This window comes from Streptomyces milbemycinicus (assembly GCF_002154605.1).
Lineage (GTDB): Bacteria > Actinomycetota > Actinomycetes > Streptomycetales > Streptomycetaceae > Streptomyces > Streptomyces milbemycinicus.
In genome coordinates, this window is the sequence record NZ_MUNE01000127.1 from 1 (window position 1) to 57,671 (window position 57,671).

Sequence of the window (57,671 nt, forward strand, 5' to 3'; positions counted from 1 at the left end):
TGTAGTCCCCGCCGAAGGCGAGGCCGCCCAGGCGGTCGGTGATGCTGCGGGTGGTCATGGCTCTGCTTCTCCGGTACGGGAGTCGGGTCGTGCTCCGGCGGGTGGCCGGCACCGGCGCCGCCAGGAGGTGAAGGCCGACGGCCGACGCAGCCGTGGCGGGGGAGCGATTCCTATCACGCGGCGGGGAAGGGCGAGTGCGTCGAAGCGCTTCACCTGGACAGTGGAAAAGTAACCGACAGGTTTCGCGCGAAACAAGAGGCTTAGCTCGACGAAAGTTTCTCTCTGCAGGTCCATTGACAGCCCGTCGCGCCGGTGGCAGCGTCGATGCGCTTCGACATTCCGGCCTTCGGCCCGCCATCCACATCCGTCTGTGAGGGGTCTGACTCGTGGGATCTCCCTCCCTTTCCGCCGCTGCCGTCCAGCTGCCGTTCCGTGATCCCGCGCTTCCGCTCGGGGAGCGCGTCGGCGACCTGCTGGACCGGCTCACACTGGACGAGCGGGTCGCGATGCTGCATCAGTACGTCCCGGCCGTCCCACGCCTGGGCATCGCCTCGTTCCGCACCGGAACGGAAGCGCTGCACGGGGTGGCCTGGCTGGGGGTGGCGACCGTCTTTCCGCAGGCGGTGGGGCTGGGGGCCGCATGGGACGAGGATCTGGTGCGTGCCGTCGCCGAGGCGGTGTCGGTCGAAGTGCGCGCCTTCCACCGGCACCGGCCGACCTCGACCGGGTCCGGCACCAACGGCCTCCAGACCTGGGCGCCGGTGGTGAACCTGCTGCGCGATCCGAGGTGGGGCCGCAACGAAGAGGGTTACTCCGAGGACCCGCTGCACACCGCGCGCCTCGCCACCGCCTACTGCCAGGGCCTGGCCGGCGACCATCCCGACTTCCTGCGCGTCGCCCCGGTGCTCAAGCACTTCCTCGCCTACAACAACGAGACGGATCGCTGCGTCACCTCCTCCGGCCTGCGCCCCCGTGTGCTGCACGAGTACGACCTGGCCGCCTTCCGCCCGGTCGTCGCCTCCGGTGCGGCCACCGGCGCGATGGCCGCCTACAACCTTGTCAACGGCCGCCCCTGCCACGTCAGTCCGCTCATCGAGACGGAGCTGCGGACCTGGGCCCGGACCACCGGCCACGAGCTGTTCGTGGTCAGCGACGAGCAAGCGCCCTCCAACCTGGTGGAAATGGAGCACTACTTCGAGGACCACGCGGCATCCCATGCCGCCGCGCTGAAAGCCGGCATCGACAGTTTCACCGACCATCGCGAGGACAGTGCGACCGTGATCGGCCGACTGCGCGAGGCGATGGAGCGCGGGCTGATTGAAGAGGAGGACGTGAACCGGGCGGTGCGCCGCCAGCTTCAACTCCGCTTCCGCCTCGGCGAGTTCGACCCGGACCTGGACCCGTACGCCGGAATCGGCCCGGAGGTGATCGACAGCCCCGAGCACCGCGCCCTCGCCCTGCGCGCCGCGACCGAGTCCGTGGTGCTGCTCAAGAACGATGGGCTGCTGCCCCTGAACGCGAACCGCGCACCGCGGATCGCCGTCATCGGGCCACACGCCGACACCTTGTACGAGGACTGGTACAGCGGCACCCTGCCGTACCAGGTCGGCGTCGCGGCCGGCCTGCGCACCGCGCTCGGACAAGACAGCGGCGAGGTGGCCTGTGTGCCGGGCGCCGACCGGATCGCGCTGCGATCCCGCACCACCGGCGAGCCTCTGGGCGGGACCGCCTTCGACGCCGAGGAGTGGGGCGACGGCGTCCTCACCCTGCGCGACGCCGACACCGGCCGCTGCCTCAGTCTCCAGGACGACGCCTCACTCGTCGCGGACCGGACGGTGCTCAAGACCTGGTTCATCAAGGAGACTTTTCGTCTGGAACCGGACCCGGGCGGCGACAACGACACCTTCCTGCTGCGCAACGTCTTCACCGGCCGCTACGCCGCCCTCGATCCCACCGACGGCCGGGTGCGCGTCACCGCCGATACCCCCGAGATGGCCGAGCGGTGGCAGCGCGAGCTGCTGCGCGACGGCGCGGCCGAGGCACGGGCCGCCGCGAAGGAGGCCGACGTGGCGATCGTCGTTCTCGGCAACCACCCGATGATCAACGGCCGCGAGACCGAGGACCGTACCGGAACCGGCCTGCCCCAGACACAGGAAACGCTGCTGCGCGCGGTCGCCGCCGTCCGCCCGGAGACCGCGCTGGTCGTCATGAGCAGTTACCCCTACGCCGTCGACTGGGCCGACACCCACCTGCCGGCCGTGCTGTGGACCTCCCACGGCGGACAGGAAACGGGCCGCGCCCTGGCCGACGTCCTGCTCGGCGAAGCCGAGCCCGCCGGCCGGCTGCCACAGACCTGGTACCAGGGCGGCGACGCACTGCCGCACCCGCTCGACTACGACATCATCAAGGCGGGCTGGACATACCAGTACCACCGGACGGCACCCCTCTATCCCTTCGGACACGGCCTGTCGTACACCGACTTCACCTGCCGTGACCTGCGGCTTTCCACGCCCGCCATGGCCCAGGACGGCGCGGTGCACGTCTCGGTGACCCTGACCAACACGGGCACGCGCTCCGGGAGCGAGGTGGTCCAGCTCTACGTCCGAGCGGTCGACGCCCGCTACGAAGCCCCCCGGCTCCGGCTCGCGGACTTCCGCAAGGTGCGGCTCCACTCGGGGGAGAGCCGGGAGGTGACCTTCGTCCTGTCTGCCGAACGACTGGCGCACTGGGATGTCGCCGCGGGCGCCTTCACCGTCGATCCCGGCCGTTACGAGGTGCTCATCGCCCGCTCGGCCGAGGACATCGTCCTCAGCACGCCGCTCGTCGTCAGCGGTACCGCCCCCACGCCGCGCAAACTGGTGGGCCGACGTACTCTGGCCGTCGACTTCGACGACTACGCCGACATCACTCTTGTCGACGCCACCCGCGCCACGGGCGATGCCGTCACCCCAGCAGAACCCGCTCGCCCCGCGACCCTGCTGTTCCGCTCCGCGGACCTGACCGGTGCTTCGCACTTCGAAGCCGAGGTCGCGCGCGAGGCCACCGGACCGGGTGAGGCACGACTGGAGGTGCGGGCGGGAGGCCAACTCCTTGCGGAGTTCGCCGTACCGGTCACCGGCGGCCGCCACACCTGGACGACCGTGACCACCGAGATGGCGGCGCGGGGCGACGGCCACCACGACCTGTGCCTCACCCTGCAGGGCGACTTCCGACTGGCTTTCTTCCGCTTCACCGCGCCCGACGGCCCTGCCACGTAAGGGCCTGGACCGCAGGTCTTGACAGGCCCCCACGCCGGGCCTACGGTCGTCAACCGACAGCCTGCCGTGAACGTTCACGGACGAACCAGGAGGTGAACATGGCGAGGCGGGTCACGATCAACGATGTCGCCATGGCCGCGGGTGTGTCCCGGCAGACGGTCACACGCGCCCACAACGACCTGGGCGACATCAGCGAGGCCACCAAACGACGTGTTCTCGAGGTCAGTGCCCAGCTGGGTTACCGGCCCAACCGGTTCGCGCGCAACCTGGTCGGCCGACAGCGGCCCCGCGCTGCCGGCCTGCTGGTCGGTTCCTTCAGCAATCCGTACTACACGGAGATCGCGGGCGCCTTTCTCGCGGCCGCCGCCGAGCGCGGCTGGCAGGTGATGATGGCCTCGGGGGAGTCCGGGGACGAGACCGCCGCCGTCGAGATGCTGGCCGGACACGTCGACCTGTTCGTCGGGCATTTCAGGCTGTCCGACGACGAACTGGCCGCGGCCGTGCAGGGTATTCCGGCGATCCTGCTCGATGACCGCTGTTCGCGTCCTGGTTTTCACTCTGTCGAGATCGACCTGCGTGCGGGCGTCCGTCAGGCGATGGCCGCGCTCGAAGCCAAGGGTGTTCGCCGAGTGGGAATGATCGACTCGTCCTATTCCCTACGTGCGTCACCAACCTACTCGCCGACGCCGCGCCGGCGGTTCTTCGAGGAATTCGCCTTCGGCGCCCCGGAACCCGCGGTCGTCGCGGGGGAGGAGTCGATGGCCGGCGGCGGCCATGCCTTCCGCGCGCTCATGGCCCAGTATCCGGATGTCGACGGCGTCCTCGTCTTCAACGACATGATGGCCATCGGTGCCATCCAAGCCGCCCAGGCGCTGGGCATCGAGATCCCTGGCCGTATGAGGATCCTCGGTGTCGACGGCCTGACGCTCGGCGAGGCAGTGCATCCGACGGTCAGCACCATCTCACTCGACCGCGAGGCACTTGTCACCAGTGCTCTCGATATCGCCGACACCCTTGCGGCGGGCAATTTCACCCACACCGAGTCGTTGCACCGCACCGTCATGCCGCGCCTGCTGTGGCGGGAATCGGCGTGACGCCACCCCGAATACATCGCTGAAACAAACAGTTGAGTGAATAGCCGCCGCAGGCAGGATACGCGAGCGGCGTTTAATGCTCTGCCGTTGCAAATTGATTCGGCAAACCCCGTTCTACGGCCGTGAACGGGGCTTTTGGTATGTGATCTGGGTGGCGAAACGCTGTTGAATTTTAACGTGCGGGAAACCTTGACAGCCTGGGTCGGCCTCCTTAGCGTGTGCTGCACGCCGTGACCGTGAAGGTTCACGGCCCGGTTTGAGGTGCAGCACCGGAATCCGTGCGACTCGAATCGCTCGTCAATTCATCAATAAATTCCAAAGAACTCATGGACGTCGGCGAGGGGAATCTGGCGCGGCGTGCGAGCGGGTTGCGGGAGATAGGTAATCGCGGCGGCGTGGGCCGCGCCGCTGACGTGGGAGGGACCGCTGCGTGAACCGCAAGGAACTGATCAACCGGAACTGGAAGTTCACCTACGGAGATCCCGAGGGTGCGACGCTGGAGGCCTTCGACGACAGCGACTGGTACGACGTGGGGCTGCCCCACTCGTTCGGGATCCCGTACTTCATGGAGACCGGCTTCTACGTCGGCCGCGGCGTGTACCGCCGCACCTTCGAACTCGCCGAAGAGGAGACCGGCAAGTACGTCGCGCTGGAGTTCCACGGTGTCTTCCAGGATGCCGAGATCACGGTGAACGGTGTGCCGGTGGACCGCCATCTGGGCGGTTACACGGCCTTCGTCGTGGATGTCTCCGAGGCCGTGCGCCCGGGGACGAACCAGCTCGCGGTCCGCGTGAGCAACGAGTGGAACCCACGGCTGGCGCCCAGGGCGGGGGAGCACGTCTTCAACGGCGGCATCTACCGCGACGTCTCCCTGATCATCGCCGAGCGGACGCGGATCGCCTGGTACGGCACGGGAGTGGTGACGCTCGGCGTCGGCACCGACGGCGCGGCCGTCGAGGTCACCACCGAGCTGGTGAACGAGACCGACGCGCCGTTCGTCGGACTGCTGGCCGCGGAGGTGACCGGTCCCGGTACACGCCCCGTCGAGGCGGTCGCATCGGTGAACCTCCCGCCCCGCTCGACCACGGTGCACCGGCAGCGTCTGGTCGTGGAAGACGTACGCCTGTGGCACCCGGACTCCCCACACCTCTACACACTCGAGCAGACGCTGCGGACGAGCGAGGGCGCCGAATGCCACCGCACGGGTACCGAGTTCGGCATCCGCACCTTCGAGTTCACCGCGACCGACGGCTTTCACCTCAATGGGGAGCGGTTCGCGATCCACGGCGCCAACGTCCACCAGGACCACGCCGGATGGAGCGACGCCGTCACCCACTCCGGGATGCGCCGGGACGTCGCACTCATCAAGGAGGCCGGGATGAACTTCATCCGCGGCTCCCACTACCCCCACCACGACCAGTTCGCGACCGAGTGCGATCGACTCGGTGTCCTCTTCTGGTCCGAAGCGCCTTTCTGGGGCATCGGCGGAGCCAACACCGAGGGGTTCTGGAACGCCAGCGCGTATCCGCCGGACGAGGCGGACCAGGCCGAGTTCGAGGACAGCTGCCTGCGTGCCATGGCGGAGATGATCAGGGTGAACCGCAATCACCCGAGCATCGTGGCCTGGAGCACCGGCAACGAGGTCTTCTTCAGCGACGAGCATGTGATCCCGGCAGCGAAGAAACTGACCCGGCGTCTGGTGGACCTCGCCCACGAACTCGATCCGACACGTCCCGCCGCGGTCGGCGGCGCACAGCGCCGGGGCTTCGACGAGCTGGGTGACCTGGCGGGATACAACGGCGACGGCGGTGAGCTGTACCTCAACCCGCCCTGGCCGAACATCGTCTCCGAGTACGGCAGCGTCGTCGAGGACCGGCCCGGCAGCTACACCCACCGCTTCCGCCACGGCAGCGAGAACGCATATGCGTGGCGCTCCGGAGTCGTGCTGTGGTGCGGCTTCCACCACGGCAGCATCGTGCCCGACATGGGGCGGATGGGGTTCGTCGACTACTACCGCCTTCCCCTGCGGTCCTGGTACTGGTATCGCCATCAGTTGAGAGGGATCGCGCCGCCTGCGTGGCCAGAGCTGGCCACGGCCACCGCGCTGAAGATGACCGCCGACCGCACCGTGGTGCTCACTGACGGCACCGACGACGTGCAGCTTGTCGTCGAGATCGTCGATGACACCGGCCGAGTGGTGGCGGACGAGCGCCCCGTGCGGCTCGAGGTCGTCCAAGGTGGCGGTATCTTCCCCACCGGCACGTCGATCGAGCTCAACCCGGACAACAAGGGGCTGCTCGACGGCCGGGGCGCCATCGAGTTCCGCTCGTACCACGCCGGCCCCAACCGGCTGCGGGCGACCGCGGAAGGGCTTGCCCCCAGCGAGATCACCGTCGAGGCGGTCGGCCCCGAGCCGTGGACGGGACAACACCGTAACTTCGCCCCCGGCCCACCGTCACGGGTCCACTTGCCCGACCCCCTCAGGCCCCCCCAGCTCTCCGAGATGCGACCCGTCTTCAGCAGCGGGGCCCGGCCGGACCGTCCCGCCCGTCTCGTCACCGACCACAGCGTCGACCACGGATGGATCAGCGCCACGGACGATCCGGGTGCCTGGCTGTCGGTCGAACTCGAAGGACTGTGGTCGATCACCACGATCCACGTCGAGTTCGGTGTCGGGCCCCAGGTGCCGTACGTCATCGAACTCTCCGACGGCGGCCGGGACCTCGTGCCGCTGGCCGCCGGCACCACCGGGTCCACCACCGTGCGGCTGGACCTCGACAACACGCAGGCCCGCGCGGTCAGGGTGACCTTTCCGCAGGCGCCCACCGAAGTGATCAACATCCGGGTGCACGGTCACTGAGCGAGACCTGCCCTCAGAGCATCCGATCACGACCAGCACATGCGATACATGTTCAAGAAAGGCCAGTTCAATGAAGAACGGAAGAGTCCTGCCGCGGGTCGCCGCCTCGGCCACTGTGATGGCCATGGCGCTGGCCCTGACCGCCTGCGGCAGTGGTTCCTCGGCGAGCGACGGTCTCACCGTCTGGTACGCACCGGGCTCCGTGCCCAAGGCGTCCCTGGCGGTGCAGAAGAAGTTCCCCGGCCTGAAGATCAAGCTGATCCCGACGCCCAACCTGGAAACCAAGCTGAAGACCACCCTGCAGACCGGCTCCGGACTGCCGGACGTGGTGGTCATCGGCAACCACATCAGTTCCTACGCCGACATCTCGACCAAGTTCGTCGACCTGAAGACCATGGGCGCAGACCCGAAGAAGGACTACGTCACCTGGAAGTGGACCAACGGCACCCTCCCCGACGGACGGGTGATCGGGTACCCGATCGACACGGGGCCGCAGGGGCTGTTCTACCGCAGCGACCTGTTCCGCAAGGCCGGCCTGCCCACCGACCCGGCCGCGGTCTCCAAGATGGCCTCCACCTGGGACGGCTACCGCACCATGGCCGAGAAGGCGAAGAAGGCCGGCTTCAAGGCGTGTGACGACGCCAACCAGGTCTACTACCTGCAACTCGAGCAGAAGGGGCAGGGCAGCTTCGACACCTCCGGCAAGTACCTGGGGGACAACGCCTCGACCCGCAAGGCGTTCGACTACTCCGCCAAGCTGCTCTCCGACGGCCTGTGCACCAAGGCGGAGCCATACAGCACAGACTGGAACAGCTCGGTCGCGCAGAACGCTCTCGGCGGCTTCGTCGCCCCGGTGTACGAGGGTCCGCTGCTGGAGACCGCGGGCAGCCCCAAGGGGGTATGGCGGGTGGCCTACCCGCCCGGCGGCCCCGGCAGCAAGGGGGGCTCGTACATGTCGATCCTCAGCTCCAGCAAGCACCGGAAAGACGCGTACAAGGTCATCAAGTGGATGATGTCCCCGGCCAACCAGGCGTCGGGCTTCAACGACGGCCTGTTCCCCTCGGCCCTCGCTGCTTACAAGAGCCCGGAGCTGAACGCACCGCAGCCGTTCTACGGCGGTCAGCCGACGGGTGTGGTGTTCGCGAAGGTCGCCCAGGAGTCGCCGACGGTCCCGGTCACACCGAAGGACGGGGTCGTGGAAGGCGCCCTCACCGAGGCACTCAAGTCGGTGGCGCAGGGCAAGGCCTCCGCTGACGAAGCCTGGAAGTCCGCACAGGCCCAGATCGCCAAGGAACTGAAGCGGTGACGAAGGTGGTGGACACGAGCATGGGCGCGTCGATCCCGGCGCGACCGACTGCCCGTCGGCCGACGACGGACGGGCCCAGGCCCGCTCCCGGCCCGTCCCGGCCCCGGCGCTGGCGGTCCTATCTGGCCAGCTATCTCGCCATCTCCCCGTTCTTCGTGCTCTTCGCGGTGTTCGGAGTGTTTCCGCTCGGTATCGCGGCCTATCTCAGCTTGCACACGTGGGACGGCATCGGGACGATGCACTTCGTCGGATTCGAGCAGTTCCACCGGCTGCTCGAGGACTCCCAGTTCTGGCAGTCGCTGGTCACCACGATCGAAATCTTCGCCATGTCCCAGGCGCCGATGGTGGTGGCGGCACTGGTCGCGGCCTTCGTGCTGAGCAGCGACCGGCTGCGCTTCCGCGGTGTCTACCAGACGGTCTACTTCCTGCCCCAGGTCACGTCGATCGTCGTGATCGCGATCGTGTTCCAGTCCCTGTTCGGCGGCAACTTCGGGATGATCAACCGGCTGCTGGTCTCTGTCGGCCTGCCTTCGGTGGACTGGATGGCGAGCACCTGGGGTGCCAACACGATGATCGCTCTGATGATCATCTGGCGTGGCTTCGGCTATCTCGTGATCTTCTTCATGGCGGGCATGGCCACGATTCCCCCGGAGCTCTACGAGGCGGCGGAGCTCGACGGGGCTGGGGGCCCGCGGAAGCTGTGGTCGATCACCCTGCCGATGATGCGCCCCACCATCGTGTTCGCGCTCCTGACCGGCATCGTCGGCGGCCTTCAGGTCTTCACCGAACCCCAGATCCTGGGCGTCAGCGGCACGTCCGTACCCGGGATGACCATGATGCTGTTGCAGTACCAGTACCTCGGACAGTCCCAGAGCGCGAGCGTGGGCGCCGATCTGGGCTACGCCAGCGCGATCGGCTGGGCCGTGTTCGCCCTCGTCACTCTGGCCTCGCTGGGCACTCTGCTCATGCGGCGCGTCACCGGACACAAGGAGGTGATCTGACATGAGCGCCGATGTGCAGGAAACGGACCGTGGCACATACCCGGTGCGGAAACGCGGCGGCGGACGCCGACCACAGGTCGGCAAGCACCTCGTGCTGCTGTGCGCCGCCCTGGTCAGCCTGTTTCCCTTCTACTGGCTGCTCATCATGGCGACGAGCTCCAGTGGTGAGGTCTTCAAATTCCCGCCCCGGCTGATCCCGGGAACGAGGCTCTTCGAGAATCTGGGGAAGGTGTCCGACGCGGTCCCACTGGACGCCACGTTCGTCAACTCGCTGGTCGTCGCCGTGAGTGCGGTCCTCCTGACGGGCTTCCTGTGCTCGCTCGGCGGGTTCGTGTTCGCCAGAATGCGTTTCCCCGGCCGTGACAAGCTGTTCGGATGCGTGCTGGCGACACTCGTCTTCCCGACGGGCGTGAGTCTGGCGCCCTCCCTCCAGATCTACTCGCACCTCGGCTGGATCAACACCTTCCTGCCGTTGATCGTGCCGGGCGCCGCTTCGGCCTTCGGGCTTTTCTGGATGCGCCAGTATGCGGTCTCCGCGATCCCGTACGAGCTGATCGAGGCGGCGAGGCTGGACGGCTGTGGCCTGCTCCGCATGTACTGGCACGTCGCGCTGCCCGCCATGCGGCCCGCCATAGCCTCGTTCGGGATCTTCACCTTCATGTGGAGCTGGAACGACTATCTCTGGCCGTTGCTGGTTCTGAACGATCCGCAGAAGTACACCGTGCCCGTCGCTCTCGCGCAGCTGAAGGGGGCCTACGGCAACATCGACTACAGCGTCGTCACGGCGGGGACGCTGGTCGGTGCCATTCCGCTCATCGTGCTGTTCCTGTTCGTCCGGAAGTGGATCTTCCGCAACATGGTCGCCGGCGCCGTCAAGTAGGCGTGACCTCCGATGCTCATGCACCCGCCGTACGTGGCAACTGGGCGGTCGCGTAACGGACAAGCAACTCCGGACGCCGTCACCGAGAAAGAACGACAAATTGCGACGTCACACCATCCAACTGACCGAGCCGGCGACGGCGTTCCACGACAGTTTCCTGATCGGCAACGGATCGCTGGGCGGGACCTTGCGCGGAGCCGTGGGAACCGAGCGCATCGACCTGAACCTCGACAGCCTGTGGTCGGGCGGCCCGGTGACCGCTGAGGACACCGGGTCACCGGCCGGCCTGCTCCCGCAACTGCGCGCAGCCATCCGGGCCGAGGACAACGTCCGGGTCGAGAAGCTGGCACAGGCCATGATGGGACCTGGCTGGACCGAGTCCTACCAGCCCCTCGGATGGCTCGAATGGCACTACGCCGACACGTCGGACGCCACCGGATACCAACGCCGGCTGAACCTGGCCGACGCGGTGGCCACCACCGGCTACGGGCCCGCCGGCGCGGAGGTCGAGATGTCGAGCTTCGTCTCGGCCCCCGACAACGTGCTCGTGGTCACGGTGACCGGGCCCGGCGCCGCCTCGCACCCTGTCCTGCCCACCTTCGTCTCCCCCCACCCGGTCACCACCGCCGCCCCGCGACCGGGCCTGCTCGTGGCCACCGGCCGGGTGCCGGCCCGGGTGCTGCCCAACTACGTCGACGAGGAGCCCGCGGTCGTCTACGGCGAGGACGAGCCCGACGGTGCCGGCACCGTGGCCGCCGGCGCCGGGTTCGCGGTAGCGGTGGCGGTCGAGCGAACGGGACCGGAGGCACTACGCCTGATCGCCGCAGCCGCCAGCGGGTTCCGTGGCTACGACCGGCGGCCCAGCGCCGACCTCGCCGCCCTCGCACGCTCGGCGGAAGAGACCGTGACCCGAGCCCTGACCCGCACTGCCGAACAGCTCGTCCAGCGCCATGTCCAGGACTACCGGAGCTACTTCGACCGCGTCGACCTCGACCTGTCGGCGTCACCCGCCGCGGACCACGGCGACCCGGCGCGGGCCGAACTCCTCTTCCACTTCGGCCGCTACCTGCTGATCTCCAGCTCCCGCCCGGGTACCGAGGCTGCCAACCTCCAGGGAATCTGGAACATCGACGTCCGTCCCGGCTGGAGCGCGAACTACACCACCAACATCAATGTCGAGATGAACTACTGGGCCGCTGAGAGCACGGCCCTGGAGGACGTGCACGGCCCGATGCTCACGCTCGCCGACGACCTCGCCGAGAGCGGCACGGCCACCGCCGCGCGGTACTACGGCGCCGCGGGCGCAGTGGTCCACCACAACACCGACATCTGGCGGTTCTCCACGCCCGTCAAGGGCGATACCCAGTGGGCCACCTGGCCGACGGGCCTGTACTGGCTGGCCGCGCACGTGTGGGACCACTACGAGTACGGCGGAAACGATGACTTCGGCGCGGGGCCCGCCCTGCGTGTGCACCGCTCGGCCGCCCTGTTCGCGCTCGACATGCTCGTACCCGACGACGACGGCTTGCTCGTCACGAGCCCCTCCACGTCACCCGAGCACCGCTTCGTCCTCCCCCCGGCGCCGCGGGGGGCCGCGGTTTCCGAAGGAACGACGATGGATCAGGAACTGGTCCATGAGGTGCTCTCCCGGTACGTCACCTTGGCCGAACGCTTCGGACGTGGTGACGACGACGTGCTGCTTGCCCGCGCCCGACACGCGCTGGGTGCCCTGCGTCTGCCCGGCATCGGCGCGAGCGGTGAACTGCTCGAGTGGAAGGACGAGCGGCCTGGTTCGGAGCCCGGCCACCGCCACCTGTCCCACCTCTACGGCATCCACCCCGGGACGCGTATCACCGAGGGCGGCACTCCCGAGGTGTTCGCGGCAGCCAGGAAGGCTCTCGCGACCAGGCTCCAGCACGGCAGCGGATACACCGGCTGGAGCCAGGCGTGGATCCTGTGCCTTGCCGCGCGACTGCGGGACACCGGGCTGGCCGAGCGTTCGCTCGACGTCCTGCTGAACGACCTGACGTCGTGGTCCCTTCTGGACCTGCACCCGCACTCGGAGTGGCCGGGCGGCTACATCTTCCAGATTGACGGCAATCTCGGCGCCGTCGCGGGCATGGTGGAACTGCTGGTGCAGAGTCACGAGGGAGCCGTCAGCCTGCTGAAGACGCTCCCGCGTGGCTGGCGGAGCGGTCACGTGGCCGGTATCCGCTGTCGCGGCGGACTGACCGTCGATGTGGACTGGGACGCGGGAGAACTGACCACCGCCACGGTTCGCACGGGTTTCTCGGGGCCCGTCGTCGTGGAGATCCCGGCCACCGGGGGCGACCTCACCGTCACGGACGTGGCGGGTGATCCGGTCAATGCCTTCGACACACCATGTGCGGTGCCCGGACGCCGTCGCCTCACGTGGGACGGACGTGCCGCTTCGTACTACCGGCTCGTGAGCCAAGGGAGCCGGAGCTGAAGCTTCCCCTTGACCGTGGACACCCGGAGACTGGACGTGAGGTTCCAGAGGAAGCAGTGCCAGGTGGCAGTCAGTACTCGAAGCGGTATTCAGAGGAGCTCAAGTGGGACGCGATCGCGTTGGCCCGCTCCTCCAGCAAGACGATCACCGAGATCGTGTGGGACCTGGGGGTGAGCCGGCAGGCCCGGCCAGCCCGGAGCACCGGCCGGACCGGTTCCTGCTTCTACTCAAGGAAGAGATCGGTACCCGGATCGTCACACCTCACGAGACCTCGTGTTTCGCGCTTTTGGGATCACCGGGTCGGTGAACGGGTGTGCGTTGATGCGCTCGATCGGGTGACGCGAGACCGTACTGCTCAGGGAATATGACGGGAAGGCAGAAGCATCGGCGGTGTCTGTTTCACCCAGTTGAGAGTGATCCGCCGATGCTTCCAGTGGGCACGATACCGCCGTCCTTGTCCGCTTTGCCGGCTGTCTGCCGTTCCTGCTTCAGCGTTCCGACGTTCCGCACGTTCTGTGTTCTGCTGACCGGGCTGATCACGCAGACGCGCCGCCGCACGGTGTGCGGGATGCTGCTGGGCACAGGGCTGGAGCGGGTGTGGCACCACGCCCGGTGCCACCGCCTGTTCTCCACCGCCCGCTGGCCGGCCGACCAGGTCGGCCCGGCCCTGGCAGGTCCGGTCGTGGCACGTCTTCTCCCGGACGGTGCACCACTGCAGGCCGCGGTCGATGACACCCTGTTCACACGGTCGGGGAAGAAGGTGTCCGGCGCTGCCCGGCAGCACGACGGCGCCGCGAAAGGGCCGCGCCCGGCCGGCTTCGGGAACTGCTGGGTCATCGCCGGCACCGTGGTGACCGTGCCGTTCCTGACCAGGCCGGTGTGCCTGCCGGTCCTGGCCCGCCTATGGCGCCCCAGGCACACCGCAAAGATCGCCCTGGCCCGCGAGATGACCGAACTGCTCGCCGCCCACTTCCCCGACCGCACCCTGCACACAGTCGGGGTGCCTGGGGACACCCACCGACCTCTCCCAGCTGCTGGACTGGCACCGAACCAAGGTCCGCCGCTACGGACGTATCGACACCGTTTTCCCGGCCGAACGGACCTGCCTGTGGTACGGCTCCCTCCACACCCAGCCCGTCAGAGCTGTCCCGGCCTGGAACAGCAACCGCGGACCCGGCACGAACCGGGACCGCGGCTACGGCGCCGCCCTGGTCTCGATCGATGATGATGAAGGCCGGAGGTTGCTGCAAAGCCCGACACCTGGAGCGGTGTTCCGGACTCCGCACTCTTGTCGATCTCGCGGGTCAGTCTTCGGAGGGACGCGGGGCGCGCAGTTGCGCCCGTTCCTTCAGCTCCTCCTCGTCGACCAGCGTGAGCATCGGCTGACCCGGCGCGCACAGCATGGTCACCACGAACTTGGTCGGTGCGTCCGACAGGGCGTTGCCGTCCTGGTAGTGGATCACGTCACCGCCTGGCTCCCAGAACGTCCCACCGGCCTCGACCACACGCTCCGGCTCACCCTCGAGCTCGAACCGGAGCGCGCCCTCCATCACGTAGCCGAACGACGGGCCCGAGTGGCGATGCGGAGGGAGCCCGGGGTGACCGGGAGGCCACTCGACGAGGATGGTCATTCCCGAACCACCTTCGGGAAAGAAGGGTGGAGTGACTTCCTGCAGCAACTTGACTTCGGGCGGCAAGGAGACTTCGTGGGCGCTCCCGTGCTCTGGGTTCTTCGAGGACATGTACCACACCTCCGTAAGCCTGCCCGGAATGAACGATCTTGCGTCGGCCACCGCATTCCGGACCGGTGTATCGACCCACTCGTTCGGCGGTGACCAAGTTCGCCGGCTCCCGGCTCACACTCGCTTCGCGATGAGGACAAGCAACAGCCCTCATCCGTGACACGCCGTGTGCCTTCTGCCTCGTCCAAACGGTCTCGACACCACCGTGCCTCCCGTCGGCGGCCGCCGCAATCCGGGAGCCAGCGGCGTCGAGACCGCATCGCGCCATGTCATCGGCGGGCATCCAGTGCCGCATCAGGCAGCGTCTGCCCTGTTGTGGTGTGACGCGCCGCTCGGGTGCTGGCGCGGGCGGTGCGTCACCACGTGAAGTCGGCCTGTGTGGGTGTCAGCTTTCTGTGGTGTGTGGTTGGGGCCATGTGGTCTGGGTGACGTGGTCGTGGAAGTCGGCTCGCAGGGTCAGCTCGCCGCCGAGGGCGGTGATGTAGGCGGCCATGGTGTCGATCTGCGGGGTGCTGGCTCCGTTTTCGATCTGGGCGATCCGGGCCTGGCTGACTCCCAGTTCCCGGGCCAGTGCCCGCTGGCTCATTCCTCGGCTTCGCCGGGCCTTTTTCAGGAAGGCCCCCCAGTGGGTGGTGGTCTTGTCAGGCGGTGTCGTGTCCGTGTGTTTGGCCGGGTGTGTGGTGTGGTCCATGGTGGCCGTTGTCCTTGTCAGTCGACGCTGCCGCGTGGGGCGATCCACTGGTGGGGTTGTCCGGTCACTTTGGCGATGGTTTCGAAATCCGCGTCGTAGTGCAGCAAGGTCAGTCCGCATAGTTCCGCGGTGGCGGCGGTCATCAGGTCGACCGCTCGGGGTCCCTGATGCCAGCTTGTGGCGACGAGGAGGTCCTGCACGTGCCGGGCCCGGGTGAGCGCACGGTCGGGTACGGGGGGCCATCCGAAGGCATCGTGGAGGTAGCGCTCCAGTACGGCCCACTCGCCGCGGCCGCCAGTGGCGCGGACCAGTTCCAGCTCGGTGATCTCGCACACGGTCACGCGGCCCTCGTCCAGGACGGTGGCCCAGTGTCGTTCCACGGCGGGGGTGCGGAACAGGCGGTTGCAGGCGCTGGTGTCGATCAGAAAGGACTCGCTCACGCCGGGCGGGCCTCGCCGAAGGCGCCGCCTTCACCCGCGAGCTCGCTCAGCCGCTGCCGGGCCGCGCGACGCTGGTAGATCGCACCGACCGCGATGTCCACCGCCTTGACCACGGTCTCGGCGTCATCCTCGGTGTGCAGGAGCTGCTTGGCCTCGGCGAGGCGCTCCTCGTTGATCTCAATGGTGATCTTGGCCGTCATGTCCTCCCTGAATGCCTAGGCGCCCTCACAACGATAATAAATCCCTTATCGCTGGTGTCGGCGCAGTTGTCGCGCGGTCGGTAGCGAGGCGCGGGAGAGAGAGGAGGAGGTGTCGGTGCGCTCGGCCCGCGCGGCCAAAGTCGCCGGACCGTGGTTCGCGTCACTCGAAGGAGGGGTGCGTCGCCCGACTGCGCCCGAGTGACGCCGACTGGCGCGTAGTGTGCGGGGTGCGTACTTCTTGGGCTTCATGTACTGCTGTAGGTCTCTGAACGGACCACTACAGAGTGGTGCGGATGGTTGCAAAGAGTGGTCACTGGGCTCCGGAGAACGGACCCTCACGCTCAGCAAGAGCAGGGACGAGAGCGCCACTCCCAAGAGAGAGTCCGGCGAGTGCTGGAAGTCGGCACGCAGCGAACTCAAGTTCAGCCTGACTTCGAACGACCGCCTCGCTGGAGTACCACCAGACCTCCTATGACCTGCAGCGACGCATTTCTGAACGGTACAGGACTCTGTCGTCCGATTCGTAGTGAGGCCCGATTCGATCAGCACCACCTGCGCGTTCCCTGCCAACGGTTCACCGGTCTCGCCAGGTCGACCGAATCGGGCGACAGAGTCGTACAGGATCGATTTGATACAGCCTGTCGGTGCGGTGACGGCGGGGTGACGGCGGGTGGTGATCCATCGGAGGTCGGCCTCGTGGTCCGGTCTTGACGATTTTCTGCCGACCGACGAGAGGTCCGCCGTTGGGTGCTCGGGTCCTCGCATGCCCGCGCGCCTGACCCTCCTCGCGCCCGGTGCCTCGGAATGCGCCGACGTTGTCTGCGCTTCACAGACAGCGCGGACGCCCAGGGAGGTCCGAAGACCCACGGGGAGGCCACCGGGAGGGCGGCAGCGCGAGGCAGGGCGGAGCCAGTGGGCACAGGTGCCGTTGACTGTTGGCGGAGGTGCACAAGCAGGTCGGCGTACTGGCCGGCGGGAGCCACTGAGCCGGCGGTTGTGGCGGATAGCCTGGACGGGCATTGGAATGGTGCGAACAGGCGGGCACCGGCCGGGATTTGCGGACGCGGCGGCCATGATCCTTGAGACGTGCGACCGAGGCCATGGAGACCGCTGAGCGGACCGGCTCCGCCGGCCTCGCCGCCAGCGCCGGGGATGCCTTCGTCGACTCCCTGACGCTGACCGGTCGCGTCGGCTTCTTCGTCCTGCTCGGAGCCGCCGTCGTCGTCACGGTTCTCGTCCCTCGCAACCTCGACATCACCAAGCCGTCCCACTGAACCTGCGTGCGTCCCGTCGGTGTGGGGCGCAAGACAGAGGTCGGGGGCCGTTCCAGAGCAGATGGAACGGCCCCCGACCTGTTTCCCTTACGACCGTCAGGAGGCAAAGGACCGCTCCAGCCGCGGAACCAGGTCCTGAAGATCCTGTTCCCAACAGCCCGCGGTGTGGCCGCCGTTGCACTGGGTGCCCCAGCTCGAACCGTCGCCGTAGTTGATGTAGTAGTAGGGCATGCCCAGAGCGTCCATGCGGGCCTTGACGTTTTTGGCCGCGCCCGCCACCCAGAACTCCATGTCGACAGGTGAGCCCCCGCCGTCGCCCGTGTAGATGGAGACCCCTATGCCGGCGAGCCGGTCCATGTGCTGGGACGGGTCGACCTGGTTCCACCGCCAGTCGACGTTGAGCACCGGGTAGGGCGAGCCGAACAGCGCATCACTGTCCACACCCGGCTTGAAGGCGGACTCGTTGGGGTCACAGTAGCCGGACGACGAGGCGCACATCGCGCCCAGCGCGTCGGTGACGGAGGCCACGACGGCCATCCGCAGGTCCATGGAGTTGGCCGACAGGTCGATGTCTCCCGACAGGGACGCGGTCTGGCTGAACAGGTCGGGGCGGACCTGGGCGTAGTGGAAGGCCCCGAACCCGCCCATGGAGACACCAGCGACGGCCCTGGCCTTCTTGGTGGCGATGGTCCGCAGGTTCGCGTCCACGAACGGAATCACCTGCTTGAGGTGGAAGTTCTCCCAGTTCTGGGCGCCGAGCACGGTGTTCTGGTTGAGCCAGTTGGCGTACCAGCTCCGGGCGCCGCCGTCCGGGATGACGGTGATCATCTCGTCCGACATGGACAGCGCCGGATAGCTCTGCTGGATCGGGTCGTCGGGTGCGCCGTGCAGGAAGTAGAGCACCGGGTAGCGCCGGTTCGGGTCGTCGTAGTAGCCGCTTGGCAGGATGATCTTGATGTGCTGCTCACCCGTGACCTCGGGAGTGGTCACGGTGAGATAGAAGTTGGTGGCACTTCCTGTCGTGGTGCCGACCTGGGTCAGGCCGAAGCCGTTCGCCATCGTTGGCGGAGCGGTGCTGTCAGCGGCCTGTGCCGTGCCCGCCGGCGTGGCCATCGCCACCGTGGCGACCGCCCAGGCCACCAGGATGCGCCACCAGTTCGCTCTGACTGTCACAGCGTTCCCCCTCGTGAGTCTCTTCTTGCCCGGCGCGAATACACATGCCGCTCTCAGTCCAGGACCTTGATCTCCAGTGCCGGTGAGGCCGCGATCTGTTCCTCGGTGAAGCGCTCGGTCACCCACTGGCCTGCCGAGAACACCTTGGTCTGATCGACGTAGTGCGGTGAGTTGGGGTTGGCCGATTGTGAGTAGGTCAGTACGGAGAGTGCCTGTGGCGGGCCGTCGGCGGTGAACCGCACCTGCTGGATGAAGCTGGAGCCGAAGACGATGTCGAGCTTGCCGTCGACCTGTCCCGGAGTGATCACGTTCAGCACGCCCAGTTCCCCTGGTGAGCCGTGGATCGGGATCTGCTCATCGTTGCGGGTGACCTTCTGGATGTCCGACAGCGGTGCGTTCAGCGGTATGCCTGTGTTGCGCAGGGCGAGAACCGCGCGGCCGAAGGCGTCGCGGACGGCGGAGCTGCCGGAGTCCAGCGAATTGGGCGTGTGGACCGGGTCGTTGGGGTCGAAGGGAACCCGCCACGGCAGTTTCTCGACGCCTTGTCCGCCGAGCGGGCGGGTCCAGTAGTTCGCGGACAGCCAGGAACCCCGGCTGTCCGGCCCTCCTTCGGCGGCCGGTGACCCGCTCGCCGCCGTCGTACCCATCACCGCCACCGCGGCGACGACCGCCATCGGCAGCCTCGCTCTGTGTCTCCTCCGCACCATCGAGCCATCCTTCCCTGCGGTACAGGTCTGCGTCCGAATGCGGCCACGCAAGACGACGGCCGACGACGTAGCGATACTGCTGCCGCCCCAGGCCCCTGGGCTCAGGGAAGTGCCGAGGTGTCCTGGGTGTCACTCCGGAGCGTTCCGGATGTCCTGCCCGCAGCTTTCGCCCCTAACGTGTCGACGGCGTCCGCCGGACCGGTCGGAAGCAGCACGCGGGTCTGTCCGCTGCGTTCGGACGCTTCGTCATGTTCTTGACCAGGAGGTCATGTTGAGCGCACAGCACCCCACCCGCAGGAACATCCTCAAGGCTGCCGGCGGGCTCTCCGCCGCGATGGCCATGGGCGCCGGGTTCGTCCTGGCCGGCTCCACGCCCGCCGCCGCGGTCGGCGACGGGTTCGGCCTGCGGATCGTGGACCGCAACGAGAGCGACCCCCGGATGTGGTACTACCGGTTCCAGACCGATGAGATCGGCTGGAACCCCGGCGTCAACGTGCTCCTGCCGGACGACTATCACGGGAGCGGTCGCACCTACCCGGTCCTGTACCTTTTCCACGGCGGCGGCACGGACCAGGACTTCATCACCTTCGACCGCGAGGGCGTCCGCGACTGGACCGCCGGCAAGCCCATCATCGTGGTCATGCCCGACGGCGGCCACGCGGGCTGGTACTCCAACCCCGTCAGCTCGAACGTCGGCCCGCGCAACTGGGAGACCTTCCACATCGCCCAGCTGCTGCCCTGGATCGAGGCCAACTTCCGTACCTACGCCGAGTACGACGGCCGGGCCGTGGCCGGGTTCTCGATGGGAGGCTTCGGCGCGCTGAAGTACGCCGCCAAGTACTACGGCCACTTCGCCTCGGTCAGCGCCCACTCGGGCCCCGCCAGCCTGCGCCGCGACAATGGCATGGTCGTCCACTGGGCCAACGTCAGCTCCGGCGCGCTCGACCTGGGCGGCGGCACGGTCTATGGCGCGCCCCTCTGGGACGAGGCCCGGGTGAATGCCGACAACCCGGTGCAGCGCATCGAGAGCTACCGCAACAAGCGGGTGTTCCTCGTCGCGGGCACCAGCCCCGACCCGGTCAACTGGTTCGACACGGCCAACGAGACCCACGTGCTCGCCGGGCAGCGCGAGTTCCGCTCCCTTCTCGACAACGCGGACATCCCGCACGAGTGGTACGAGCTGCCCGGTGGCCACTTCATTCGCCACGACATGATGCAGCGCGACATCGACGGCATCATCGACCGCCTCCGCAAGGCGTGACCGGCGCACCGAGCGCCGCGCACCTTTCCCAGCCACCCCGAGACGACCAAGGGGAGGAGCGTCTCGTGCTGATCGGACTCTCCCGACGCGCGCTGACCTGTGTCCTCGCGGCGACAGCCGCCCTCCTGCTGGCGCTGGTGAGCACGTCCCCGGCTGCCGCCCGCACCACCGACCTCCCGGCTGCCTGCCCGGCCGCCGGATTCGTGTCCCAGCACTTTCACAGCGGTCACAACGGCGTCGACATCGCCAATGACTACGGAACCCCGATCTACGCCGTCGCCGACGGCGAGGTGACCATCTCCGGTTACGCCAGCGGCTACGGCCAGTGGATCCGCATCCAGCACCCGGACGGGACGATCTCCGAGTACGGGCACATGTACCAGCGGGACGTCTTCGCCGGCGACCACGTGGTGGCCGGGCAGCAGATCGCCCTGATGGGATCCGAGGGCGAGTCGTCCGGCCCCCATCTCCACCTGCGGATCTGGGGCGACTCGTCCGCCACGTACGGCATCGACCCCGAGCCCTACCTCGCCGAGCGCGGCGTGGTACTGCCCTGCGTCCCGGGCAGTGGCCCGCGCCCCACTCCCTTGGTGTATCCGGCGGAGTCGGGGCGTGTGGTGTCGGCGCGGTCGGCGGACGGTCGGCTTGAGGTGTTCGCCGCCGGTGCCGACGGGGTGCATCACGCCTGGCAGGCCGAAGCGAACGGCTCCTGGTCGGCGTGGGAGGCACTCGGAGGCCCGGGCGGCGCGGAGTTGGCGATCGCGCCGAACGCGGACGGACGTCTGGAGCTGTTCGCGATCAACGGGAATGTCTTCCAGCACCGGTACCAGCTGTCTGCTTCGGGTGGCTGGTCGGGCTGGGAGGGCTTCGGCGGGGGCGGTCGTGATGTGACGGCCGGTGTGAATGCCGACGGCCGGATCGAGGTGTTCGCGTCAGGGCCGGTCGGGTTGTTTCACAAGTACCAGGCCGCTCCGAACAGTGGCTGGTCGGACTGGGAGCCCACAGGCGGTGGCCCGGCTGACAGCCGTGTGGAGATGGAGAAGTCTCCGGACGGTCGTCTGGAGGTGTTCGCCCTGAACGGGAACACCTTCCAGCACCAATACCAGACCTCGCCGAACGGCGGCTGGTCGGCGTGGGAGAACTTCGGCGGCGGGGGGCACGATCTGACCGTGGACCACAACCAGGACGGGCGTCTGGAGGTCTTCGCCTCCGGTCCTGTGGGAGTGTTTCACAAGTATCAGACCAGCCCGACGGGTTGGTCGGAATGGGAGCCCACGGGTGGCCCCGCCGACTCTCAGCTCAGCAGCGAGCGTTCGCCCGACGGCCGGGTCGAGGTGTTCGCCATCAACGGCAGCGTGGCCCAGCATCTCTGGCAGACCGGGGTGAACGCCCCGTACGGACAGTGGGAGTCCTTCGGTACCGGCGGCACGGAGGTTGCCGCCACGGCGAACGCCGACGGCCGCATCGAGGTCTTCGGCGCCAGCGGCGCCGGCGTCCACCACAAGTGGCAGACCGGCTTCTCGACCTGGTCGGACTGGACGTGGCTGAACAACACCGCGGGTCCTGCCGTCAACTGAGGAGACATCAGGTGGAAAGACAACAGGTGCATACCGTGCGGCGGGCCCGAAGAGCGCCCCACCGCGTCATGCTGTCGACGCTGGTCTCGTTGCTGCTCGCGGCGGGGGTCGTCGTCGGCGCCTCGCCGGCCTACGCCGCTCCGAGCGACCTGTGCGCCGAGGTCGGCTACAACGCGGGCTTCCGCGGCGACGGCCTGGTGACCGCCGTCGCCGTTGCCCTCGCGGAGTCCAGCTGCGACCCTTCGGCGACCAACGTTCAGAACAACACACCCCCGTCTCGGGACCGCGGCCTGTGGCAGATCAACGACTACTGGCACCCCGAGGTCGACGACGCCTGCGCCTACGACGCCCAGTGCAACGCCAACGCCGCCTTCGAAATCTCCTCCGGCGGTACGAACTGGCAGCCCTGGTCCACCTACAACGCGGGCGCGCATTGGCGGCACATGGATGAGGCGCAGGCCGCAGTGGACCGGCTCGGCCACCACGAGCCCGGCCCCGGACCGCTGGTGTATCCGGCGGAGTCGGGGCGTGTGGTGTCGGCGCGGTCGGCGGACGGCCGTCTCGAGGTCTTCGTGGCCGGGGCCGGTGGTGTCCACCACGCGTGGCAGACGAGTGTCAACGGTGGCTGGTCCGAGTGGGAGTCCCTGGGCGGTCCGGGCGGCGCGGAGCTGGCGATCGGTCCGAACGTGGACGGGCGCCTTGAGGTCTTCGCCATCAACGGTGACGTTTTCCAGCACCGCTATCAGCTCTCCTCCTCGGGTGGATGGTCGGGCTGGGAGAACTTCGGGGGAGGTGGCAAGGACATCGCTGTCGGGGCGAACGGCGACGGCCGTCTGGAAGTCTTTGCGTCCGGCCCGGTCGGGGTGTTCCACAAGTATCAGACGGCTGCCAACAGCGGTTGGTCGGACTGGGAGTCGGCGGGCGGTGGTCCGGTGAACAGCCGGCTTGAGATGGAGAAGTCTGCGGACGGACGCCTTGAAGTGTTCGCGCTCAACGGTGATGTCTTCCAGCACCAGTACCAGACGGCGGTGAACGGCGGCTGGTCGGCGTGGGAGAACTTCGGTGGCGGGGGGCACGATCTGACCGTGGACCACAACCAGGATGGACGCTTGGAGGTCTTTGCTTCCGGTCCTGCGGGTGTGTTCCACAAGTACCAGAGTGATCCGGCGAGTTGGTCGGACTGGGAGTCCACGGGCGGTCCTGCCGAGTCCCAGCTCAGCAGCGAGCGTTCGCCCGACGGCCGGGTCGAGGTGTTCGCCATCAATGGCAGCGTGGCCCAGCATCTCTGGCAGACCGGGGTGAACGCCCCGTACGGACAGTGGGAGTCCTTCGGTACCGGCGGCACGGAGGTCACTGCCACGGCGAACGCCGACGGCCGCATCGAGGTCTTCGGCGCCAGCGGTGCCGGCGTGTATCACAAGTGGCAGACGGGTTTCGCGTCCTGGTCCGACTGGATCTGGGTCAACAACACCGCAGGCCCCGCAGTCAACTGATCCCTCGACCCGTGAACGCCCCGCGGCCGGCGGAGCCCGTACGGTTCGGCCGGCCGCGGGGCCCGGCTGGAGAGACTCATGCTCCCGATCAGCAGACGGAATCTGTTGCGCGCCGCCGCGGCGAGCGCGCTGCCACTGATGGGCGCCGGCCGCGCCGAGGCCTCGGACGTCCCGCCCCACCGGTGGATCGGCTCGGGCCCCTTCACCTACGTCCATGACCCGTCCACCCTCGCCGGGCCCCGCTACCTCAACGACCACACGCTCGTCCAAGTCCAGGACCGCTGGCACCTGTTCAGTATCGTCGGCGCGAGCGCGCCGCGCGGCGAGTCACCGGACAGCGCGGCGGAGATCGCCTTCACCCACGCCTCCGCCCCGACGCCGTACGGGCCGTGGACCGCGCACGTCGACGCCCTCACCGTCGACCTCTCCTATTTCGGTGAGGAACACCTATGGGCGCCGCACGTCGTCGAGGCGGGCGGCAGATACTGGATGTTCTACGCTGCCGGTGGCGAAGCCGGTGCCGCGATCAACCTCGCCACCTCCACCGACCTGTTCACCTGGACCCGGGAGCCGTCCGGCCCGCTGTTCCGAGGCCTCGCCGCACGCGACCCGATGGTGGTGCGGATCGGCGGCGAGTGGGTCATGTACTACACCGAACTCTCGAAACCGGGTGGCCGCCACGTCGTCGCCCACCGCCGCTCCGATGACCTGCTGCACTGGAGCGAGCCGGGGATCGTGTTCACCGACGCGAGCACCGACACGACGGTCTCCGTGACCGAGTCGCCGTTCGTCGTCGAACGGGACGACTGGTATTACCTGTTCATCGGTCCGCGGGGCGGCTACGAGGGCACGGATGTGCTGGCGTCCCGGGACCCGTTCCACTTCGACCTCGACGGGTACGCGGGACACGTACCCGGTCACGCTGTCGAGGTGGTCGCCGACGGTGGGAACTGGTACGTGAGCGCCGCGGGCTGGTTCCGGCAAGGGCTGTACATGGCGCCCCTGCACTGGCGTGACACACCGGTGCCGTGGCAGAGCCCCGACAACCCGGTGGCCGGCCTCGACGCCGACGGCCGGCTCACGGTGTTCGCGCTCGACGCCGGGGACCGGTCGATGCTGCGCCGCGTCCAGCTCGACCCGAACACCGACACCTGGTCGGCGTGGGAGGTCTTCGGCGGCCCGGCCGGGGCAGTCCCCACGCTCGGCCGCAACACGAACGGCGGGCTGGAGGTGTTCTCGCTCGCCCCGGGCGGCGCCAACCTGCACCACCGGGTGCAGCGGCCGGACGGAGGCTGGCACGACTGGGAGGAGTTCGGCGGCCCGGCTGGTGCCGCCCCCGCCGTCGCCCGTGACGCGAGTGGCCGGCTGGAGGTCCTCGCGCTGAGCCCCGGTGGTGCCTCCGTCGCCCGCCGACGCCAGGGGGCGCCGGGATCGCTCGCCTGGGAACCCTGGGAACCGGGATTCGGCGGAGCCGCGGGTGCGCCCCCCGTCGTCGCGGCCAACGCCGACGGCCGGTTGGAGGCGTTCGCCCTCTCGCCCGGCGGTTCCGGGATCTACCACCGCTGGCAGGAGGCGCCGGGCGGCCCCTGGACCGCCGCGTGGCACCCGTTCGGGACCGCGGCGGGCGCCGCGCCAAGGGTGGCGCGGGACGGCAGCGGCCGGCTCACTGTCACCGCGATCGGGCCGTCCGGTGTGGGGACGTTCCACCGTCGGCAGTCCGTGCCCAGCGGCGGCTGGGATGACTGGCTGCCGCTGTTCGGCTGGAGCGCCGCCGCGCCGACTCTCGCCGTCAACGCCGACGGCCGCCTGGAGGCCTTCTCCCTGACGCCCGGCGGGGCACGGCTCAGTCACCGCCGGCAGGTCGCCCCGGGCGGCGGCTGGGACTCCGGCGCGGAGTTCGGGGAACCCGGCATCCGTCTCGCCGCCACGCCCGCGGCCGCGATCGACCCCGCCGGGCGGACCCATGTCTTCGCCGTCACCACCGAGGGCCGGATACGCCGGCGGGTCCAGGTCAGGCCGAGCGGCGGGTGGGGACCGTGGGCGACATTCGGCGATCGCCCGGTCGCACCGGTCGTGTCGGGCAGTCCCGCCCCCTGAGCAGGGGCCGGATCTCGCCACCCGGTGAGGGCGAATACGGGCTGCGAACCCACCGGAAGGCATGCCTCCCCGGCCGTGTGCGGTGCCCTTCCCCACACTGCGGCGAGTAGTGGAGACGTCCGCGGCCGACAGGTCGACGTGTGCACGCCCGGTCTCGGGGAGGCCGTTCACCGAAGGGGCTGGTTCGACAGAGGCTGGAAAACCGTTTTAAAACATAGCTCTTGACGTGAAATTCGAGTGCATTGGGTCACAGGAGGAACGCCTGGCCCGCCCCACGGGCAACCGGTCCCGGGGCCACGGGATTCGGGAGCCTCCGCCCGCCTGCGGCGGCCCCGGCCGAAGTGGCCGAAGCCCGCCGGTTCACCCCCCTGACGGCTGGGTATCGTTGCGCCCGTCCGACATTCCAGGACACGCGGAACCGGGGGGTGAGCGGTGAGCGGCGTAGTCGTCCATCTGCCGCAGGGGAGCGGCGCCGACGGCGGTGAACCGGTGACGTTGCGGCTGGGCCCCGGCGAGGTCGCGCGGTTCGGGCGCGGTTCTCCCACGACCCCGGTCGAACTCCGCCTGGACGACGACGCGGTGTCCCGGCTGGCGGGCGAGATCCGTGTGACCGACGATCACTGGCAACTGACGAACCACAGCACCAGCCACAGCTATCTGGTGGAGAACCCGGAGGGAGCGGGCGAGTACCTGAGGGTTCAGCCGCGCAGGGTCGGCGCCCCCATTCCCTTCGAGTTCTCGCGCGTAGTGCTGCCCACCCGCAGTCAGGTGCCGGTCGTCTTCCAGGTGTTCGCGCCCGACCATGTCTATCTGGACCCGGACGCCACGGGCGTGCTGTGGGGGAGCCGCACCGTCATGGCGTACTCCCTCGACGAGACGGCCACGTACTTCCTCGTCCTGGTCGCCCTGTGCGAGCCGCGCCTGCGCGACCAGTCACGGGTCGCGGTTCCCACCACGCCCCAGATCGTGGAACGTCTCAACGGACACACCACCTCAGGTGCCCTGACAGCGCGGGCGATCAGCTCCCACATCGACTACCTCGCCGAGCAGAAGCTGCGCATCGGCCCACCGGACGTGCACGACCCCGGCAAGGGCGACCGCCGCAACGGCAAGCGGGAGGAGATCGTCGGGCTCGCGCTCCGCTTCGGGCTCGTACGGGAGGAGCACCTCGCGTTGCTGCCACCGCCGACGGGCGCGGCCGGGCGGGAGCGGCAGCCGGCGCGATGACACCACTGCACGGCCCAGGCGGCACCACGGGAGAGCCCGCGGACCTCCTGCCGAGCGGCTACCGCGCGGGGGAGTGGGCGGTCAGCGAACTGATCGGCGTCGGCGGCTGGTCCACGGTCTACGCCGCCCGGCCATCCGGTCGCACCGGGGGACCGGCCCGGCCCGCCGAGGTCGCGCTCAAGGTCATGCCGACCGCCGGACTCGCGCCCCGCCAGGCACGCCGGATCGTGGAGTCCGCACACCGTGAGGTCGAGCTCGGCCGCAGGACGGGGCACCCGCGCCTGATCGGTCTCATCGAGTCGTTCGTCCTCAGAGCGCCGGACCGGCCGTCGCTGGACGGCGCGATCGTCCTCGTGATGGAACGGGCCGCGCGCAGCCTGCGCGAACTCCTCGACGCCGGGGTGCCCGAGGCGGATCGCGGTCGGCTGATCGAGGGCATCTGCGAGGGACTCGCCCATCTCCACCGCTCGGGCTGGGTGCACGCCGACCTCAAACCCGAGAACGTACTGCTCGGCCGGGACGGCTCGGTGAAACTCTCGGACTTCGGTCTCGCCACCGAACTGACCGGCACGCACGGCTACGCGCCGCCCCTGGGCACCCTCGACTATCTGCCGCCCGAGCGCTGGAAGGCCCCTCTCGGCGCACTGGGTGTGCAGGTCCGGCCGAGCGCCGACATCTGGGCCCTGGGCATCGTCATCCACGAGGTGTTCGCCTCCGGCACCTCACCCTTCGCCGGTGCCACGCCCGTAGCGCGCGGCGCCGCCGTCCAGGAGTACGGCGAGGGCCGTGCCCCGCTGCGCATGGACCATGCCGTCCCGCCGTTCTGGCGCGACCTGGCCGCGGACTGTCTGGCCCCGACGCACGAGGCACGCGCCGAGCACACAGCCGACAGCCTGCTCGGCCGCATCGCCGCCGGGCAGCCGACGCGGCGCTCCAGGGGCGCACGGCCGCACGGCCGGGCCCGCACGGCCCTGCTCGCCGTCGCCCTGTGCGCCACCGCGGGCGCGACGCTCTCGGGCGAAGCCCCTCGGAAGGAAGCCTTCCGGCCCACCGGCGAACTCACCGTGTTCAACGCCGAACGACGCTGTCAGGACCGGACCGACCGAGACCTGCATTGCAGTCTGGGGTTGGCGATCGACCCGACGCGCCCGTACACCCCCGGCAACGTCGTCCCGACCCGGGTGTGGCACGGCGACGTCCTCACCGCCGAATGCCAACTGCCGCACGGCCTGCCCATCGTCGACGAGGACGACCTGCGGTCCACCCGATGGTTCCGGGTGCGGCTCCCGAGCGGCTCGGCACCCGCCGGCTGGCTCCCCGCCGTACGCACCAAGGACCGGCCGCCGCTTCCGAATTGCCCGTACCCCACGGCCCCCTGACACCTGGCTCATGGCATCGAGCGCGCCCGTGTGTCAGAACCTGAACCCCGGCCGGCAGGGCGCCGGACTGCTTGTCGCGTACCCTGCACCTCCTTGTATTTGATGCGCCCGTCTGCTTCATGGTCTTGATGGCCTTGTCGAGGGAGACGTGGTGTCGGCCGTCGCCGCGCAGGGCCATGCGGGCGGCGGTGACGGCTTTGACGGCGGCCATGCCGTTGCGTTCGATGCAGGGGATCTGGACGAGGCCGCCAACGGGGTCGCAGGTGAGGCCGAGGTTGTGTTCGATGCCGATCTCTGCGGCGTTCTCCACTTTCTCGGGTGTGCCGCGGAGGACTTCGGCCAGACCGGTGGCGGCCATGGAGCAGGCGGAGCCGACTTCGCCCTGGCAGCCGACGTCGGCGCCGGAGATGGAGGCGTTCTCCTTGAACAGGATGCCGATGGCGCCGGCGGTGAGCAGGAAGCGGATGATGCCGTCGTCGTCCGCGCCGGGGATGAAGTCGCGGTAGTAGTGCAGGACGGCCGGGATGATGCCGGCGGCGCCGTTGGTCGGCGCGGTCACCACGCGGCGGCCGGAGGCGTTCTCCTCGTTGACCGCCATCGCGTACAACGTCACCCATTCCATGGCGTGCCACCGCGGATCGCCCTGGGCGCGCAGGAGCCGGGCGGAGGACGCGGCGCGGCGGCGGACCTTGAGCCCGTCACGCAGGATGCCCTCTCGCCCCAGGCCGGCCTCGACGCACTCCCGCATCACGGCCCAGATCCCCAGACCGGCTCCTACGACCGGCCGCGCCGTGCGGGATGGCCCTCGTGACCAGCGACGGCCCGGCCGCCGAGTCCGAGGCGGTGCGCATGGTCCGCGAGGCCGAGGCCCGCCGCAGTCGGTGGGCCTCGGAGATCGGTTCCCGCGGCGAGCAGGAGAAGTCCGGCGCGGTCGGCTGACGGGGGACCGACGACGGACGAGGCACCGACCATCTGCTTGACACAGGACGCCTTACGCTGATGAGCGGACGTGTGGCGTTTCGTTGATCATGTGTCGGATGTGGCGCTGTCGCTGTCTCCGGGTGGGTCGGTAGCCACAGCGCCGATACCGGCCGCTGTTTTGATGAATTGTCCAGTGTCAGGCGACTGTTACTCCACCTTCGGTGGAGTCGGTGGAGCGGCTGAGTTTCCTCCAGGCGTCGAAGTCGTCCTGGACGCGTTGGCGCCCGGCGGTGACCAGGCGTAGCGCGTCCGAGCCGAGCAGGATATGCACGGGAGGCTTCTCCGCGTCCAGGAGGGTGAGGATGGCGTCGCCCGCGCGATCGGGGTCACCGATGCCCTGACCCGCGAGGGCCTGGCGGCGGGTCCGGATCGGGTCGAACAGTGCGTCGTAGTCGGCGATGCTGCGTGGTGCGCGGACCAGTGACCTACCTGCCCAGTCGGTTTTGAACGCGCCGGGAGCTACGGCGGTGACCCGCACGCCGAACTGGGTGACCTCTTGGGCGAGGGTGTCGGTGATGCCTTCCAGGGCGTGTTTGCTGCCTTCGTAGAACGCCAGTCCGGGGAAGGTGGTGTGCCCGCCCATCGAGGTGATGACGAAGATGTGGCCGTCGCGCCGTTCCCGCATGCCGGGTAGGACCGCTTTCACGGTCGCTACCGTGCCGAATACGTTGACCTCGAACTGGCGGCGCAGATCGGCCATCGACGACTCTTCGAAGGTGCCTTCGAGCCCGTAGCCGGCGTTGGCCACGAGCACTTCGATCGGGCCCAGTTCCGCTTCGGCGGCCCGCACCGTGGGGTCGATCCGGTCCGCGTCGGACAGGTCGAGGATGAAGGCCCGGGCGCGGTCGGGGTCCAGTGCCTGGAAGGCGGCCGCGTGCTGCTCGGTGCGCACGGTGCCCGCGACCCGGTGCCCGGCCGCCAGGGCTCGTCGGGCGATGGCCAGTCCGAGGCCGGTGCTGACGCCGGTGATCAGGAATGTCTTGCTCACTACAGGTGTCCTTTCGTGGATGAGTGTCAGGCCGCGGGGCGTGCGTGGGCACGGCGGCATCGACCCCGCGGGTATGGCGGGGTCGTGTCTGGGTGGTGTTGGCGCTGGATCGCCCGGTTCGGGCGGTGGTCAGGACTCGGCGGCGGTGTCCCGGGTAGTCGCGGTGGCGGGTTCGCTGCCCCAGCTGGCCAGCAGTCGCAGGCGCTCCTGAGATGGCGAGCCGGACGGCGCGCAGTAGACGACGAGCGATTGGCCCGGGTCGGCGGCCGAGGTGAAGATCTCGTACTGCAGTTCCAGGTCACCGGTGACAGGGTGGTGGAGGCGTTTGAGGCCGGTGCTGCGTTCCTGGACGCGGTGTTCTGACCACCACGCCGGGAACTCGGGTGAGCGCATCATCAGCTCACCGATCAGGTTGGCGATGCGCTGGTTTCGCGGCTGGGCGGCGGCGGCCAGCCGCAACCCATGCACGTAGTCTCGGGCGACGCGTTCCCAGTCGCACCACACCAGGCGAGCACGCGGATCCAGCAGAGTCCAGCGCGCCATGCTGCGTTCCCGGCGCGGCAGCTCGGCCACATCGGGAAACAGCAACGCCCACAACGTGTTCCCGCCGACGACAGTGAGGTTCCGGTCGCTGACAAAAGCAGAAGCCAGATCCATCGACTCCAGCACCTGTCGCAGCGCCGGCCGTAGCCGTGACGAGTGCTCGGCCCGGTCCTTGTGCCCGGCTGTGGTGCCCGCGAGGGCGAACAGATGCCGCCGCTCGATGTCATCGAACCGCAGCGCGTCGCAGAGGGCATGCAGTACCTGTTCGGACGGCTGCCGGGCGCGGCCTTGTTCCAGACGGGTGTAGTACTCGGTACTCACCCCGGCCAGCTGCGCGACCTCACCGCGCCGCAGACCGGCGACCCGGCGACCGGCGCCGAACTCGACCGGCAGACCGATCTCATCCGGCGTGAGTCCAGCACGGCGGGCCCGCAGGAAGTCGCCCAAGTCGTTATTGCCCATGCCCTAAGTCTGCTGTTCACCCAGCCGATCACCAAGGGCATAGCTGGCCCTGCCAGTACTACACACCAGGTCGTGCGAGGCCGCGAGACTCGGCAAGGTCCGCTGAGAGCGGGCATAGGTTAGCCAAGCCTATTGCGTCCTCACCGGGGGCGCCGAGACTGCCGCTGTGGGCGAGTCCGAGGCGCTCCCTCGGGATGACTTCGAGGTCGTCAACTCCGCGCTCAGCGACAACTGCCAGGTGGCCGAAGGACTGCGGTGCACGAAGTGCGGCGCTATCACTACCCAGGCCGGACACGAGGGGCGGGGATGGACACTGGCCCGCCTCGACCTCATGGCCGACCGTCACCGGTGCTCACCTCGGGTCGGCGACGCGGACGACTCCGCCGACTCCACGCTGAATGAGATCCAGGACTGCACGTGCGTGGAGTTCTGCGACGAGGACCCGAAGACGGCTTGCGGTCTCTCGGGCCGTCGGCACGTTTACCCGGCCAGCCAGGGCGCAGGCTTCGGGCCGTGCCCCGTCCACCCGGACGCCCCTGGTGATGTCTGATCGGCAGCCGTCAACCCGTACGCATGGCCCTATGATTCGGGGACTCGCGTACGGGTTCCCGTCCCCTGGCGCCCAGGATTCCTGGAACCCGCGCGCCTTCCCGTGCTGAGCGGATGAAGCGTTCTGCGTGTGGGTTGCAGTTGGGGCTGCGTGGAGGGACCTTGGCCACGGTGATGTCCTCACTGGCGAACACGGCGTCGAAGGTGGCGGTGAACTTCGCGTCCCGGTCGCGGATGATGTGAGTGAATTCGGCGGCCCGATCGCCGAGTTGCCACAGAAACTGCCGGGCCTGCTGAGTGGCCCATGCGGCGGTGGGGTGGTCGGTGACTCCGAGGATGTGGACGGTGCGGGTGCGCACCTCCACGATGAATAGCGACGGTGCCAGGCCAGCAGCGTGCCCGGGGTGACCAGCCGATGACGACGCAAGGCGCACGGCAACTGCCGTGCGAGAGCGGAGAGCACGGCGCGATCGGCCCACGAGAGCCGGGGCCGCTCGACCTGCCGGCGACCCACGGCGACCTCGTGACGAAGCACGAGGATTTCAGCGTTGTTCACGGTGGACGAACGTCCCAGCAGGAGGAGGCATGCCAGCAGGCGGCAGAAGATCAGGTAGAGCAGTCGCAGACCCACGATCAGCGATCACGCCTATATTCGGGCCATCACAAAGCCCCTGGTCAGCCGTCATACGGCAGTAATGACACCCTTCACGGGTGCCCGGCCCGGAGGGGGTCCGTTCGTCGGTGTGTCGGTCCAGGCAGTGGTGTCGATCGTGATCTTGCTGGTGGTGCCTGTGACTGTGGGGCTGATCGATATCGGATCGCATGAGACGGATGCGAGCTGGCACGCTGCCCCCATGGATCATGCGGAAGTGCTACTCATCGGCGGACGAGCTGGAGTCGGCAAGACGACGGTGGGATGGGAGGTTTCGGCGTTGCTGCGGGCTGCGGCGGTTTCTCACGCCGTCATCGATGGCGACTTCATGGGACAGGTGCATCCGGCCCCGGAGGGGGACCCTCACCGTTCGGAGATCACCGAGAACAATCTGACCGCCGTGTGGGCCAACTTCGCCCGGCGCGGCTACCACCGACTGATCTACACGAACACTCTCAGCGTGCTGCCCGAGACGACCGGCATGTTCCAGCGGGCCATGGGGACGGGGGTGCGGATCGTGCGGGTCCTTCTCACCGCCTCCGATGCCACCGCCCTCGAGCGGCTGGTGCGCCGGGAACTCGGCTCGGAGCTGGAGCAGGAGCTGGAAGGCAGTGCCCGCAAGGCGCGGTTGTTGGACCAGCGCCTCCCCGCGGATGCGGTGCGGGTGGAGACGGACGGGAGAGCTGTCATGGACATTGCGCGCGAGGTGGTGGCCGCCACCGGCTGGTCTGGACAGCACTCCGCGACCAGGCCGTGATCGAGGTCCAGCAGAGCATGCACGATCTCCGCCTCGCCGTCGGCGACGCGGAGGAAGAGTAAGAGGAGGTCAGCCGTCGGCCAGCGCCGGTTTCCTTGGCCAGCTGGGGGTGGCGCCTTTCTGGGGCGGCTGACCGGCTTGATGGTGAGGTTGAGGTGCTGTTTCGCCCAGTCGACCAGCTTGCCGGCGTAGGCGGAACAGGACTTCCTTCGCTGCGGCAGAGTCGTGCAGGTCGTGTGCCGTTCGAAAAGTCATCGCTGCATGTCATGCCGCGTATCTGCACTCGTTGATGAGGCCGCCGAGGATCCGGGTGCGCAGGGCCTCGTTGAGCAGTCCGCCGAGTACCTGGCGGCGCCTGACCCCGGCAGAGGACAGGGGGATGACGTTCGGGTCGTCGTCGGGTGCTCGTAGGCCGAGGCTGCGGTGGGCCCGTCCCGCGTTGTAGTGCTCCGCGTACGTGGTGAGGACCGTGCGCAGGTGTCGTCCGCCGGTGATGGACGAGCCGGGCCTTGGCCAGCACGCGGTCGATTGGTGAGTTACCCATCACGGCTTCCTTCCTGCTCGTCCAGGCCGAGTATTTGCCGGAGGCGCCGCCTGGCGTGACGCGCGGTGGATCGGACGCCGGCGGGGCTGATGCCGAGGATCCGCGCGGTGGTGGCGGCGTCGTATCCGAGGCTGTAGCGCAGCACGATGACGTCCCGCTGCCGGTCGGGGAGTTCGCTGATCGCCCCGTAAACGAGCAGCGAGGTCTCCAGTTCGCCGATCGGGTCCTCCGTTGCGCAGGTCGTGGGTCTCAAACGCGGCGACGTCGGCGACCACGGGCCGGCAGTCGCGGCGACGGGCCAGATCGATGGTGCGGTTCTTGACCACTCTCCACGCGTACGCCTCGGGCGTCGGCTGGGACAGCACGGTCGGACAGGACAGAGCGAGTTGCTCAAAAGCCTGGTCGACAGCCTCCTCGGCGTCCGCATTCGACCCGAGGTGTATCTCGGCCCAGCGCACGTACGCCTCACGGTAGAGCTGGTGAAACGCCCGGAAGTCCACGGGGAGAGCGGCTGCACCGGCCACCCCCGGGCGGACGGCTCAGATGCTCCTCCGGCGTCACCGGCTCCCCTCCCGCTGATCCAGCGCCACACAACGTGCGGCAGTCGGCGCGGGCCCATCTCTGCCGCCCGGGTGTCGGTCCTCCGCCACGTATGAGGGCGGCCAGGTGCTTGGCCTCCAGGTGCCGGATACATGGCTCGCATGCGTGCAGGGGGTGTCGATGCCCTGCTCGTCGGCGAAGGCGGCCATTTCGACGGCCGCCCGGTAACGGCTGCATCCCACCGTCCAGGTCATCCTGGCCGTCGTGTTGACCTTTCTCCAAGCTCACCGAGTGCGTGACCTGCACGGACGTAATATCCGGCACCTACACCGCCCGCTCCAGCGCCCCGCGCAGCTCCGCCGCGCTCGCACAGCCGATCTCGGGGTGCTCCCGCAGCGCCGTGTCGATGACCTCCGCGAGGCGTCGTGGGATGGCAGGGTCGCGGCGGCGGATCGGGATCGCCGGCTCCTGCAGGACGACCTGCCAGGGGTCCTTGGCGCGCGGGAACTCGCGCGGGGTCCTTCCGGTCAGCGTGTGGTAGAGGCAGGCGGCAAATGCCCAGACGTCCACGGCGGGGGTGGCCTTGCGGAAGTTGATGACCTGTTGGCGCGGCATGAACATCGGTTTGCCCGCTGTGGTGCCGGTGCGTGTCAGCCCGCTCAGGCCCGCCTGGTCAAAGGCCTTTCCGATGCCGAAGTCCGCGATCTTCGCCGTCGTCGAGCCGTCGGTTTCCCGGTGCAGCAGGATGTTGGAGGGGCTCAGGTCGCGGTGGACGACGCCCTGCCCGTGCGCGTGTTCCAGGCCCTTGAGCGCCTGCACCGCGATGGGCACCGCTTCCTCGACCGGGAGTCGCCCGCCGCGTTCGGCGACCAGCCGGTCCAGGCTGCCGCCGGTGCAGAACTCGGTTGTCAGATAGAACGTTCCGTTCGCGAAGCCCGCGTCGTGCAGCGCGACGACGTGCGGATGCTTCATTGCCCGGGTGAGCGCCACCTCGCGCAGGAACCGGGCGCGCGCCGTCTCGCTCGCCGCCACCTTCGGCAGCATCACCTTCAGCGCCACCTCGACGCCGGTGGCCTCGTGCCGGGCCAGGTACACCGCGCCCATGCCGCCACGGCCGAGCTCCCGGATCACCGAGTAGCCGCGGATGGCCATGAGGTCGGCGCGGCCGCCGTGCGCCAGCTCGAGCAGCAGCTTGAGCACGGCGTCGGGCCGGGCCTGACAGGCGGCGCACAACAACTCGCCGGGGCGGCCGCCCGCCTCGTCGCCCAGCTCGCGCTCGCACTTGGCGCAGCGCGCGAGCCTCAGCGTGGCGACCTGCGGCCGCGTGATGTCGACGCGGAACACAGTGTCACCGAGGCGGATCCGGTCGCCGTCCTTGAGGTCGTGCTCGGGGTAGGAATCCGCGACGGCCTCCTCGGGGGTGAGGCCGCGGCGCCGCTGGCCGATCTTCTCGCCGTTGACGTATGTGCCGTTGAGGCTGCCGAAGTCGCGGATGCGGATGTCCGGCGGGTTGATGTCGAGCAGGCAGTGGTGGCGGGAGACGGTCTTGTGGTCGGAGTCGTCGGGTAGTTGAGGCGAACAGTCGGTGGAGCGGCCGAGGACGCAGGTGGTGCGCTCCTCGAAGACGTACGCGCCGGGCTTGACCCGGCCCTCGACGAGGGTGAGCGTGATGGTGGCCGAGGGCGTCACAGAGGATCGTCTCCTTGTGTGTGAGGGGAGGGCTTCGGGGGACGAGACGGTGAACGTGAGCGTGCCGTCCGCGGCGTCGGACCGTACGCATCCCGTTCCGCTCAGTCGGCCGCCAGCTCCCAGTCGAGGTCCCAGAGCCGGATGCCGTCGTCTCCTGCCGAGACCAGATTGCGCAGGTCGGGGGTGAGTTCGAGGTGCCGGATGCGTTGTTGGTGCCCTTCGAGCACGTGCAGGCATCGGCCGGTGGCGACCTCCCACATCCGTACGGATCTGTCGTGGCCGGCCGAGAAGGCGAACCGGGCGTCGGGTGTGAACCGCACGGCGGAGACCCAGCCCTCGTGTCCCGCGAACTCGCGTACGGACTGCCCGGCTCCGGCATCCCACAGCCGGATCGGTTCGTCCTTGGCGCCCGAAGACATGACCTGGTGTGTGGACATGGCCAGGCGGCCGTCGGCGCTCAGACACGCCGACAGGATCGGTTCCCGGGGGCCGGTCCAGGTCCGCAGGCAGGCTCCGGTGTCGAGATCCCGTAGCCGGACAACGCCGTTGGAGTCGCCGACCGCCGCGAGCCGCCCGTCCGCGGACGTGGAGATCACGTTGACCGGGCCGTTCCGGGGGATCGTCGCGACGCAGCGGTCGTCGTCCAGGTCCCATCGGCGCAGGACACCGTCGCCGCTGCCGAACCAGGCGTACCTTCCGTCGCCGGTGAACCTGATGGTCCTCCTCATGTCCCAGTCCGGAGTCAGCCGACGGCACTCGCCGTCTGCCAGTCGCCGCCGAATGATCGCGAGTGGCTTGGTGCCCTCGCACAGGACGTACCGGCCGTCGTCGCTCAACGCCACGCCACCCACCCTGCCCTGGTGATCGTCGAGGACGCGCGTGCACGCGCCGCTGTCCAGATCCCAGATCCGTACGGTGCCGTCGCTCTGCCCGCTGACGGCGAGCCGGACATCCGCGGCGACACCGATCGCCGTGATGGCGCCGAAGGAGAGGTGGCCGGCGTCCAGTGGCCGCGACCAGGCGGAGCGCAGCCGTACGTGGCGCGCCGAGCGGCCCAGTTCGTGCCAGGCGGCCAGGACCTGGGGCGCGCGCTCGTATCCCGGTATCTCCCGTGCACGGGTCAACAGGCCGAAGGCTGACCGGTGTCGGCCGTTCGACATCGCCTGGCGTGCTTCGGCGAGCAGTTCCTCGGCCAGTCCGCCGAGCCGGCTGACCTCCGCGTACTCGCGTGGCTTGATCAGGTGCGGCTCGGCGGCGTATTCGGGATCGGGCAACCGCCAGCGATGCATGGGCAGTTCGGGATGCCCGCCGACGGAGCAGCCGAACCGGTCGTCGCTGTCGGGGAATCCGACGTGGTGCATCCCGTACGCGTGGGCGGTGAAGGTCCGCAGACACCGGCCGCTGCTCAGCTCCCAGATCTGAACGGTGTGGTCACCGGTCGTTCCGGACAGCAGCAGCCGCCCACTGTCGGCGAAGGCCAGGTGACCGGCCGCGGCGGTCAGCCCCGTCAACGTACGCAAGGTACGGACCTGCTGGTCGTCCCCCACAGCCCACAACCGGATCACCCGGTCCTCGCCGGCCACCGCGACCATCCGCCCATCGGGACTGAAGCACAGCGCATGCGTCGCCGAGCCGGCGGCCAGCACCCGGCACCGGCCATCGGCCACGCTCCACAGCCGCGCCCCGTCCTCCTCGGCGGTGAGCACATGGCGCCCGTCGGCGCTCACCTCGTACTGCGATCCGTCCAGGTAGTTGCCCTTGAATGCTTCCCCGAGCAACCATTGGCAGGTCCCGGTCCGCGGCTCCCAGACCTGGACGCGCCCGTCCACGCCCTGCCACACACCGATGCGCCCGTCGGCACTCAACCTGACCGGGCACCCCGTGGCGCGTGCGGCGGAGCGGATGACGCGGGTACACCTGCCCGCCCTGAGATCCCAGAACTGCACCGTGCCATCGCGGCTCGTGGACAGTGCGTACGAGCCGTCAGGGGTGAGGTCGACGCCGAGCACCTGCGTGCGGTGGCCCCTGACTGACAACCGCTGTGCGCGGGTCGCCGTGTCCCACAGCCGGAGCACGCCATCCCAGTGGCCGCTCAGCGCGAGGCGTCCGTCGGGAGAGAACCGGATCGGCAGGTAGCCCATCACCTCGTGCCGGGCGAGCAGTTTCACCGGCGCGAACGGCAGCGCGAACGGCTCGCGAAACACGCGGGTGCTGGTGCGACGGGCATCGGCCACGGTTCCGGAGGCCGCCACCCGCAGCGCCGCCCGTACGTCGGTGTCGTCGGGCCGTTCGCGCGCGAGGGCGTCGAGCAGGTCGTGTGCCGCCGCGAGGTCGCCGCGTTCGAGATGGACCCGGGCCAGAAACAGCTGCACCTGCCAGGAGGACGCGCCGGACCCACGCGGGATCGCCTCCAACCGGGCGACGAGTTCCCCATCGGTGATCGCCCCCGTACGCCACCGGAACAGGCCACCGTTGTACACGGCCCCGACGTGGTGCGGGTCGACCGCGAGCGCCTGGCCGAAGGCCTGCTCGGCGTCGGCGGCCCGGTCCAGGTCGAGGAGCGACAGGCCACGGTTGTTGAGCTCGTCGGCGCGCAGATCGGCGGCCTGCGACGTGGGACGCGGATACGCCGAGCCGGTCGCCTGCTCGTAGACCCCGGTCAGCACATCCGCGATGTCCGCCATCGAGGCCGGCCGGTGGGCCGGGTGCTGCCGCAGGCAGCGCCGGAGCAGGTGGGCGACTTCCGGCGGCGCCGCGACCGGATTCGAGGGGTCGGCCAGGTATTCCTCCAGCGCGAGACCCGCGACCGAACCAGCCGCCCAATGCACACCGCCGGTGAACATCTCCAGGACCGAGACCGCGAAACTGTAGACATCGCTGCGCCGCCCGACGGGCTCGCCCGCGAGCTGCTCCGGGGACGCGTAGCCGACCGTCATGCCGCCGGACGGCACCAACACGCTTACATCCGGCGCCATTTGGAGGTCAGCCGGGGCCGTGACGGCCTTGGACCGGGCGAGACCGAAGTCGGTGATCTTCGCGGCGCCCGTGCCGTCGAGCAGAATGTTGGCCGGCTTCACGTCCTGGTGCACCAGGTCTCTGCGATGGGCGTGCTCGAGCCCACGGGCCGCTTGGACTGCCGTGTCGAGAACACGGGCGAGGGCCTGCCGCGCATCCCCGGCGTAGAGGCGCCCGTCGCCGATCCACTCGGCCAGGCTGCCGCCGTCGACGTACTCGGCGAACACGCGGGGGACACCGTCGATCACCCGCACGTAATGGCAGGCGCAGACGTTCGGATGGAGCCCGAGGGACACCCACGCCTCGGCCTCCCTGACGAACAGCTCCTGATCGCCGGGGCTCCGGAACAGCTCGGGCCGCGAACTCTTCACCGCCATGTCGATGCCCCAGGCGAGATGCCGTACCCGGTGCACGACGCCCATCCCACCCCGGCCAAGCTCGCCCATCACCCGGTACCGGCCGTCGACGGTCTCGCCGGTCACCCAAACGGTCGGCGACGTAGGTGCGTTCACTGCGATTCCTCATCGTGATTACGGCAGAAGTCGCCGTCCTGGAAGGCCCGGACGCAGAAGGCCCCGCTGTCAGATTTCGACGAGGGTCAGTATGTGACGTCGTCGATCCCGGTGTCGATGTTTCAGGCTCACCGCGGGGGTGCGGGAGCGCGCCGTTCAGTCCTTCGCCGACATGCCCACCTGCGGGAAGGCCTGAAGGGCGTCATTATTCCGATCAGGTTGCTGAGCTGGGCGTTCTCTGTCGTTGGTGAGGCAATCGGAGAGGCGTGGTGTGGTACTCGTTGAGCAGCCCACCGAGCTGTGCCGTTCGGAAACTCGTCGCCCCTGGTCAGCCTGCGTGGCCGATGGTGATGTGGAGGGGCTGGCCCAGGGCGGTCGCGACGCGCAGAAGGGTGCGGGTGGAGGGGAGGGTGAGGCTGGTTTCCAGGCGGGCGATGGCGGGCTGGCTGGGTCATTCCGGCGCGGCGGGCGAGTTCGGTCTGGGACCAGCCCAGTTCGGTGCGGCGCTGGTAGACGGTGCGGCCGATTTCGATGGCCAGCCCGGTTTCGTCGTAGATCTGCTGAACCCGGGGGGCGAGACCCCCCCAGTCGGTCGCGGGTGTTCAGGCGTCTCGGGCGCAGCGGAATGCAGTGTGGCCGCTGGCGCCGTCGGGTGTGTTGGCGGTACGGGCGGCGACGCGGTACCGGTTGCAGTGGGACTTGTGGCACAGGTGCGATCCACCGCGGATGACCTTCTCCTGCCCGGTGGCGGGGCCCTGCGGGTCGATCGCCTTCCCGGCCGGGTGGTGCGTGCTCAGCGTGATGAGGGGCCCAGGCGGGTCAACCGACTGCGTCGTGAGGAGTTCGAGGCACGTTTCCCCGGGCTGCTCGACCTGATCCTCCGCGCCGACGGGGCTGGTTGAGGCGTCCAGGCCGGTCGGACTCACCCGACCCGATCGGCCGCAGCGGCTGCCGCTGAGCGGCCGGCCCTGCGGCCGAACACCGACCCGGCGGTCAGCCCGGAGCCGCCCGGATAGTTGAAGTAGAAGAGCCCGCCGACGAGTTCACCTGCCGCGTGCAGTCCCGGTACGGGCAGTCCGCGGGTGTTGAGGACGCGTGCGTCGGGGTCGATGCGCAGGCCGCCGAAGGTGAAGGTGATGCCGCAGGTGACCGGATAGGCGGTGTAGGGAGGCGTGTCGAGGGGCTGGGCCCAGTTGGACTTGGGTGGGGTGACGCCTTCGGTGCGGCTGCCGTCCCTGACCGTCGGGTTGAAGGGGCCGCCCGTGATCGCGGCGTTGAACTCCTCTACCGTAGAGGCGAGGCGGTCCTCTTCGATGCCGAGTTCCCGGGCCAGTCCCCGCACGCTGCCGGACGTTACGCTGGTGACGTCCCCCGAGGCGTACTCCTCCGGGCGCAGCAGTCCCGCGGCCTTGGCGTCAAAGATCTGGACAGCGGTGGATCCGGACTGCCGCAGGATCTCGGCGCCGTACTTGGCGTAGGTGTAGTTGCGGAAGTCCGCGCCCTCGTCGACGAAGCGGCGTCCGTCGGTGTTGACCACGATGCCGAACGGGTAGCCGCCACGGGTGAGTTGATTGGTCAGCTCGCGGTCGCCGGTGGGCCGTGCCCCCGCGTCCCAGGCGACGGCGTGGGAGCCGCTCCAGTGGCCGTACGCCTGGGCGCCGGCGTCGAGGGCCATGCGGATGCCGTCCCCCGTGTTGTACGGGGTGCCGCGGACCAGGGCCAGGTCCCAGCCGGGGCCGAGGTGGGCGGCGCGCATCTGCGGGTCGGCCTCGAATCCGCCGGCGGCGAGGACCACGGCCCGGGACTCCAGTACCTCTCCGTCGGCGAGCACCACGCCGATCACGGTGCCGTCGGACGCGGTGGCCTCGGTGTCGGTGCGCCCGCGCGTCACCCGGACCATGTCGTCGAGGAAGTCGGCGTCGGTGTAGGGGGCGAGGTCGGTGAGGGACAAACGGTCCTGAGCGTGCGCGGCGCAGAGTCCGGCGTTTCCGCCACCGACGACGATGACGTTCCAGGGTGCTGACATGAGTGCGGGTGCTCCTGATCGCGAGAAGGGGCCGGTCCGGAGCGGAGGCTCCGGACGGGGGGCGTCAGCCGGCGGTGGGCACAGGGTCACGGTCCGATCCGGCCGCCGCCTTCGGGCCGGCCTCCTCCGCGTCCTCTGGCTCCGCACCGGATGCGGGTTCGGCCCGCGGCTGTGGATGCGTCTGAGGCTGGAGATCGGTCCGCGGCCGCAGATCGGTCCGCGGCTCAGGAGCGTGGCCGGCTTCGGGGGCGGAGGTGTACGGGATCTCGCCCTTCAGGACGGCCCTGGCGCGCTCCTCGTCGAGTTGCCCCTCCCATTTGGCCACCGCCAGGGTGGCGACGCCGTTGCCGACCACGCTGGTCAGGGCGCGGGCCTCGGACATGAAGCGGTCGATGCCGAAGATGAGCGCCAGGGCGGTGACGGGGACGTGCGGAACGGCGCTGAGCGTGGCGGCCAGGGCGACGAAGCCGGAGCCGGTGACGCCGGCGGCGCCCTTGGAGGTGAGCAGCATGACGGCGAGCATGGACAGCTGCTGGGTGAGGCTGAGGTCGATGCCGAGGGCTTGGGCGAGGAAGACCGAGCCCATGGTCAGGTAGATGGCGGTGCCGTCGAGGTTGAAGGAGTACCCGGCGGGCAGCGTGATGCCGACGACGGGCTTGGAGGCGCCCGCGTGCTCCAGCTTGGCCATCATGCGCGGCAGCACCGGCTCGCTCGAGGAGGTACCCAGGACGATCAGCAACTCCTCCTTGATGTAGCGGAGGAAGGGCAACAGGCGCAGGCCGTTGATGCGCATGACCGTACCCAGGACGACCAGGACGAAGAAGAGGGCGGTGAGCCAGAAGGAGCCGACCAGCAGGAAGAGGTGGCGCAGGGTGTCCAGGCCGTAGTTGCCGATGGTGAAGGCCATGGAGCCGAAGGCGCCGATCGGGGCCAGTCGCATGATCCAGCGGATGAGCGTGAACAGGACCTTGGACAGCTTCTCGATGCCCTGGATGATCCCTTGCCCCGACTGGCCGGCGGCGTTCAGGCCGAAGCCGAACAGCACCGAGACCACCAGCACCGGCAGGATCTCGTGGCCGGTCAGCGCGCTGATCAGGGTGTCCGGGATCATGGCGAGGACGAACGCGGCGAAGCTCTCGTGGCTCTCGGTCGCCTCGGGCGGCAGGCCCTTGGCGGAGAGAGTGGAGGGGTCGACGTGCAGTCCGCTGCCGGGCTGGACGACGTTGACGACGACCAGGCCGATGACCATGGCGACGGTGGTCAGCACCTCGAAGTAGATCAGTGCCTTGAGGCTGACCCGGCCGACGGCGCGCGCGTTGCCCATGGAGGCGATGCCGTGGACGACGGTGCAGAAGATGACCGGCGCGATCATCATGCGGACCAGGGCGATGAAGCCGTCGCCCAGGGGTTTGAGCTCGGCTCCGAAGGACGGCCACAGCCAGCCGGCGGCGGCCCCGGCGAGGACACCGATCAGGCACTGGACGTAGAGCAGGGACAGCAGTCGGCGGATGCGGCCGGGTGGAGCGGTGACGGTACCCGGGGCGGCGTCGTTGCGGCTCATGCGGGGCGTCCTTCCAGGACGGGAACGAGAAGTTCGGCTCGGGCGATGCGGCGGGCGGCGCGGTGCAGCAGCACCGTGGGCGACGCGCCGTCAGCCGCGGGGACGGCTTGGGCGGCGATGACGCCGGCGGGGGTGCCCAGGCGCAGCGTGCCGTCGGCGGTCTGCCGGGCGACGCGGTGGGCGAGGGTGCCGGGGGTGGCGGCCGCGGTGGCCAGCGCGACGGCGGAGGTGAGGCCGATGGCCGGGTGCGGAGCGTGCATCGACACCATGCGGACGGCGAGGTCGTACTCGTCCTGCCCGACCGGGGTGCCGTCGGTGGTCCGGTAGGCGGCGGGTCGGGCGACGACGCCGACCTTCGGCACGGCGTGGCTGACGGGATCGCTCTCCTTGGCCAGTCCCATGGTCAGGGCGGCCTCACGCCGCAGTACGGTGAGCGTGGGTACCGCCGCGGCGAACTCCGCCAGGGATTCGGTGCCCTGGAGACCGAATGCCTTGGCCTCGAAGAGCGCGGCCGGGGCGCCCGCGTCGACCAGGGACGCCTCGACCGGACCGGCGGGTCCCTTCAGGGTGTCCAGGGCGCGACCGGTCGGCAGGGCGCGTCCGGTGGTGGAGCCCGCCGGGTCCTCGAAGCCGAGCAGGACCGGCACACCGAGCGCGGCGGTGCCCGGCACGGCGGCCGTTCCCTCGTCGGGGGCCGCACCCCCCGGGGTCGGGATGGTGCCGGTGAGGCGGGCCCCTGTGTTGACGTTGAGCATGTGCACCGTGGTGGAGTCCGACGCGATCGGCACCAGGCCGTGGTGGACGGCGTACAGGGCGACGGCGGTGGCGCAGTTGCCGCAGTTGCTGGTCCACTCCACGCGCTCGTCACCGATGCCGACCTGAGCGAAGGCGTACTCGACGTCGATGCCCGGTTCGGCCGACGTCCGGACGATCGCGGCCTTGGAGGTGGTGGAAGACGCGCCGCCGACGCCGTCGATCTGGCGGGGGTCGGCGGCGTTGTAGGCGGCGAGCAGCAGGGTGTCGGCGTCCACGCCGGTCGCCACCACATCGTGGTGGTCGAAGATCCAGCACTTGCTGGTTCCTCCGCGGATCATCTCGCCCTGCAGACGCAACACAACAGACTCCTCGTGGAAACCCCGACGGCACGTCCGTGCGGGCCGCGATCCACAGTGGGCGCCAGGAGTGTGAAGTACAATCTCGGAAATCTGCAGGGCTATTAAGCTGAAGTTAACGCTGGAGGTGGTGCGGTGCTCGACGTCCGGCGCATCCTGCTCTTCACCCAGGTCGCCCGCCGCGGCTCGGTCACCGCGACCGCACGGGCCCTCAACTACACAACGTCAGCGGTGTCCCAGCAGGTCAGCCGCCTGGAGGCAGAGGCCGGACAGCCCCTGCTGGAACGCCATGCGCGCGGCGTCACACTCACCGACGCGGGACGCGCCCTCGCCGAGCGCGGGGAGCGGATCGAGCGCGAACTGAAGGCCGTGGAGAACGAGCTCGCCGACTTCGCGGGACTCCGCGCGGGCACGCTTCGCGTCGGCACCTTCCCCACTGTCGGCGCCTCCCTCCTCCCCCGGGCTGTGATCGCCTTCCGGGAAGCGCATCCCGGCGTACGGCTGACGGTGCGCAGTTCCCGTATCGCGGGCCTGTGGGCGATGCTGGAGAACCGGGAAATCGAAATGTCCCTGATGTGGGACTACGACTGGAACCGTATCGACCGCGAGGACATCGTCGTCACCTCACTCGTCGACGATCCTCCGGCCCTCCTCGTCAGCGAGACACACCCGCTCGCCGGCCGCGACTCGGCCGCCCTCGCCGACTTCGCCGACGACCCTTGGATCACCCGCGCCGAGAACCACCCCGTGGCCGAGGCTCTCGCTCGCAGCTGTCACGCCGCCGGCTTCGAGCCGCAGATCGCCTACGAGGCCCACGACTACCAGGAGGCCCAGGCCATGGTCGCCGCCGGCATCGGCATCGCCCTCGCCCCCACCCTGGCCCTGGAGGGCATCCGAGCCGGCGTCAGCGTCCTGCCGCTTCAACCCCCTGCTCCGGTGCGTCGCATCCTCCTGGTCCGCATGAGTGACCACGTCCTCACCCCTGCCGCCGAGGCGTTCGCGGGCTTCCTGCGCGACAGTTCTGCGGCTGCCTGACGCGTATCACCCTGTGCCGCTCGAACATACGATTCGATGCTGTGTACTGCGGCGATGCCGTTCAGGCAACCTGGCGGTACTCGTTGATCAGGCCACCGAGAACGGGCCGTCGTTCGATTCGATGGGCCTTGAGGTCGGTGACGTGGGCCAGGGCGGGTAGTTCGGTACTGTCCGGAGGGAGTTGCTGCCGGGACTGGTGGGGGCGGTGCCGGTTGTAGTGCCGGATGTACTCGGTCAGCACCTTCACGGCATGCGCCTCGTCGTAGATCAGGATCCGGTCGAGGACTTCGCGGCGTAGGGTACCCACGGCTCGCTCGCAGACGGCGTTCGCCTTCGGTGCCCGGGGTGGGCTGAGCAGGATCTCCATGTCGTCGGCCTGGAAGACGGCGTCGAAGGTGTTGGTGTACTTGCTGTCCCGGTCCCGGAGAAGGAAGCGCAGGGAGCCCATCCGGCACCCCAGCGTCATGGTGAGGTTCCTGGCCTGTTGGACGGTCCATGGGACGGTGGGGTGCGCGGTGACGCCGGCGAGGATGCCATGGTGCGGGGCGGTGAGGAATTCACGCCAGGTCCGGCCGGAGCGCTGCGGAGCGGGATCGATGCGGGCCGCGTGCAGGATCTCCCAGACTGTGGACGGGGCGATCTGGTAGCCGAGGCGTGCGAGTTCGCCCTGTATACGGCGATGGCCCGATGCGCTGTTCTCTTTGACCAGGCGCAGGATGAGCTGTTTGACGGTGGGTGCGGTGGACGGCCTGCCGGGGCGGCGGTGCTGGGAGAACGTCCACTTCGGCGCCAGGTGTTGCCGGTGCCAGGCCAGCAGCGTGGTGGGGGTGACAGAGAATACGTGACGCCAGTGTTCCCGCGGGACCGGCCGGGAAAGGATGGCGAGCCGGATTCGGTCGGCAGGCTCGTAGCGGACTCGGGCGATCTGGCGGCGTAACACCGTGTTCTCGTGCCGCAACGCCAAGACCTCCGCATCCTTGGCCACGCGGCAGCGCAGCACGGCAGCGGGCACCTTGATCAGGTTCCGGACCAGCGCGGTGACGATCGAAAGCGGCATCGGCAGCTCATCCCAGGCGCCGCGCAGGCCGCCACCCTGCGCGGAGAAGCTGCAGGCCAGACCCAGAATTGTATTTCCGAGCGGGACAGGCCGGTCCTTCTCGTTCCCGGTCACGGAGCGGGAGGGGCCCGGTGTCGATGGAGCCGCGGTCGTGGCCGGAGCCGGCGCCGGAGGTGGCGCGGGCGGTGGCGCGGGCGGTGCGGCCGAAGTACTCCGGCCGTCAGGTGCCGCTACCGGTCGCGGTACGTGATCGGCTCGGTGAGTTGTGCGCGGATGCCGAGTTCGCGGAAGCGGATTCGAGCCACCGCGGCCGTCAAACGCCGAACCCCATGCGCTGGCTCCCACCAGGGCGGATGACAATCTCGGCAAGCGCAGTGTCATGGACGCCGCTTGACAATGACATGGGGAAGCTCGTCTTCAACGTCGTGCCGTGCCACGTAGCCGATCCTCCGCAAATGCACCTGCTGGCAGGCTTCTGCCCCGGCCTGTGGCAGTCACTCAGTGTGCCTGTGGAAGTGCCCCAGATGGACTGGTGTCACGCGTCACCCTGCCCCCCGACGTGGGCCATCCCCGGGGGAATGTGAACGGTGCTGGTGAGGGCATCGCGTGTGCGTCGGATGCAACTCGTCGGTTGGTGATGGACAAGCGGGCTTGACCTGTCACAGTCTCTTTCCGTACAGATGGCCTGAGGGCAGTGCGGGAAGAGACTGTGGCAGCGGTCAGTTGGCAGGTTCGGTGTTCTGCGCTGTGGCGTGCGGCTGGGGGGTCGCGGGGCGAGGCAGCGGGATCTTCTGCGCGAGTTTGTCGCCCTCGACGTCGAGGTCGGGCAGCAGGCGGTCCAGCCAGGCGGGGATCCACCAGGCTTTCTCCTGTGCGAGTGCCATGGCGGCCGGGATGAGTGTCATGCGGATGACGAAGGCGTCGATGAGGATGCCTGTGGCCAGCGCGAAGCCAGCTTGTTTGATCATGGGCTGGGCGTTGAAGATGAACCCGGCGAAGACGGAGACCATGATGGTGGCCGCGGCTACGACGACGGAGCTGGCACGGGCGAAGCCGGCGATGGTGGCGCCCTGCGCGGTGGCGCCGTGGATGTGTGCTTCGCGCATGGAGGTCCCCAGGAACATCTGGTAGTCCATGGCGAGCCCGTAGAGGACACCGGTGATGATGATGGGCAGCAGGCTTACGACCGGTGCGGTGGCGTCGAGTCCGATCAGGTTCTGCAGCCAGCCCCATTGGAACACGGCCGTGGTGAGGCCGAAGGTGGCGGCGATGCTCAGCAGGAAGCCGAGGGTGGCCATCACGGGGACCATGAGGGAGCGGAAGACCAGGAGCAGGACGATCAGGGAGAGTCCGAGCACGGTTGCCACATAGACGGGCAGGACGTCGGAGAGCCGGTCGGATACGTCGATCGCGAGGGCGGTGAAGCCGGTGATGCCGATGGTGGCTTGGTGTTCATTGCTGGTCTGTGTGCTCTTGTCCCGTACTGCGGTGACGAGGTCTTTGGTTGCGTCGTCGTTCGGTCCGGTGCCGGGAATGAGGCTGAGGATGGCTGTGGTGCCGGTGCTGTTCATCCCGGCCAGGGAGACCGAGGTGGTGTCCTTGGTGTGCCGCAAGTCGGAGGTGACCGCGGCGAGGGTGGCGGGGGTGAGGGGCTGTCCGTTGGTGCTGGAGCTGACGGTGACCATGAGCGGGCCGTTGTAGCCGGGCCCGTAGGCGTCGCTGACCAGCTCGTAGCTCTGGCGCTGTGGGGTGTTGGTGTTGAAGCTGGCGCCAGAGGGCAGGCCCATCTTCATGCCGGCAGCGGGCACCGCCAGGATCACGGGAACCAGGACCGCGGCTGCGAGAGCGGCGTACTTGTGGCGGACGAGGCGCGTTCCCCAACGGAATGCCCGTGCGTGCCCGGCGGCAGCATTCTGCTGCCGTGCCCTGTGCCAGGTTCGGGTGGGGCAGATGCGTTCCTTGACCAGGCCCAATAGCGCCGGCAACAGGGTCAGTGCGAGCAGTACGGCAATCGCGATCGTGACAGCCGCGACGATGGCCATGGTGGTGAGCAGAGTGATCCCGATGACCAGGAGCCCCGCCAAGGCGATGATGACGGTGCTGCCGGCGAAGAAGACCGCGCTCCCGGCGGTGCCGATGGCGCGGCTGGTCGCTTCGTGCGCGTCCAGGCCGTCGTCCAGGATCAGCTGGCGTTCGCGGTTGACGATGAACAGGGCGTAGTCGATGCCGACGGCCAGCCCCAGCATCAGTGCCAGCACCGCGGTGAGCGAGTGGATCTCGAAGACGGTGGAGAGAGTGAAGGCGCCGCCCACTCCGATCGTGACGCCGACCAGGGCGATGACCAGGGGCAGGCCCGCTGCCACGACCGACCCCAAAGTGACGAGCAGGACAACGGCTGCGACGAGAATACCGACGATCTCTCCGACGCCGATGATCTCAGGGATCGCCATCATCGTTGCCGACGGCAGGACCTCAAGGCCGCCGCGTGCGGCCCGTTGCTCGGCGACCTTGATGGTGCTGTCGATCGTCCCGGACGGGAGTTCATAGGTCTGCTCGTCGAACTGGAACTGCATCAACGCTGTTGAGCCATTGGCGGAGACGGTGACTCCCGGCACCGGCTGACCGCCGGCCTGCAACGGTACAGGCGTCTTTCCGGAGGACGGCCGGCCGGCGGCCCGAGCCACCGCTGCCTGGGCCCGCATCAGCGGACTGCTCTCACCCTTGGCGGCTTCCTGGGCCAGGGCCTTCCTGGCGTCGATGACATGGTCGTGGCGATAGACGGCGTCCACTGCCGCCAGTAGGGCGGGACGGACGCTCGCGTCGTCTATCCGGGCCCCCTCCGGGGCCTTGAAGACCAGCATGCCCTGGCCCCCGGACGCCTCCGGCAAGGCCACGGAAAGGTTGTCGATGACCTCCTGGGCCGGGGTGCCGTCGATGCGCACCTCGTTGCTGAGCTTGACGGGGTTGGCCACGAGCAGCGCCACGACCGCCGCCAGCACAGCCAGCCAGCCTCCGATGACGTACCAGGGTTTGCCGTAGGCGAACCTTCCCAGCCGGTACAGCAGAACGGACACAGATCTCTCCCCATCTCCCACGGCCTCACAGGCCCGACCTCGCAGTGAAGTGAGAGAGTACTATCAAACCGATAGGAGGCTATCAATGCGATAGAATGCTACCGACTGAGGGGATGGGCCTCATCGCAGAGCAGGAAGAGTTACGGATGGCCACCACGAAAAACCGCGCCCCCCGGCGCAGAGTTGATGCTCGCTCCAGCGTGGAGCGCATCACCGCCGCGGGACGAACCGTGCTCGGTAAGGGCGAAGCCTCCCTGGAACAGATCGCAGCAGAGGCCGGCGTGGGCATCGCCACCCTCTATCGCCACTTCCCCAACCGGGAAGCCATCGTCCGGGCCGTCCTCGACGACATCCTGGAAACCGACCTGCTGCCCCTCATCGAGCGCGCCGCCGACGCCCCCCATACGCGCCAGGCTCTTCAGGACATCGCCACACATCTGCTCGACCTGATCACTCAGGAACGGGGGCTGGTCACCTTCGCCAGCAACTTCGCCGACGTCGCCGTGGACGTCCTCCAGCGCTTCAGTGACTCACTCCATCCCCTATTGGTTCGCGCGCAGCAGGCGGGTGAGATCCGCCCCGACCTCACCGCTGAGGACATCCCGCACTTCCTCGTCATGGCCGTAGCCGGCCTCGCACTCCCTGGCACCGCGGCCTCCATGCGCGCCCGCTTCGTCGTCCTCCTTTTCGACTCTCTCAACCCCGCCAACGCAACTCCCCTGCCCCCGCTGCTCGCAGAAGAGGACGACCTGCGCATCGCGGTCGGCAACGTCTCACGCACCTGATGGGGGCAAGGGGTCGCAGGTTCAAATCCTGTCGTCCCGACCGGCGTTTTCACAGGTCGGAGGCTGTTTCCGCAGAGATGCGGGGGCGGCCTTTTTCCGTGTGTTTCGGTGTGGTGGTCGCGTGGTGGTCGCATGCGTTCCTTGGGGCTGGGATGCGGTGGGTGAAGTGAGGGCCAGGGCGGGGGAGTAGAGCGCTCTGAGTGGGTTGTGGTGGTTGGTGTGGTCGCGGTGTGGTCGCAGCCAGGTGGGCCGGTGCCAGCGGTTGTTGGTGGGGTCGGTTTGGGTGAGGGTGGCGGCGAGGTGGCGTAGATCGTGCAGGGTGATGCGGGACACGCCGGCTTCTTTGGCGCGTTTGCGGAATCGGTCCAGGACGGTCTGGGGCCGTAGCGGTTGTCCGTCGGGTCGGCAGAAGACCAGGCCGGTGAACAGATCTGATGGGTCGTTGATGTGTGTGCGGGTTTCTGTGGCGCGCTGTTCAAGGACCCTGATGACGCGGGGCGAGAGGGCGGCCCAGTTCTTGCTGGCGCGGGTCTTGGGTGTGGTGATGACCAGGCGGGAGTTGTTGATGGCGGAGAGGGCGTAGAGCACCTGTTCGTCGGTGTGGACGTCGGCCCAATGCAGGCCGAGGGCTTCTCCCTTGCGCATGCCCGTGCCGATGAGAGCACCGTGATCTGATGACGGAGAGCCAGGATCTCCGCATCCTTGTCCCGGTCGCTCATCGGCAGCAGACGCAGCAGCGCGAACGCGTTGGTCACGCCCAGGTAGGCCAGTCGCAGCAGCACGGTCGATCATCATGACGTGTGAACCACCGACTACGCGAGAGCGCCTACCCGAGCAGTGAGGCCGACGACCGCCGGTCCCGATACAGGCCTCCGACCAGGGCGGATGACATTCTCGGCAAGCACAGGGCTGGCGGCGGGGCGGCCGGCGGAGGCGTTCAAGGGTCCGGCGCTGAGTGGGCGTGAGTCGGGGCAGGGCCGCGGCGGCCCTGCCCCGACTCACGTGGCCCGCCTACCTCTGCCAGACGCGCACGTAGTCGACCGACTTCTGCGCCGAGACCGTCGCCGGGTTCGGTTCAGAGCCGGGGCGGGAGTACACGTACAGGTCCTCGATGATGTTCGTGTTCTCCGAGGGGGTACCCGCCACGGTGCACACCAGCTGGCCGTCGATATAGAACCTCGTGCCGGTGGGCGAGATGTCCGCACCGTAGGTGTGGAAGCCGTCGCCCGGGTCGAAGTCCAGAGTCGGCTGGCAGCCGCCGCCGGAGCCCGCGTGCGAGGTCAGGTGGAGCTTGCGCGGGTTGTCGCTGTACTGCTCGTAGGCATCGGTCTCCTGCCAGGAGTTGACGCCGTCCGCCTGCCAGGTCCAAAAGGCGGGCCAGAAGCCACGCTTGTCGGAGACGGGCTTGCCGTTCGCGTCCTTGACGTTGTACGTCAGCTTGGCGCGCGACTCGATGAAGGCGTGCTTGAAGGTGTAGCCGCTGGAGCCGGTCGAGGTGAGCAGGCAGGAAGTCCAGCCGTAGACCGCGCCCGACGGAGAGGTGTGGTTCTCCCGCTTCGCGGTGATGGTGACGGCGCCGTCCCTCTCCTGGCAGTTGCGATCGAGGTTGTACTCCAGCTGCTGGTTGCCCTTGTTGCCGCGGCCGTGGTCGGCGAGGGAGCTGGAGTTGCCGCGCCACTTGGTGCCCCAGTCGACCGAGGTGCCGTTGAACTCGTCCCACCACTTGACGTTCCAGCCGGTGCCGCCGCCCTGCGGTTGCACCCCGGTCGGCGGGTTCTCACCACCGGACGAGGACTTGGTGGCAGTGAACGTCTGCGCCGGATTCGGCGCCAGGTTCGTCCAGGTGGTGCCCTGGCGGTAGGCCATCCAGATCTTGAATGTGCCCGCAGGGAACGACCGCGAGGCCGTGAACGTCTGCGCCGTCGTACCAAGCTGGACGTTCGTACGGTGCCCGAAGTCGAGGCGCGCGTCCGAGCTGTCCCGTACCGCGAAGACGAGCTCGTCGACCATGATGGCCCTGTCTGCGGCCAGCTTCGCGGTGAAGGTGCCGGTCTGGCCGGCGGTCGGGTAGTCGACGTCGCGCTTGAACTCCTGTACCGCCACGGTCGCGGCGGCCCGCTGGCTGCCGCCTCCCAGCGGATTGGCGAGGGCAGATCCCTGGGTGCTGAGGAGTGTTCCGAATGCAACGGGGATGAGTACTCCCCGCCAGCGTCGACGCATGTCCAACCTCCGTGTGGCTGCCGAATGATGCAACACAATGGAGCCGGTCTCAGCACGCGTCAAATTGTGTGCAGAAGCTCATGGAAACACAGCCGCAACAATTGCCGCCGAGGAGTGGCCGTACCAACATCGCGAGCGCAGGTCGCGAGTCAGAAAGGGTGCCACATGCGCCTTCTTGTCACCGGAGCGGCCGGAAAAGTTGCCATGCAGCTTCTCCCCGGACTCGAGGGCCGGTACGGGCTCAGGCCGACCGATCCCGTGCCGCTCGAAAAGTCGTCGCTGCACGTCACGCAGGGTATCGGTACTCGCTGATGAGGCCGCCGAGGATGCGGGTTCGCAGCAGTCGGTGGGCGCCGGTGTCCGTTGCGGCAGGCTGATTCTGGGCATCGGGTGGTAGTTGGGTGCGGGCTTGGTGGGGCCGGTGCTCGTTGTGGTGACTCTGGTAGACAGCAAGGGCCTGTTGGGCATGGTCTTCGCCCAGAATGAGGACGTGGTCGAGGACCTCGCGGCGGATGCTGCCGATGACGCGTTCGCAGGGGGTGTTCATCCGGGGTGCTCGTGGCGCGCAGTACTGCGAGTTCGCCGTGGATCCGTCGATATCCCCACGAGGCATTTTCCCTGGCCAGACGCAGGACCAGGGCACGGATCGAGCGGATGGTGCGGGGGCGTCCACGCCGCTTGGGCACGCAGGTTGCGGCATGGCGCCGCCTGAGCAGCTCACGATGCCAGCGTATGACCGTCTCGGGGCGGACCAGCAGTAGAAGGTGCCGCAGTCTGTCTTTGGGCAGGTGGTGGAGCAGTCCGGCGAGGACAGCGCGATCGCTGTCGGTGAAGGGAGACGTTCGCTGAGCAGGTCGAGCACCTCGCCTTCCGCTACGGCCGACGGACCGTCACGCTCCAACGCCTGCTGCAGCAGGCTGCCTTGGCGCTCGGCGGACAGGCCGGTGAACGCCTCGCCGAGCGGCTGGCCGCCCCGGTGAGCGGTCCTACCCTGCTCCGGCTGATCCGTTCCATGGAACTGCCGGAGGTGCCCGAGCTGAGTGTGCTCGGTGTCGATGAGTTCGCCTTCCGCCGAGGCCGACGCTTCGGCGCCATCCTCATCGACATGGACAGTCGGCGTCCTGTCGATGTCCTGCCCGATCACACGGCCGACACCTTCGCCGACTGGCTCCGCCAACACCCGCACATCGGCACGGTCTGCCGGGACCGCGGCGGCGCCTTCGCCGAGGGCGCTGAACGGGGCCAGCCCGGAATCTCGCAGGTCGCAGACCGGTGGCATCTCCTCCACAACCTCGCCACGGGGTTGGAGAAGACCGTCACCCGGCATCGCTCCTGCCTGAAGGTCTCCCAGCCCGATTCCGAGCAGTCTACCGCCCCGGCCAGGACTTCAGGTGAGGAAACCCCCTACGAGCGCAAGATCCGCGAACGACACCGCGACGTCCATGAATTGTTCCAGCGCGGTCTGACCATCGACGCGATCAGCGCACGGCTCGGGCTCGACCGCAAGACCGTACGCCGCTATGCCCGCGCCGCCACCGCCGAGTCACTGATGCGTGAGCGGCCCAGCCGCTCCAGTGCGCTCACACCGCACAAGCCGTATCTCGCGCGTCGGTGGGCCGAAGGGTGCGACAACGCGCAGACCCTGCGCGACGAGATCGCCGCCCGCGGCTACCAAGGCTGCCGCAAGAGCGGTCCGCCGCTTCCTCAACACCCTGGCCCGGCACAACGGCCCTCAAGCGGTTCCTCCCCCACCGCCCGCGGTCGCCGATGTCGTGCGATGGATCATCGGCCGCCCGGAGAACCAGAGCGACCAGGCCCGCCAGGACCTCAAGGACGTCTGCGGACGCTGCCAGGAGATCGCCGAAGCCTGCCGCCTGGCCCGGGGCTTCGCCACCATCCTCCGCCGTCGCGACGGGCACCGCCTTGGCGACTGGCTCACCCAGGCCGATGCGTCCCAGGTCAAGGAGATTCGCACCTTCGCCAACGGGCTACGCAAGGACCTCGACGCCGTCACCGCGGGCCTCACCCTGCCCCTGAACTCAGGTGCCGTGGAGGGCAACGTCACGGGAATCAAGTTCCTCAAACGCCAGCACTACGGCCGGGCCGGCTTCGACCTACTCCGCAGACGCATCCTCCTCGCCCACTGAGCGCACCCCACCACTGCCTCCCGTCGCCACTCAGCACGGCGCCTCGGGCAGCAGCTTGACGACACCGACCCAGGGGAATTCGCCCGTCGTGTGAACCGCACGGACTCGCCACCGGCCAGCCGGCAGAGCAACCGGAGCCTGCTCAGGCAGGCCACCGTCCGGGTACTCCTTGTTGAGTTCGGCTCCCGGCGTGGTGGAATCCATGAGCACGGCCGGCCCGTCCGTCTCCCAGACACCGACGTCTTCCCACTCGATGCCGGGATCGGCCAGGACGGCCTGCGCTGCGGCAACCAGCTCGCCTTCCGAGTCGGCGGCCAGCCAGCGCACAAACACCTGCTGCTCGGGCAAGTAGCGGCTGGTGGCGGGCTCGTCCGCGAGGACCAGGGCCCGGACATCACTCGAGCCGACATCAAGCAGTCCGGCCCAGCCCCCGACAGCGCAAGCCCGGTCGTAATCCTCCACGGCTCCCGATTCCTCGCCCCAGTTCTCCGAACAGCCACCCCATTCCGCAAGAACGGACACCGGCACGGCGATCAACGGGCCACCCAGAGACTCCACCCAGCCCGCAGACCTCCGGCTTGAACGAGACGCAGCGCGCGAAGAGTGATCCATGCGAGCAGTGTGCCTTCAACCGCTGACAACGCGCTGCCAGGAACCCAAGATCGTCCGCTTCACGGAAAGTGCCGAAGAGCCAGAACGAACTGGCCTTTGACAGTAGGCCAGGCGGGTCACGTCACGGGCCAGCAGCTCCTGGCTGATCGGGCGGTTCAGAACCTCGATGATCTCGTTCGGTTGTATGGTTCGGTTTCTCCTTCTCAGCGCAGTTGCTCGGCCAGTCCGACGATGATGCCCTCCGGGCCGCGGATGTAGCAGAGCAGATAGCTGTCCTCGAACCGGGCGATCTCGCCGACGAGTTCGGCGCCGTGAGGGCGCAGGCGGGCAACGGTGTCCTCGATGTCGTCGACGGCGAACATGATGCGGTGCGTGCCCAGAATGTTGTGCGGCCGGTTGCGCGGCCCGGCGCTGATCACCGCGGGGCTGTGGTACTTCGCCAGCTCGAGCCGGCTGTGACCGTCCGGGGTCCGGACCATCGCGATGTCACAGCGGACGCCGTCGAGTCCGGTGCACTGGTCGGCGAAGAGGCCCTCGACCTCCGCCCGGCCCTCCAGCTCCATACCGAGTTCCACGAAGAACGCGATGGCGGCATCCATGTCCTCGACGACGATGCCGACGTTGTCCATCCGCTGAATCGCCATGCTGGTTTCTCCTTCTTCCTCGTGCGGCCGGTGGTGGACGCTGATGTCCCCGGGACGGAGCCGGTGGCACGTTCTCGACATCCTCAGACCGCCGAACTCCGAAAAATCTGGATCGCGCCTCAGCACCGCTACAGCAGTACGTGGATGGTGCCGATTGCGCGTTCGGGGCGGCCCGAGCGGTACCAGTTCAGTGCTGCGGTGAGTGCGCCTGGCTGGGACAGGTGCCGGACGTAGGCGTTGGCGCTGCTGGCCTGCGGGACCTTGTCGGCGTAAAGGGTCCGTAGCTTGTCGGCGTCATGGGCGAGCATGTCGTCCTCGGTCGTGGGCGTCTCACGCCAGTCGCGCATGTAGTGCGACCGTGCCCGCTGGTCCTCGTCCGTGCGCAGGGCGCCGGCCAGTGCGCCGGGGTGCGGGGTCGAGACGACGGTCAGGTGCGTATGCGGCCGGGATGGGCATCGGCGGTCCATCATGCCACCGCGCCGCCCCAGTCGTGGCCGACCAGATCGAATGTCGTCCAGCCGAGTTCCTCCGCGATCGCGACGACGTCGTCGACGAGGATGCTGATGCGGTAGTCCTCGGCCTCTCGGGCCGTGCTCCGGGTCGCTACCGGGGCGGGTGGCCGTCCCGCGCTGTCCTTGCCGAGAACTTCATCCATGTAGGTCAGGCAGCATGGTGATATTCGTGGAGGAGGCTGCCGAGGCGGTCGCGTCGTCGTATGTCGGAGTGGGTTAACTTGTCCGGATCGGTGATTGGTGCGGGCAGCGGGTGCAGTGGCCGGGCGTTCGCGATGCCCTGGTGGGGCCGATGAGTGTTGTAGACCTGCTCAAACTCCCGGAGTGCGTGGAGGAGGTGGCGCTGGTTCCAGATCAAGGTCCGGTCCCGGCGGTACGGTCACCGGCTCCGGGACGTTGTCGGGCGGAGTGGCGACCTTCACCACCAGCGCCCAAACGCCAACGCCACCGCGTACACCGTGACCGCCGTCTACAACCCCGACACCGCCACCTTCCTCACCTCGACGGAGCCGTGCCCCCCCCCGGAACGGGCGTCCCCACCGGCAACGTCGTCACCGCCATCGACAACGTGGACAACACCGTCTTCTTCACAATCCTGACCCTGGACAGCAACGGCTTCACCCTCTTCACCGACAACACCCTTCCGGCCGATGCCTACACCGTCTCCAGCCAGTACGGAGGAGATACCAACTTCAACCAGTCGCCGATCGACACCGACCCCCACATCATCAATCCGTGACCCACAGACCCTGCTCCGCTCGGAGCCGACGCTACGGCCGGGCCACCACCATGCCCACGACCAGCTCGCCACAGCAAAAACGGCCCGCCGAAAACCGACGGACCGTCATGCAAGATCGAGGCTAGCTCGCGCTCGGAGGGGTCTGAGCCGCCTTCTTGGCGGGGCGGCCACGCTTCTTGGCGGGGGGCTCCTCCGCGGGCCGGGACGCCGCGGCGAAGGGCTTCAGCGCCTTTTGCAGGGCCTTCAGCCCGTCTGGGCCCAGGTCCACAGTCCGGCGCTCATTCCTCAGGGCCTGCCGCACGGCAATGGTGTTGCTGCCGTCCTCGTTCTGCTCCCCGGTTTCGTATTCCTCTTCGATCCAGGTGGGCACGGATATATCCACCGAATGCACGTCCGCGGTGATATCGGGTTCGAGATCGCAGTGAATAACCGTACGTCCGTAGATTCGCGTTTCCACCGTCTGTCCGTTGACGACGACGAGCGTGACGGTTTCCTGAACCCCTTCCTCGTCCTTCTCGGTTTCCGCAACCTGCACAAAGCGAACTGCCACTGCTTCCCCTTTTCTTGGAACCGCCCAAATTCTAGCGGGACAGCGGCCGTTGGCGCCAATCCAGAAATACCGAAAGCCCCTTCTGGCCGGAAGGGGCTTTTCCGGGGCGCACGCCGGGAAATGCGTGCGCGGGGCCTCAGGTGCAGCCGTTGCGGGCGGTGCCCACTGCCACGTCGTCGTACCAGAGGGTGTCGTCGCCCTCGTCGCGGCTCTCCCAGCCCAGCCGCAGATCGGTC

The 57,671-nt window shown here is 68.6% G+C and carries 47 protein-coding genes and 8 pseudogenes (1 of these 55 running past the window's edge); 24 read left to right on the forward strand and 31 right to left on the reverse strand.

Annotation, left to right across the window (positions count from 1 at the left end; translation table 11 throughout):
- The first annotated feature begins 386 nt into the window (after positions 1-386).
- The 8 genes from CCN51_RS10965 to CCN51_RS11000 all read left to right on the forward strand — a co-directional run bounded on the left by CCN51_RS10965 (position 387) and on the right by CCN51_RS11000 (position 14,093).
- Complete coding sequence (locus CCN51_RS10965) at positions 387-3,257, forward strand: glycoside hydrolase family 3 protein (RefSeq protein ID WP_014182485.1); 2,871 nt, start codon at positions 387-389, stop codon at positions 3,255-3,257.
- Between the two features lie 98 nt (positions 3,258-3,355).
- A complete protein-coding gene (locus tag CCN51_RS10970; protein ID WP_014182484.1) occupies positions 3,356-4,351 on the forward strand; it encodes a LacI family DNA-binding transcriptional regulator in 996 nt (331 codons plus the stop codon).
- A gap of 430 nt (positions 4,352-4,781) precedes the next feature.
- Complete coding sequence (locus tag CCN51_RS10975; RefSeq protein WP_014182483.1) at positions 4,782-7,211, forward strand: glycoside hydrolase family 2 protein; 2,430 nt, start codon at positions 4,782-4,784, stop codon at positions 7,209-7,211.
- 70 nt (positions 7,212-7,281) lie between these two features.
- Positions 7,282-8,517, forward strand: a complete 1,236-nt coding sequence (locus CCN51_RS10980; protein ID WP_014182482.1) for a sugar ABC transporter substrate-binding protein — start codon at positions 7,282-7,284, stop codon at positions 8,515-8,517.
- Positions 8,514-9,518 carry a carbohydrate ABC transporter permease gene (locus CCN51_RS10985; RefSeq protein WP_014182481.1) on the forward strand — a complete coding sequence of 335 codons (1,005 nt, stop codon included), beginning with the start codon at positions 8,514-8,516 and terminating at the stop codon, positions 9,516-9,518. Before CCN51_RS10980 ends, CCN51_RS10985 begins: the two co-directional genes overlap by 4 nt.
- Position 9,519: 1 nt before the next feature.
- Positions 9,520-10,398, forward strand: coding sequence for a carbohydrate ABC transporter permease (locus CCN51_RS10990; protein WP_014182480.1), 879 nt, complete (start codon positions 9,520-9,522; stop codon positions 10,396-10,398).
- A gap of 100 nt (positions 10,399-10,498) precedes the next feature.
- On the forward strand, positions 10,499-12,868 hold the full coding sequence (locus CCN51_RS10995; RefSeq protein WP_014182479.1) for a glycoside hydrolase family 95 protein: 2,370 nt from the start codon (positions 10,499-10,501) through the stop codon (positions 12,866-12,868).
- A gap of 424 nt (positions 12,869-13,292) precedes the next feature.
- Positions 13,293-14,093, forward strand: coding sequence for a transposase (locus tag CCN51_RS11000; protein ID WP_238545557.1), 801 nt, complete (start codon positions 13,293-13,295; stop codon positions 14,091-14,093).
- A gap of 79 nt (positions 14,094-14,172) precedes the next feature.
- Here CCN51_RS11000 and CCN51_RS11005 read toward each other — a convergent pair whose 3' ends face one another.
- The 4 genes from CCN51_RS11005 to CCN51_RS11020 form a co-directional block, all read right to left on the reverse strand.
- Entirely contained in the window at positions 14,173-14,610 is a 438-nt protein-coding gene (locus tag CCN51_RS11005; protein ID WP_043488384.1) for a cupin domain-containing protein, read from the reverse strand.
- Positions 14,611-14,995: 385 nt separating this feature from the next.
- Complete coding sequence (locus CCN51_RS11010; RefSeq protein WP_014182475.1) at positions 14,996-15,301, reverse strand: helix-turn-helix domain-containing protein; 306 nt, start codon at positions 15,299-15,301, stop codon at positions 14,996-14,998.
- A 17-nt stretch (positions 15,302-15,318) separates the two neighbouring features.
- Positions 15,319-15,741 carry a PIN domain nuclease gene (locus CCN51_RS11015; RefSeq protein WP_014182474.1) on the reverse strand — a complete coding sequence of 141 codons (423 nt, stop codon included), beginning with the start codon at positions 15,739-15,741 and terminating at the stop codon, positions 15,319-15,321.
- Entirely contained in the window at positions 15,738-15,941 is a 204-nt protein-coding gene (locus CCN51_RS11020; RefSeq protein ID WP_014182473.1) for a hypothetical protein, read from the reverse strand. Before CCN51_RS11020 ends, CCN51_RS11015 begins: the two co-directional genes overlap by 4 nt.
- A 1,100-nt stretch (positions 15,942-17,041) precedes the next feature.
- On the opposite strand from CCN51_RS11020, the gene CCN51_RS11025 reads away from it, so the two are divergent.
- The gene (locus CCN51_RS11025) at positions 17,042-17,215 is read left to right on the forward strand and encodes a hypothetical protein (RefSeq protein WP_014182472.1); all 174 of its coding nucleotides are present in this window, start codon (positions 17,042-17,044) and stop codon (positions 17,213-17,215) included.
- 96 nt (positions 17,216-17,311) lie between these two features.
- Here the strand turns inward: CCN51_RS11025 and CCN51_RS11030 are convergent, their stop codons facing one another.
- Both CCN51_RS11030 and CCN51_RS11035 read right to left on the reverse strand, forming a co-directional pair.
- Positions 17,312-18,328, reverse strand: a complete 1,017-nt coding sequence (locus CCN51_RS11030) for an alpha/beta hydrolase (protein WP_055414374.1) — start codon at positions 18,326-18,328, stop codon at positions 17,312-17,314.
- Positions 18,329-18,441: 113 nt separating this feature from the next.
- A complete protein-coding gene (locus tag CCN51_RS11035) occupies positions 18,442-19,062 on the reverse strand; it encodes a penicillin acylase family protein (RefSeq protein ID WP_014182470.1) in 621 nt (206 codons plus the stop codon).
- Positions 19,063-19,366: 304 nt separating this feature from the next.
- Here CCN51_RS11035 and CCN51_RS11040 point away from each other — a divergent pair, with 304 nt between their 5' ends.
- The 6 genes from CCN51_RS11040 to CCN51_RS11065 all read left to right on the forward strand — a co-directional run bounded on the left by CCN51_RS11040 (position 19,367) and on the right by CCN51_RS11065 (position 28,129).
- A complete protein-coding gene (locus tag CCN51_RS11040) occupies positions 19,367-20,356 on the forward strand; it encodes an alpha/beta hydrolase (RefSeq protein ID WP_405385180.1) in 990 nt (329 codons plus the stop codon).
- A gap of 65 nt (positions 20,357-20,421) precedes the next feature.
- Positions 20,422-21,933, forward strand: coding sequence for a DUF8189 domain-containing protein (locus tag CCN51_RS11045; protein WP_014182468.1), 1,512 nt, complete (start codon positions 20,422-20,424; stop codon positions 21,931-21,933).
- Between the two features lie 68 nt (positions 21,934-22,001).
- The gene (locus tag CCN51_RS11050; RefSeq protein WP_014182467.1) at positions 22,002-23,426 is read left to right on the forward strand and encodes a DUF8189 domain-containing protein; all 1,425 of its coding nucleotides are present in this window, start codon (positions 22,002-22,004) and stop codon (positions 23,424-23,426) included.
- A gap of 78 nt (positions 23,427-23,504) precedes the next feature.
- Positions 23,505-25,523, forward strand: a complete 2,019-nt coding sequence (locus CCN51_RS11055; RefSeq protein ID WP_086859500.1) for a DUF8189 domain-containing protein — start codon at positions 23,505-23,507, stop codon at positions 25,521-25,523.
- Between the two features lie 432 nt (positions 25,524-25,955).
- A complete protein-coding gene (locus tag CCN51_RS11060; RefSeq protein ID WP_211303217.1) occupies positions 25,956-26,750 on the forward strand; it encodes an FHA domain-containing protein in 795 nt (264 codons plus the stop codon).
- Positions 26,747-28,129, forward strand: a complete 1,383-nt coding sequence (locus CCN51_RS11065; RefSeq protein WP_043492870.1) for a serine/threonine-protein kinase — start codon at positions 26,747-26,749, stop codon at positions 28,127-28,129. The genes CCN51_RS11060 and CCN51_RS11065 overlap by 4 nt, the downstream gene beginning before the upstream one ends.
- A gap of 43 nt (positions 28,130-28,172) precedes the next feature.
- On the opposite strand, the pseudogene CCN51_RS11070 reads toward CCN51_RS11065, so the two are convergent.
- A pseudogene (locus CCN51_RS11070) lies at positions 28,173-28,895 on the reverse strand (L-serine ammonia-lyase); the annotation flags it as partial.
- A 41-nt stretch (positions 28,896-28,936) separates the two neighbouring features.
- Here CCN51_RS11070 and CCN51_RS59180 point away from each other — a divergent pair.
- Positions 28,937-29,068, forward strand: a complete 132-nt coding sequence (locus tag CCN51_RS59180) for a hypothetical protein (RefSeq protein ID WP_264349537.1) — start codon at positions 28,937-28,939, stop codon at positions 29,066-29,068.
- A gap of 178 nt (positions 29,069-29,246) precedes the next feature.
- On the opposite strand, the gene CCN51_RS11075 is transcribed toward CCN51_RS59180, so the two are convergent.
- Together CCN51_RS11075 and CCN51_RS11080 are read right to left on the reverse strand one after the other, a co-directional pair.
- Complete coding sequence (locus CCN51_RS11075; protein WP_014182462.1) at positions 29,247-30,098, reverse strand: oxidoreductase; 852 nt, start codon at positions 30,096-30,098, stop codon at positions 29,247-29,249.
- Positions 30,099-30,227: 129 nt separating this feature from the next.
- Complete coding sequence (locus tag CCN51_RS11080; RefSeq protein WP_014182461.1) at positions 30,228-31,103, reverse strand: helix-turn-helix transcriptional regulator; 876 nt, start codon at positions 31,101-31,103, stop codon at positions 30,228-30,230.
- Positions 31,104-31,269: 166 nt separating this feature from the next.
- On the opposite strand from CCN51_RS11080, the gene CCN51_RS11085 reads away from it, so the two are divergent.
- Positions 31,270-31,653, forward strand: coding sequence for a hypothetical protein (locus CCN51_RS11085; protein WP_014182460.1), 384 nt, complete (start codon positions 31,270-31,272; stop codon positions 31,651-31,653).
- A 10-nt stretch (positions 31,654-31,663) separates the two neighbouring features.
- On the opposite strand, the gene CCN51_RS57200 is transcribed toward CCN51_RS11085, so the two are convergent.
- Positions 31,664-32,017, reverse strand: a complete 354-nt coding sequence (locus CCN51_RS57200; protein ID WP_014182459.1) for an integrase catalytic region — start codon at positions 32,015-32,017, stop codon at positions 31,664-31,666.
- A gap of 489 nt (positions 32,018-32,506) precedes the next feature.
- Here CCN51_RS57200 and CCN51_RS11095 point away from each other — a divergent pair, with 489 nt between their 5' ends.
- On the forward strand, positions 32,507-33,061 hold the full coding sequence (locus CCN51_RS11095) for an AAA family ATPase (protein ID WP_193383821.1): 555 nt from the start codon (positions 32,507-32,509) through the stop codon (positions 33,059-33,061).
- A gap of 119 nt (positions 33,062-33,180) precedes the next feature.
- On the opposite strand, the pseudogene CCN51_RS53155 reads toward CCN51_RS11095, so the two are convergent.
- From CCN51_RS53155 to CCN51_RS56390, 6 genes and pseudogenes are all read right to left on the reverse strand, one after another.
- Positions 33,181-33,316: pseudogene (locus CCN51_RS53155) on the reverse strand (IS5-like element IS4811 family transposase); the annotation flags it as partial.
- A 281-nt stretch (positions 33,317-33,597) separates the two neighbouring features.
- Complete coding sequence (locus CCN51_RS57205) at positions 33,598-33,858, reverse strand: RNA polymerase sigma factor (protein WP_014182457.1); 261 nt, start codon at positions 33,856-33,858, stop codon at positions 33,598-33,600.
- Between the two features lie 91 nt (positions 33,859-33,949).
- Positions 33,950-34,129, reverse strand: a pseudogene (locus tag CCN51_RS59600) (sigma-70 family RNA polymerase sigma factor); the annotation flags it as partial.
- A gap of 340 nt (positions 34,130-34,469) precedes the next feature.
- Entirely contained in the window at positions 34,470-35,834 is a 1,365-nt protein-coding gene (locus tag CCN51_RS11110) for a protein kinase domain-containing protein (RefSeq protein WP_014182456.1), read from the reverse strand.
- Positions 35,835-35,935: 101 nt separating this feature from the next.
- On the reverse strand, positions 35,936-39,361 hold the full coding sequence (locus CCN51_RS11115; protein ID WP_043488381.1) for a WD40 repeat domain-containing serine/threonine protein kinase: 3,426 nt from the start codon (positions 39,359-39,361) through the stop codon (positions 35,936-35,938).
- 602 nt (positions 39,362-39,963) lie between these two features.
- Positions 39,964-40,131 (reverse strand): annotated as a pseudogene (locus CCN51_RS56390) (SUMF1/EgtB/PvdO family nonheme iron enzyme); the annotation flags it as partial.
- Positions 40,132-40,152: 21 nt separating this feature from the next.
- On the opposite strand from CCN51_RS56390, the pseudogene CCN51_RS56395 reads away from it, so the two are divergent.
- Positions 40,153-40,263 (forward strand): annotated as a pseudogene (locus tag CCN51_RS56395) (transcriptional regulator); the annotation flags it as partial.
- 20 nt (positions 40,264-40,283) lie between these two features.
- Here CCN51_RS56395 and tcuA read toward each other — a convergent pair.
- From tcuA to CCN51_RS11140, 3 genes are all read right to left on the reverse strand, one after another.
- Positions 40,284-41,387, reverse strand: a complete 1,104-nt coding sequence (tcuA, locus tag CCN51_RS11130) for an FAD-dependent tricarballylate dehydrogenase TcuA (RefSeq protein WP_014182453.1) — start codon at positions 41,385-41,387, stop codon at positions 40,284-40,286.
- 64 nt (positions 41,388-41,451) lie between these two features.
- Positions 41,452-42,948 carry a C4-dicarboxylate transporter DctA gene (dctA, locus tag CCN51_RS11135; RefSeq protein WP_014182452.1) on the reverse strand — a complete coding sequence of 499 codons (1,497 nt, stop codon included), beginning with the start codon at positions 42,946-42,948 and terminating at the stop codon, positions 41,452-41,454.
- Positions 42,945-44,063 carry a PrpF domain-containing protein gene (locus CCN51_RS11140; RefSeq protein WP_014182451.1) on the reverse strand — a complete coding sequence of 373 codons (1,119 nt, stop codon included), beginning with the start codon at positions 44,061-44,063 and terminating at the stop codon, positions 42,945-42,947. Before CCN51_RS11140 ends, dctA begins: the two co-directional genes overlap by 4 nt.
- Positions 44,064-44,195: 132 nt before the next feature.
- Between CCN51_RS11140 and CCN51_RS11145 the strand changes: the two genes are divergently transcribed.
- Entirely contained in the window at positions 44,196-45,095 is a 900-nt protein-coding gene (locus CCN51_RS11145; RefSeq protein WP_014182450.1) for a LysR family transcriptional regulator, read from the forward strand.
- Between the two features lie 61 nt (positions 45,096-45,156).
- Here CCN51_RS11145 and CCN51_RS11150 read toward each other — a convergent pair whose 3' ends face one another.
- Both CCN51_RS11150 and CCN51_RS11160 read right to left on the reverse strand, forming a co-directional pair.
- Positions 45,157-46,152, reverse strand: a complete 996-nt coding sequence (locus CCN51_RS11150; protein ID WP_014182449.1) for an integrase core domain-containing protein — start codon at positions 46,150-46,152, stop codon at positions 45,157-45,159.
- Between the two features lie 719 nt (positions 46,153-46,871).
- Positions 46,872-49,226 carry an MMPL family transporter gene (locus CCN51_RS11160; protein ID WP_014182448.1) on the reverse strand — a complete coding sequence of 785 codons (2,355 nt, stop codon included), beginning with the start codon at positions 49,224-49,226 and terminating at the stop codon, positions 46,872-46,874.
- Positions 49,227-49,372: 146 nt separating this feature from the next.
- On the opposite strand from CCN51_RS11160, the gene CCN51_RS11165 reads away from it, so the two are divergent.
- Positions 49,373-50,011, forward strand: a complete 639-nt coding sequence (locus tag CCN51_RS11165) for a TetR/AcrR family transcriptional regulator (RefSeq protein ID WP_043488377.1) — start codon at positions 49,373-49,375, stop codon at positions 50,009-50,011.
- Between the two features lie 21 nt (positions 50,012-50,032).
- Here the strand turns inward: CCN51_RS11165 and CCN51_RS11170 are convergent, their stop codons facing one another.
- The 4 genes and pseudogenes from CCN51_RS11170 to CCN51_RS59905 form a co-directional block, all read right to left on the reverse strand.
- Positions 50,033-50,656, reverse strand: coding sequence for a tyrosine-type recombinase/integrase (locus tag CCN51_RS11170; protein WP_014182446.1), 624 nt, complete (start codon positions 50,654-50,656; stop codon positions 50,033-50,035).
- Between the two features lie 366 nt (positions 50,657-51,022).
- Entirely contained in the window at positions 51,023-52,231 is a 1,209-nt protein-coding gene (locus tag CCN51_RS11175) for a glycoside hydrolase family 16 protein (protein ID WP_014182445.1), read from the reverse strand.
- 286 nt (positions 52,232-52,517) lie between these two features.
- Positions 52,518-52,844, reverse strand: coding sequence for an integrase core domain-containing protein (locus CCN51_RS59900; protein WP_405385181.1), 327 nt, complete (start codon positions 52,842-52,844; stop codon positions 52,518-52,520).
- Positions 52,798-53,064: pseudogene (locus tag CCN51_RS59905) on the reverse strand (integrase); the annotation flags it as partial. The gene CCN51_RS59900 and the pseudogene CCN51_RS59905, both read right to left, overlap by 47 nt.
- Positions 53,065-53,336: 272 nt before the next feature.
- Here CCN51_RS59905 and CCN51_RS59910 point away from each other — a divergent pair.
- Together CCN51_RS59910 and CCN51_RS54860 are read left to right on the forward strand one after the other, a co-directional pair.
- A pseudogene (locus tag CCN51_RS59910) lies at positions 53,337-53,516 on the forward strand (ISL3-like element ISAzba9 family transposase); the annotation flags it as partial.
- A gap of 289 nt (positions 53,517-53,805) precedes the next feature.
- Positions 53,806-54,378, forward strand: a complete 573-nt coding sequence (locus CCN51_RS54860) for a transposase (protein ID WP_425444756.1) — start codon at positions 53,806-53,808, stop codon at positions 54,376-54,378.
- Positions 54,379-54,408: 30 nt separating this feature from the next.
- Here CCN51_RS54860 and CCN51_RS11200 read toward each other — a convergent pair whose 3' ends face one another.
- From CCN51_RS11200 to CCN51_RS56400, 4 genes are all read right to left on the reverse strand, one after another.
- Positions 54,409-54,990, reverse strand: coding sequence for an Imm21 family immunity protein (locus CCN51_RS11200; RefSeq protein ID WP_055414080.1), 582 nt, complete (start codon positions 54,988-54,990; stop codon positions 54,409-54,411).
- A 203-nt stretch (positions 54,991-55,193) separates the two neighbouring features.
- Positions 55,194-55,634, reverse strand: a complete 441-nt coding sequence (locus CCN51_RS11205; protein ID WP_014182441.1) for a VOC family protein — start codon at positions 55,632-55,634, stop codon at positions 55,194-55,196.
- Positions 55,635-55,762: 128 nt separating this feature from the next.
- Positions 55,763-56,104 carry a hypothetical protein gene (locus tag CCN51_RS11210; RefSeq protein WP_193383769.1) on the reverse strand — a complete coding sequence of 114 codons (342 nt, stop codon included), beginning with the start codon at positions 56,102-56,104 and terminating at the stop codon, positions 55,763-55,765.
- Positions 56,101-56,289, reverse strand: coding sequence for an alpha/beta fold hydrolase (locus CCN51_RS56400; RefSeq protein WP_014182439.1), 189 nt, complete (start codon positions 56,287-56,289; stop codon positions 56,101-56,103). The genes CCN51_RS11210 and CCN51_RS56400 overlap by 4 nt, the downstream gene beginning before the upstream one ends.
- A 368-nt stretch (positions 56,290-56,657) precedes the next feature.
- Between CCN51_RS56400 and CCN51_RS11220 the strand changes: the two genes are divergently transcribed.
- Positions 56,658-56,885 (forward strand): Ig-like domain repeat protein, encoded by a 228-nt coding sequence (locus CCN51_RS11220; RefSeq protein WP_014182438.1) that lies wholly within the window; start codon positions 56,658-56,660, stop codon positions 56,883-56,885.
- A gap of 121 nt (positions 56,886-57,006) precedes the next feature.
- Here CCN51_RS11220 and CCN51_RS11225 read toward each other — a convergent pair whose 3' ends face one another.
- Together CCN51_RS11225 and CCN51_RS57220 are read right to left on the reverse strand one after the other, a co-directional pair.
- A complete protein-coding gene (locus tag CCN51_RS11225) occupies positions 57,007-57,435 on the reverse strand; it encodes a hypothetical protein (protein WP_043488371.1) in 429 nt (142 codons plus the stop codon).
- 136 nt (positions 57,436-57,571) lie between these two features.
- Positions 57,572-57,671 (reverse strand): annotated as a pseudogene (locus CCN51_RS57220) (hydrolase); its annotated part runs 8 nt beyond the window's last position; the annotation flags it as partial.

Excerpts from the sequence above, each read along its gene's own strand:
- CCN51_RS10970 (WP_014182484.1), top strand. The coding sequence starts at position 3,356 with ATGGCGAGGCGGGTCACGATCAACGATGTCGCCATGGCCGCGGGTGTG.
- CCN51_RS10980 (WP_014182482.1), top strand. The coding sequence starts at position 7,282 with ATGAAGAACGGAAGAGTCCTGCCGCGGGTCGCCGCCTCGGCCACTGTG.
- CCN51_RS10990 (WP_014182480.1), top strand. The coding sequence starts at position 9,520 with ATGAGCGCCGATGTGCAGGAAACGGACCGTGGCACATACCCGGTGCGG.
- CCN51_RS11000 (WP_238545557.1), top strand. The coding sequence starts at position 13,293 with ATGCTTCCAGTGGGCACGATACCGCCGTCCTTGTCCGCTTTGCCGGCT.
- CCN51_RS11005 (WP_043488384.1), bottom strand. The coding sequence starts at position 14,610 with ATGTCCTCGAAGAACCCAGAGCACGGGAGCGCCCACGAAGTCTCCTTG.
- CCN51_RS11010 (WP_014182475.1), bottom strand. The coding sequence starts at position 15,301 with ATGGACCACACCACACACCCGGCCAAACACACGGACACGACACCGCCT.
- CCN51_RS11020 (WP_014182473.1), bottom strand. The coding sequence starts at position 15,941 with ATGACGGCCAAGATCACCATTGAGATCAACGAGGAGCGCCTCGCCGAG.
- CCN51_RS11025 (WP_014182472.1), top strand. The coding sequence starts at position 17,042 with ATGGAGACCGCTGAGCGGACCGGCTCCGCCGGCCTCGCCGCCAGCGCC.
- CCN51_RS11030 (WP_055414374.1), bottom strand. The coding sequence starts at position 18,328 with ATGGCCACGCCGGCGGGCACGGCACAGGCCGCTGACAGCACCGCTCCG.
- CCN51_RS11035 (WP_014182470.1), bottom strand. The coding sequence starts at position 19,062 with ATGGCGGTCGTCGCCGCGGTGGCGGTGATGGGTACGACGGCGGCGAGC.
- CCN51_RS11050 (WP_014182467.1), top strand. The coding sequence starts at position 22,002 with ATGCTGTCGACGCTGGTCTCGTTGCTGCTCGCGGCGGGGGTCGTCGTC.
- CCN51_RS11055 (WP_086859500.1), top strand. The coding sequence starts at position 23,505 with ATGCTCCCGATCAGCAGACGGAATCTGTTGCGCGCCGCCGCGGCGAGC.
- CCN51_RS11065 (WP_043492870.1), top strand. The coding sequence starts at position 26,747 with ATGACACCACTGCACGGCCCAGGCGGCACCACGGGAGAGCCCGCGGAC.
- CCN51_RS11080 (WP_014182461.1), bottom strand. The coding sequence starts at position 31,103 with ATGGGCAATAACGACTTGGGCGACTTCCTGCGGGCCCGCCGTGCTGGA.
- CCN51_RS11095 (WP_193383821.1), top strand. The coding sequence starts at position 32,507 with ATGGATCATGCGGAAGTGCTACTCATCGGCGGACGAGCTGGAGTCGGC.
- tcuA (WP_014182453.1), bottom strand. The coding sequence starts at position 41,387 with ATGTCAGCACCCTGGAACGTCATCGTCGTCGGTGGCGGAAACGCCGGA.
- dctA (WP_014182452.1), bottom strand. The coding sequence starts at position 42,948 with ATGAGCCGCAACGACGCCGCCCCGGGTACCGTCACCGCTCCACCCGGC.
- CCN51_RS11150 (WP_014182449.1), bottom strand. The coding sequence starts at position 46,152 with ATGCCGCTTTCGATCGTCACCGCGCTGGTCCGGAACCTGATCAAGGTG.
- CCN51_RS11165 (WP_043488377.1), top strand. The coding sequence starts at position 49,373 with ATGGCCACCACGAAAAACCGCGCCCCCCGGCGCAGAGTTGATGCTCGC.
- CCN51_RS11170 (WP_014182446.1), bottom strand. The coding sequence starts at position 50,656 with ATGCGCAAGGGAGAAGCCCTCGGCCTGCATTGGGCCGACGTCCACACC.
- CCN51_RS11175 (WP_014182445.1), bottom strand. The coding sequence starts at position 52,231 with ATGCGTCGACGCTGGCGGGGAGTACTCATCCCCGTTGCATTCGGAACA.
- CCN51_RS59900 (WP_405385181.1), bottom strand. The coding sequence starts at position 52,844 with ATGCCTCGTGGGGATATCGACGGATCCACGGCGAACTCGCAGTACTGC.
- CCN51_RS11200 (WP_055414080.1), bottom strand. The coding sequence starts at position 54,990 with ATGGATCACTCTTCGCGCGCTGCGTCTCGTTCAAGCCGGAGGTCTGCG.
- CCN51_RS11205 (WP_014182441.1), bottom strand. The coding sequence starts at position 55,634 with ATGGCGATTCAGCGGATGGACAACGTCGGCATCGTCGTCGAGGACATG.
- CCN51_RS11210 (WP_193383769.1), bottom strand. The coding sequence starts at position 56,104 with ATGATGGACCGCCGATGCCCATCCCGGCCGCATACGCACCTGACCGTC.
- CCN51_RS56400 (WP_014182439.1), bottom strand. The coding sequence starts at position 56,289 with ATGGATGAAGTTCTCGGCAAGGACAGCGCGGGACGGCCACCCGCCCCG.